Below are 50,384 nucleotides of genomic sequence, written 5' to 3'. Positions count from 1 at the left end.
GAGCTGCTGGTAGGGCTCGAACCGCAGGGCGTCGTCGACCGAAAGGTCCCCCGCCTCGGCCGACATGGTCATCTCGCCCATGTGGGTCGAGATCTGCCGCATCGCCCCCCGCCCCTGATCCCCCTCCGCCCGCAAGGCGGCGGGGCTCAGGGCGATGCAGGCTGCAAGCGGCAGGGCGAGGCGGAACGACAGGGGCATCGAGGGACTTTCGAAGGATTGCGTGGAACAAGACAACCTAGACCGTCCGGCCGGAAAAACCGCAGGTCAGGGCAGCGGGGTCGAGGTGACGGCGCAGGGGAGCACGGGAGACCCGCCGGGGGGCCGTCCCGGACGATGGCCCCCCGACCCCCCGGCCTCAGGCGTCGCCGGCCGTCAGCTTCCCCGCGACATCGACCAGGCGGCGGGCCTGGTGCGAGATGGCGGCCTGCACCTCCTCGGTGAACTCCGCGCCCGCGATGTGGCTGTAGCCGTAGGGGTTGCCCCCGGTCTTGAAGATGACGTCGTCGGTATAGCCCGGCGCCACCACGACCCCGCCCCAGTGCATGACCGTGGTGTAGAACGACACCAGCGTCGTCTCCTGCCCGCCGTTCACGTTCTGCGTCGAGGTCATCGCCGAGACCGGCTTGTTCGCCAGCCCGCCCCTGGACCAGATCCCGCCCAGCGTGTCGATGAAGGCGCGCATCTGGCTGGCCATGATGCCGAAGCGGGTCGGCGCCGAAATCAGATAGGCATCGGCCCATTCCATGTCCTCCACCGTCGCGTCGGGAACATCGGCACCCTTCTCGGCCTGGGCCTTCCAGGCATCGATGCCGGCGACGACCTCGGCCGGCGCGGTCTCGGGCGCCTTCAGCAACCGAACCTCCGCCCCCGCCGCCCGCGCCGCCTCGGCCGCGATCGAGGCCATCCGATGATTGGTCCCGTAGCTGGAATAATAGATGACAGCGAGCTTGACAGACATGGAAAGTCTCCTGTGAGGGGTGGGAAATGAGGGTACCGTATCAGACGCGTGCGCCCGACCGTTCGTTCCGAAGGGCGTCGATGCTCCAGGGCCCCGGCCCCGCGAAGACGAGATAGAGGAACACGAAGCAGTAGAGGATCGCGGCATCGCCGCCGTTGATCCCGGGAAAGACGCTTTGCGGAGCGTGCGCGATGAAATAGGCGGCGGCCATCAGGCCCGACGTCAGAAAGGCGACCGGGCGGGTGAACAGCCCGGCAATCAGCAGCCCACCCCCGACGAGTTCGATCACGCCGGCGATCCACCCTAGCGTGAAGGCGTCGGGCGTCCGACCGGTGTCTGGAAAGCCCAGGATCTTGTCGGTCCCGTGCGCGAAGAAGATGAGGGCGGCCACGATCCGCAGCAGGCTGAGCATGCGCGGCGCCCATATGGTTTCGAGTTGACGGTCGTTCATCGCAAATTCTCCTCGTACGGGGAAGGCCGGGCGCCGCCGCGCGACCTCATGGCCTCACAACGCCGGTAGTGGGCGGCCCGGGATCCTGGCTGGCTTGCCTCGCTTGCAACGTGAGATAAGGCCGGACCTTCCGCGGAAGAATACACATAATTCCGTATTGTTCGTTGCATCTGCCGCAATAGTGAAAGGGAATGAGCCGGCCCCGAAACTCCCCCAGGCAACCGCCCGCTTGCACGCGATCTTCCGCAGTCGCGCGTCAGTCCTTTCGCAGGCACGCCTCGGTCGCGGTGCGAACGGCGCGCAGGGGATGGCGGACAATCGGTGGCTGGCCTGCGAGTATTGCCAGCTTCGGCGCATAGCCCCAGCGGCCGGCGCGGTCGGCCTGCCCGTCCGTCAGGGGCGCGGCTCCGCGGTACTCGGCATTGCGGTTCGAGACGGTCTCCGCCGGGGGAACGGTCGGCGCGGGCAGGTCGAGGAACGCCGCGACGGCCGCGAGATGGGCCGCGGGCCGGTCCGTCAGATCCTCGTAGCGCAGGACCATGACGGAATGCAGATGGTCGAGGTCGATCGCCAGACGGTCGTGCGCGTCGAGCCAATGGTCGATCAGCGCCCGCGCGGGGGCGTCCACCCATTTCGCCACGGCCGCGGCGACCGCTTCGGGATGGCGCAGGACCACGACGAATTGCGACAGGGGAAAGAGCTGCTGCAGCAGGCGCATCCGCGTCAGGTTGACGGGCGACTTCTCAACCCGCCACGTGCCCGGGCCGAACCACGGGGCCCAATCCACCTCGAGCCTCTCACGTGTCGCCAGCCGGTTCAGGGGATGGTCTTCGGTCAGATGCTGGGCGGGATCGGTCGCGAAGTGCATCGGACGGCCCGACAGCGCATCGTGTGGAATGGCCCCCTGCAGATACGCGCCTTCGTTCTCCGGCACGGGCGCATCCTCGATCTGCGCGACCTGCGGAAGGGTGCCGATCATGCGGGACAGCAGGCTGGTGCCGGAGCGGTGCAGGCCCCCGACGAACAGGTAGCGATGACGGATCGCCGATTTGCCCGCGGCTCGCACAAGATGACATCCCAGGAGGTTGAAAGGACTCGCTTTGTTTTACTGGTCGCATCGCGCGATCGGGCGGTCAATCGCTTCGCCGCCGGCCTGTCGGATGGAACGCCCCCCCCGATTTCTGGTTAAGGGGTACTGCCATTGAGGATTGCCATGCACATCGTTCACGTTGCCCTTGGGGGCTGTCTGACGTTTCCCGACGTGTCGTATGGTATCACCGACGATACCGGTGGCCATATCGCCTATGTTCTCGGTGCCGCGCTGGCGCAGGCGCGACGCGCCGACGTGGCCCGCGTGGACATCGTGACACGTGCCTTCGATGACCCGACCCTCGGGCGCGACTATGCCCGTCTGTCGCAGCGGGTGAACCGGAAGACCCGCATCCTGCGGCTTGCGACACCCGACAGCCGGTATCTGGCGAAGGAAGCGCTGATGGCGGACCGTCCCGCGATGGGGCGGGCGTTTTCCCGGCTTATCTCCGGGTTCGAGCGCAAGCCGGACGTGATCCATGTGCATTTCGCGGATGCGGCCGCCGTCGTCCGGGATGCCGCCGAGGAGCACTCCATCCCTGTGGTTTATACGCCGCATTCGCTTGGGATCGATAAGCTCGGCTGCATGGGGGGGACTCCCGCGGCGGCCTTGACGACACGCATCGAGGAGGAGCGGGCCGCCCTGCGCACCTCCGACGCGATCGTCGTGTCGTCCCGCGATGAGGCGGAACGGCAGGTGGAGGACTATGGCGTCGATGTCGCGGCGCAGACGCACCGGATTCCGCCGGGCGTCATCCTGCCCCCGTCCGGGCCGGGCACGGCCGTGGCCCGCGCGCTGGTCGATCCGTTGCTCGACGACGCGGACAGGCCCATGATCCTCGCCATCGCGCGGCCGGTTCGCAAGAAGAACCTGGCGACGCTGATTCGCGCCTATCTGAACGATCCGCTTCTCTACGACCGTGCCAACCTCGTCATTCTGGCCGGGCAGCGCGGCCCCGACATCGTCCAAACCCCGGAAACGCGCGGGGTGATCGAGGAGCTGGAGCGTCTCGCCGCCCCGCATGCCGGCCGCATCGCCCTGCCGGCGCGGCATTCACCGGACGTCGTGGCGCAGCTCTACCGGCTGGCGCGCCAGCGCGGCGGCGTCTTCGTGAACCCGGCCCTGCACGAGCCCTTCGGCCTGACCCTGCTGGAAGCGGCGCAAGCCGGCCTGCCGGTCGTCGCCACGCGCGAGGGCGGGCCCGTGGACATCCTCGCGACCCTGGGTCACGGCGTCACGGTCGATCCCCGCGACGTGGAACAGGTGGGGACAGCCATCGCCGGCCTGCTTGGGGACCCGGCCCGCTGGACCGGCGCATCGCAGGCCGGCCGACGCAACATCGGCGCCTTCGACTGGGACGTCTGGGCCGGCCGGGCGCAGCGGGTCTATGGCGGCTTGCGTCGCCCTGCCCGTACGTTCGCCGCCCCCCGCCGCGTGCTGGCCTGCGACATCGACGGGACGCTGACGGGATGCCGCCGCTCGGCCGAACTGTTCCGCGACTGGGCCGAGACCCGCGACATTCCCTTCGTCGTCGCCACTGGCCGATGCATCAGCGAGGCGCGCGCCGTGCTGGCCGAGTGGTCCCTGCCCGAGCCGGATGCCTTCATCACCGCCGTGGGAACGGAGCTGCACCGTCATGGGCAGAATGGACGATTGATCCTTTGCCCGGACTATGCCGCCGAGATCGGCCGCGACTGGGATCGCGCCGCCGTCGCCCGGGCGTTGGCAGAGGCGGCCGCCGCGATGCAGACCCCGATCGAGCAGCGCGGCTGGAAACTGGCCTGCTTCGGGAACGAGGCCGAAGCGGCCCGGATCCGGCGTCACCTGCAGGCGGCCGGCCTGAAGGCCCGCGTCGTGGCGTCGCATGAGCGACTGATCGACGTGCTGCCCCTTCACGGCGGCAAGGCGGCGGCGATCCGGGCCTTTGCGCGGCGGTACAACCTGTCCGCCGCCGATTGCATCGTCGCGGGAGACAGCGGCAACGATATCGACATGCTCACCGCCTGCGGCGACGGGATCATCGTCGGGAACGCCCTGCGCGAGCTTGACGCCCTGCCACCCCGCGCCGGTCTGTACCGCGCCCGAGGAAACCACGCAGACGGCGTGCTCGAAGGGCTGGGCCGGGCCGGTGTGCTCGTCCCCACCACCCCGGCGCGGGTGTCGGCATGAAGGATTTCGTCGCGTCATTCGGTCGCGGGCCGGATACGGGCCCCAGGCCGATCGGCTACTTCCTGCACCATCAGGGACGTGGCCATGCGGAACGTTGCGCAGCGATCGTCGACGCCTTGCCCGCCGATCGGCCCGTCACGATCTTCTGCGCCCGGCCGGAACTGGTGCGAACCGCGCATCCCGCCGCCGAAGTCATACGGATCCCGTCCCTCTTCGAGCCGACCGGGCAGGAACGCGCATCCGATTGGATACCCACGCCCGAAACGCTGCACTGTGCGCCGCTGGGATGGCCCGGCATCCGCGAGGCGATGGGGCGGATCGCAGGCTGGTTCGTCACGGCCGACCCCGCGCTGATCGTCTGCGACGTCTCCGCCGAGGTGGCGCAGTTGGCCCGCATCTGCTCCGTCCCGCATGTGAAGGTCCTGCAGCACGGGGATCGGACCGATGCGGGGCATCGCGCGGCCTATGACGGGGCGGCGGGCCTCATCGTGCCATGCGACGTCCGGCTGGCGCAGGAGGACTGGACGCCCGAGATGCGCGCCAAGGCGGTCTTCGCCGGCGGACTCGGGGCGGACACGGCCCTGCCCGACCGTGCCGAGGCGCGGGCCCGTCTGGGCATCGGCGCAGGGGAGGAGGTCGTCCTTGTCCTGTCAGGCGGCGGCGGGTCCGGCCTCTCCGCCGCGCCCCTTGCCCTCGGAGCCCGCGCCATGCCCCGGACCCGGTGGATCACCGTGGGACAGGTCGCCCGCGACTGGCACGCGACGGAACCCGCGAACCTTACGCACAAGGGATGGGTCGACGATATCCCGGCCCATCTGGCCGCCGCCGACCTGGTCGTCGCCTCGACCGGGAACACCACCTGCCAGCAGATCCTGGCCGCCGGGCTGCCGTGGATCGCCGTGCCGGAATGGCGGTATTTCGATGAGCAGATCGCCAAGGCGAAGGCGCTCGACGCGGCAGGCGTGGCCATGCACCTCGGGTCCATGCCCGCCTCGATCCCGGCATGGGAGGCGGCGATCGCCCGCGTGCGTCGGGATCACGACCCGGACCTTCAGCGCGACATGGTCCGGCCCGATGCCGCAGCCCATGTGGCGCGATGGCTGGACGCCCTGTGCCAGCGCCTTGACACCCCGCTTTCGCAGCCTGCAGCCGGAGCTTTGCCATGACAGATCCCGCCCCTTCCGTTTCCATCCTGACCCTGGCCCGCGGGCGCGAGGCGCACCTGCGCCACGTCATCGCCGGGCTGGCACGGCAGACCCATCAGCCCCACGAGATGATCATCGCCGTGATGCAGGACGCACCCTATACCGACCTGCCCGACACCGACTTCCCGATCCGGCAGATCCACATCGTCGACGACGAGCTGCCGCTGGCCCGCGCGCGCAACGCCGCGGGCGCGGCCGCGCAGGGGGACGTGCTGGTGTTCCTCGACGTCGATTGCATCCCGCATCCCGAACTGGTGGCCGACTATGCTGCACATACCGGAAAGGGCGACGGGCTGACGATGGGCGAAGTCCTCTACCTGCCCGCCGGCGCGACCGGGCCGGGCTGGACGGCCGAGACGTTCGACGCCGTCGCCGTGCGCCATTCCGACCGGCAGGGGCCGCCCGAGAGCGACCGCAAGCGCTGTGAGGACTACCGCTGCTTCTGGTCGCTGACCTTCGCGATGCACCGTGACGACTGGGCCGCCTCCGGGGGGTTCGACGAACGCTTCCGTGGCTACGGCGGAGAGGATACGGATTTCGGTCGGACGCTTCAGGAAAAGGGTATCCCGATCTGGTGGATCAGAGGCGCACGCTCCTATCATCAGCATCACGCCCACTGCATGCCGCCGATCCACCACATCGCGTCGATCCTGCGCAACACCGAGATCTTCGCCGCGAAATGGGGCCACCGGACCATGGAACACTGGCTGCACGGTTTCCGCATGATGGGCCTGATCGAGAATGGCCCCGACGGGCTGCGCCAGTTGCGCGAACCGGGACCCGAGGATTTCGCGCTCTGCGAACAACGCTCCGACATGCCCTATGCGGCGACCGGCCCGGTCATCCGCCTGCTGGAGGACCGGGAGCGTCGGATTGCCGGCACCGAAGACACGAGGACGATGGCCGAACGCCATGCGGAGATGACCCGCCTGCAGGCGGAGTTGCTGACCCCGGGCCGACGGATCGCGGCCGAGTGATGCGGATCGCCCTCGTCGCCCACATCCGGCATCCGATCGCGCCCCCCTTCGCGGGCGGGATGGAGGCGCATTCCTGGCATCTGGCCAGGCACCTCGCGGATCGGGGGCACGAGGTGACGGTCTTCGCGTCGGGCGACAGTGCGTCCGGGATGCCCGCGGGGGTGCGGATCCATGCCGTCCTGCCGGTTCATTACGACGCGGAGTTTCCGTGGCACCGGTATCACGGCACGACTGTCCTGACCGACCATCTCGACCACGCCTACGCGCGCGCGGCCCGCGACCTGCTGCGCGGGCGGTTTGACGTGATCCACAACAACGGCCTTCATCGCTTCATCCCGCGGCTGGCGGCAAGCGAGGGTCTGCCGATGGTCACGTCGTTGCACGTGCCGCCCTTCGACGTGTTGCGCCGCGCGGTGCACGACAGCGTCGCGCCGTGGGTTCGGTTCACGACGACGTCGCAGGTACAGGTGCGTCGCTGGTGGCCGAACGGCGCCCCGGCAGAGGCTTCGGTGCTGTCCAACGGCATCGACCTGGCCGACTGGCCCTATGTTCCACAGGGCGATGGCTCGGCCGTCTGGTGCGGACGGATCACGCCGACGAAGGGAACCCACCTGGCGGCGCAGGCGGCCCGTCTGGCCGGCGTGCCCCTGACGATCTTCGGCACGATCGAACATCGCGACTATTTCGAGGCTGAGGTCCGGCCGCATCTGTCCTCCGCCATCCGATACGGGGGGCATCTCGCCGGCCCGGCGCTGGCGCGCGAAGTCGGAAAGGCCTCGGCGCTGCTGTTCACTCCGCTCTGGGACGAACCCTTCGGCCTGGCGGCGATCGAGGCGATGGCGACGGGCCTGCCGGTGGCCTGCATCGACATGGGTGCGGTGCGCGAGGTGGTCGGCGACACGGGAACCTATGCCCCGCCGCACGACCCGGAGGCCTTGGCCGAAGCGCTGAAGGCCGCCATCGGGATGTCGCGACCGGCCTGCCGCGCGCGGGTCGAGCAGCACTTTTCGGTTCAACGGATGATCGACAGGGCGGAGGATATCTATACCGAGGCGATCGCCGGGCGACCGGTCCGCCGCCCGGGCCGCAGCTTTGCGCCCCATGAACTCCGCATCGCGCCGGGCGCGAGGCAGCTGGCCTAAGGTCGACGCGCCCGGAACCGGAGCAGGAGCAAGGAGGCCTCGATGCCTTTCGGCCCCGGCGCGGAGCCTGCGGCGCGAAATATCCGGTCTGCCGTCGCCGCATGCTTCGGCGGTCAGATCCGTTTGCCCGCATCGTATTCGCGCAGGATATGGCGATAGAGCCCGATGCCCAAGCGCGATGCATGGCCCGATTGTTCATCACCGTCGATCGTTCCGAAACCGCGCATGTCACGATCTTCGCGCGCGATGCGGAACCCCGCGCCGATGTCGGACATTTCGGCAAAGACCTGAAGGCGCCGGGCCGCGTCGGCCTCCGCCTCTCCGGTTTCGGCCGCGGCGGCATTTTCGCCTTCGATATCCGTCATCAGAAGCATCTTCGCGGCCACGTTCCCGCGCCCGATGCGACCGCGCAGTTGATGCAGCTGGGCCAGACCGAAAAGCTCGGCATCCAGCACGATCATCGTGTTGGCCCGCGGGTTGTCGAGCCCGCTCTCTATGATGGTCGTCGACAGCAGGACATCGACGTCGCCCTCCATGAACCGTGATATCCCTGTGTCGAGCACGTCGTCGTCCATCTGGCCATGAGCGAGAACATGGGAAAAATCGGCCCCCCGCTGCTCCAGCACGGCTTCGATCCGGCGGGCCCCTTCGATGCGCGGGCACACGACGAAGACCTGACCGCCGCGCGCGATCTCCTCCCCGATGGCGGTCTCGATGGCGGAGAGGTCGAAGCCGGAGATGCGGACCTCGACCGGCAGACGCGTCGCGGGCGCGGATGCGACGACCGAGACGTCCATCAATCCTATCTCGGCGGCGGCCAACGACCGCGGTATGGGCGTCGCCGTCATGCCCAGGACGTGGAGGCCCGGAACGAGGCCGCGCAGGTCGCGCTTCTGCTCCTGCCCGAACCGCTGCTCCTCGTCGATGATGGCGAGGGAAAGGGCCGCGAACGTCACGTCATCCGAAAGAAGAGCCTGCGTGCCGACGATGACTTTCGCCTCGCCCGACGCGATGCGGGCCAGGATCTCCGATCGCTCCCCGTCGGGTGTCAGGCGCGACAACTCGACCACCATGTCCTGCCCGAAACGCTCGCGCAGTGTGCGGGCATGTTGACGAACCAGCACGGTCGTCGGGGCGGCAAACAGCACCTGATGCCCGCTGAACGCCGCGGCCGCCGCCGCACGGAGAGCCACTTCCGTCTTGCCGAACCCCACGTCGCCGATCAGCATCCGGTCCATGGGCACGTCGCGCGCCAGGTCATCGAGGACGGCATCTATCGCGCGCGCCTGATCGGACGTCGGTTCATGGGCAAACCCTTTGGCGAAATCTTCCATCTCGCCCTGCGGCGGGCAGAGTGCCCGTGCCGGGTTCTCGCGCCGCGCGCGATCCTCCTCGACAAGCTTTGCCACGCCGTCGCGAAGCTCCGCGATCATTTCGTCGCGACGTCGTTCCCAATCTCCGGCCTTCAGCCGATCGAGGGTTACGTCACTCGCCGGAGCGCCGAAGGGCCAGAAGTCGCGTCCCGGCTCGGCGGGAAGCATCAGCTTGCCGCCATGGCGATAGATGAAGACATGAAGCGTCTGGTCTTCCCCTTCGATTTCGATCGTCTCTTCGCCGCCGTAACTGGCCAGACCGTGCTCGAAGTGCACGACGGCCTCGCCGGGCCGCAAGTCGCCGTCTCCGAACAGAAGCCTGCGGTCCCGGTCGCTCAGTCCGCCTTTCGCCATCGATCGTCCTCCCCCTCACGCCCGTCCGCGCAAGGGGCAGACCATAACGCGGAAGGGGGGATCCGGTTGCCAGTTCTGAAGGATGACGAAGGCGACTTGGACGAACCCTTCTTCGGATGGCGCCTTGAGGACCATGTTGCGTAGATCTCCTGGCGGCCGTTCTTCCCTTTCCCTGTCTGATGACAGCCAATGGGCCGCGTGACGGGGATGCCGAGAGCGGCGCTGCGGTCGAGGATCGCGCTGCGGACCTGAAGTTCGGCGGTCTGGCGTTCGAAATCGCGGCAGGCCGGTCTCGGACCCGGGAGGTTGACGCAGTTCATCCTCGTCTCGGCCAGGCTTCGACGGTGGGCCTTGATGCCGGTGCTGTCGACGAGCAGGAGCAGCGGCCCGCCCGACCCCCGGTGGGGCAATTGCACGGCCAGCCTCCTCTGACAGCGGCAGAACGTCGAAAACTCCGCGACCGGCGAGCCGAGGCTGGCAAGCTCCAGAAGACTCACGATACATTCGATCGTCTGACGCGGCGGCAGGCCAGACAGGACCTTGATCGTCGGACGGGCCTGGATCGCCGCGTCGGACAAGGTCTGCTGCCGTCCAGGCTTACCGGACGGCGCCGCGCGCAGGTCCGGGGGGCCGGTCAACGTTGCGGCGGGCGAAAACATGCTGCTCCGCGCTGCATAGTCCGGCGACGGTGACCGGGGCGGCGCATCGCGGCCGGAACGGGCATGGCAAGAACTGGACGCGCGAGGCGGAAACCTCTAGCCCCGTTCTGACCACAGCTTCCGGGACCGGACAGGAATTGGCGAAACGAAAGCGTTTGAAGGACCGGCCGTACGGAGACGGCGAGATGTTCGCGCGCCTGTGGCGCACTTATCTTCGGCGTCATGCCCCGATGATCGCGGTCGCAGGCACCTTGATGGTCATCGAGGGCAGCACGCTCGGCCTGCTGTCCTGGCTGCTCAAGCCGATGTTCGACCGTATCTTCGTGGGCGGACAGGCCGATGCAATCTGGTGGGTCGGCCTGGGGATCTTCGGGCTGTTCGCGCTTCGGGCGGTCACCGGCGTGGCGCAGCGGATCATCGTCACACGGATCTCGAACCGCAATTCCGCGGACATGCAGGCGGATCTCCTCCGGCATGTGCTGACGCTGGACAACGCCTTCTTTCAGGCGACATCGCCCGGAACGATGATTGCCCGCGTGGCCTCCGACGCGACCGCGACCCAGGGCATCTGGCAGGCGCTGATCCTCGGGGCCGGGCGCGATGCCGTCGGGCTGGTTTCACTGGGGACCGTCGCCATCCTGATCGATCCGGTCTGGACGCTGGTCACCCTGATCGGCGCGCCGTTCCTGATCGGTCCGAACTTCGTGCTGCAACGCTACATCCGCAAGAAAAGCGCAGCGCTTCGGGAAATCACCGCCGCGCGGACCACGCGCCTGGACGAGGTCTTTCACGGCGTGACGCCGGTCAAGCTGAACGGGCTGGAACAATACCAGGTCGGCCGGTTCGTCTCGCTCACCGATGCGTTCGTGACGGCGAAGGTCAAATCGGCGGCCGGATCGGCGATGATCCCGGGGCTCGTCGACCTCGCCGTCGGCCTGGGGTTCTTCTGCGTCCTGCTCTACGGCGGACGCGAGATCATCTCGGGCGAGAAGACGGTAGGCGACTTCATGTCCTTCTTCGCCGCCATGACCCTGGCATTCCAGCCGATCCGTCGCCTCGCGTCGCTCACCGGGACATGGCAGAAGGCCGCCGCCAGCCTCGAGCGGGTGTTCCAGCTGCTCGACATGCGGCCCACCCTGCCCGGCCCCGAACCCGTCCTGCGCCGCCCGGACCTGCCCGACACGACGATCCGGTTCGAGGACGTGCGGCTGTCCTACGGCAAGTCCGAGATCCTCCGGGGCCTCGACTTCACCGCCCAGGCCGGCCGGACGACCGCGCTCGTGGGTCCGTCGGGTGCCGGGAAGACGACCGTCTTCAACGTCCTGACCCGCCTTGTCGAGCCGAAATCCGGCCGCGTGACCATCGGCGGGCAGGACATCGCGGGGATGGAGCTGGGCGGTCTGCGGTCGCTGTTCTCGGTGGTCACGCAGGACGCGCTGCTGTTCGACGAGACCATCCGCGAGAACATCCTCCTCGGCCGCACCGACGTGTCTGAGGACCGGCTGCGCGCGGCCATCGAGGCGGCCCACGTCGCCGAGTTCGTCGATGCGATGCCCGCGGGCCTCGACACCCGCGCTGGCCCGCGCGGCTCCAACCTGTCGGGCGGACAGCGCCAGCGCGTCGCGATCGCCCGCGCCATCCTGCGCGACACGCCCATCCTGCTCCTCGACGAGGCGACCTCGGCGCTCGACTCCGCGGCGGAGGTCAAGGTCCAGGCCGCGCTTGAGACGCTGTCCCGGGGCCGGACGGTCCTCGTCATCGCGCACCGCCTTTCGACGGTCGCCGGCGCCGACAAGATCGTCGCCATGGAACACGGCCGCGTCGACGACGAGGGAACGCAGTCCGAACTTCTCAGCCGCGGCGGCCTCTTCGCAAACCTGCACGCCTTGCAGTTCGAGGGGACGTGAGGGGCGACCGGGGCGGACCATGGACCAAAGGCTTGTCGAACCGTAAGACAGCTTTGCGCGTGCGTGGCCAATAGGAGACGAGAAAGATGAAGATCGCAGCCCTGTCATGGCCCGGAAACAACATCGGCGACGACGTGCAGTCGGTGGCCGTCATGCAACACCTTCCTGCCGTCGATCTGTTTATCCCCCGGGATCATCTCGACACGTATCGGGGCGATCGGGCTCTCCTGATCATGAACGGATGGTTCCAGAACGAAATCCGGAACTGGCCGCCGAGCGACCGGATCGTACCGTTGTTCTTTGGCTTTCACGTCCAGAAGCGGATGCGCGAGACCGTGGCGCAAAACGTCGAGTATCTGCGACGGCACGCGCCTATTGGCTGCCGCGACAAGGCCACAATGGAATTCATCCGCTCGCTCGGCGTTGAGGCCTATTTCTCCTATTGCGCGACGCTAACCTTCGACGCTCCCGAAGATCGGAACGCGGATTCCATCTACCTGGTGGAAGCGGATAGAAACCGGCCAGTGGGAAAGATCGACAACCCCGAAGGTCTCGCCATCCGGGATGTCAGTCACCGGCTCGTTGCCGTGCCGAACGATCTTAGAATCGAATATGCGACCGAAATGGTACGGACGTACGGGCGGACCGCACGATACGTCGTGACCTCGCGTATCCACTGTGCGATGCCCTGCGCTGCGATGGGAATCCCGGTGGTGTTCACCGGTCCGGTCGGAAGGCGCACGAGCGTCATCGACGAGGCAGGTATTCCGCGTCTGCCATCGTTGACCCTGCGCGAACGCATATCAGGCCCAGCGAAGTTGCCGCTACCGAAGCCCGTAGACATCTCGGATTTGAAGGCCCGCATCGTCAAGGACCTGCGCGGGCGGATAGAGGCAGCCTTGGCGGCCGGTTGACACGACCGGCAGCCTCTTGATCGGTCAGGAGAAAATCTGCCAGCCGTTCCGCTCCACCGCTTCGAGTACGAAGTCCCGTTCGGCCGCCCAATCGTGGGCGCCCTTGTTGTCCTTAGTCCGGTAGTAGGTCCCGCTCGCCTTGAAGTCGAAGCCGAAGATACGGATCCCTGCGTCCGTCAGCGTCGAGAGCATGTGGAATGTGGCGACACCGACGGAGGGACGCGCCCCCAGCGCTGCCGCCAGGTCCTCCCGAAGGTGACGGGGATAGAAGGCCTGGTCCGGATCGGCAGCCTCGCTCCGGTCGGCCTCGCTCATCCAGACGGAATAGGCCCCCCGCAGATAGCCACGCTTGAACCTGATGCGCCACGGCGCGAGGCGCAGGTTGCGTTCCAGGCTGGGTCGCGTGCTGAAGCAATGGACGTCGATCCTCCGACCCTGGGCCGCCGGCCGGACGGGGATGCCTGAATTCAGCCGGACGACACAGCCGGCGTCGATGCGGGACCCGTGACCCGACGCAAGCAGCGAGGCCGCGTTCCCGACCAGGGAAACGGGCCGCCCTGCGATGATGCGGCGCAGATCGGCCGAAAGCCGGGTTTCGTCGATGGGGGTCAATACGGAATATCCAACTGATGTGGGTCCAAGCTCAATCCTGATAAAGGTGGCGGCGCACGTGGCGGCCGAGAACGACCTCTGGCCGATGCGGAGCCTCAAGGCGGCGCCGCAGGGCGGCCTTCTCGCTGAGAGGTTCGTGCGCCCCGCGGGCATCGACCCAGGCCCGCGCCTCCGCGCCGGTGCGCACGGCCGGGTTGTAGCCCGACGCATAGGCCGTCTCGAAGAAGGTGAAACCGTGAATGGCAAGTTCGGCGATGGGGCAGTCGAGGAAGAACATCACCGCGGAGGTCCCGACGGTCGGTGGTCGGTCGCCGATTGCCCGGCGGATCCGGTCCGTCATCCGCGGGGGGACGATCCTGACCGGCGGGCCGCCGTCGCGCCCCAGCTCGGCTCGCTTCGCCCAATAGAGATCTCGCAGGCGCCGGTTGCGCCAGTGCGGATAGACGACCATGCCGACGCCGAGCGCGTTCAGGCGGGAAGCGGGGATGGCCCCGGCACTGCGCTCGCCCTCCTCCCGGAGGTTGTGAAAGAGGACGTCGGTGCGGCGGCCGAGGACGTCCGGCTGCGCCTCCGAGAGCATGAGGCCGTTGTTCAGACGCACGACGACATCGTAGGAATCGACGTCCGTCCCCTCCAGATCCTCCGTCACCGTCTCGGCCGGGCCGATCACGATGACCCGAAGGTCGCGGAAGTCGGACGGCCGAAGCTGATCCGGCCCGCCGGGCAGCCAGGGAACGAGTTGGAGGCGCGCGCGCAACCGCTTCGCCGCCGCCTCGATCCGCCGGGTCCGGATCCTCATCTGCCGACCTGCCGCAGAATGTCGTCGAACATCCGCGAGCGCCCCATCTCGGCCTGCTCGAGGTAGCGACGGATCGCCGCCCGGTCCGCCTCGGCGTATGGCACGCCCGCCCGCAACCGCTCGATGGTGGCCGGATCGCGGAGCAGGTCGAGTTCCAGCATCCGGCCCTCATGACCAAGCGAATCCGCCATCACCGCCTCGATCTTGCGGGTGTTGGACGGCAGGGCGATCACGGGCGTGAACGTCGCCAGGGACAGCAGGACGGTGTGGAACCGTCCCGTCAGGACCAGCGCCGCCGTCGAAAGGCGCCGACCGAAGGCATCGACGTCCGAGCGCGGGCGCCAGTTCCGCCCCGCGGCCAGCGGCGGCCACTTGTCCTCCAGCCGGTGACGCAACCTGGCCAAGCGGGGGCCTCTCTTCTTCGGCCGCATTCGCGCATGGTCGGCCCCGATCTCGGCGGCGACCGTCCTCAGCGCCTTCGCCGTTTCCCTGAGGACGCTGTCGGTGACGAGGATCCCGTCACGTTCCGACGAGGGGGGTGCGAACGTCACGCCGAGCGACAGGTCCGGCACCATCGTCGCAGCGATTCCCAGCCCGGAGAGGTAACCGAGACTTTCCGACTCCCGGACGTGGATCGTGTCGAACCCGCGCAGCGCCTCGATCGCCGGAGCATCGAGGTCGGAGATCGACGCGTTGAGCAAATGGATCGGCACGCCCCGTTTGCGCGCATAGGCCGGCAGTTCGAGCAAATCGCGCGTCCGCTGGCGCTCGGCGGAATGGTGGATCGTCCCTTCGCCGTTGACCACGATCGCATCGACCGGCCGTCGGTCGAGCCAGCGGACACGGGGCTGCCAGGGCACCCCGACGGGCCAGAGCCAGACCGGGTCCGCATCCCGCGCCGCAAGCGCGCGCAGCAGCGTCGTCATCACGGCGGTACATCCGTGATGCCCGCTCACGGAGGTGTCGTTGAACAGACCGATACGCATGCAACCTCCCTAGACCGAAACGGTGACGGCCGACAATGAAGCCGGATCCGGCACGACGTCCTTACGGCCGGGGCAGGATCGTCGACCGCCAGGCCCGGCGCTCTTCGGACAGGCGCGGCTTCGGGACAGCGCCGCCGTCGCGCAGGCGTCGGACCAGGCTTGCCCGACCGTAGAGTTCCGCGGCGAGGTCACGACAGGCCGCAAGATGCGCCAACCGGCCCGGATCGTCGGCGGCAAGCCGTTCGATCACGCCGCGCACCTCGGCCGGCATGCAGTAGAAGCCCAGGTCCCCGAACGTCGCTTCGAACCGCGGCGGCAGGATCACCGGGAGCCCCGAAAGCACCGCTTCCGCGATGGTCCGCCCGAAGGCCTCGTGCCGCTCGGGCGAGGGGAAGTTCACGAAGACGTCGAGCGACGCAAGATAGTCCTGCACCCCGCCCAGACCGAACGGCAGCACCTCCCACCCGTCCGGGGTCCGTCCGAGCATCATCTCGACCACTTCGGCGCCGCCCAGGATACGGACCCGCAGGTCCGGATCGCCCTCGGGATAGGCCGCAAGCAACTCGTCGGGATCCTCGAGCCACTTGCCCGGATGATCCCGCGCGTGCCGGCCGATCGTGATCGGCGCCGTCAGCCTCGGCCGCGGCGCGAACTCGAAGGCGGTCTCGTCGAGAACGGGGGGCCAGTCGCGTGGCGACAGGCGCGAGGTCACGTCCGTTCCCTCCAGGTCGCGGTCGGACTCGGCCCGGATGAGGGGGCTCAGCGGGCAAAGTTCGACCGACGGCCAGGGCAGGGCCGCGACCCGGCGGTGCAGATCCGGCCAATCGAAGATGGGTCTGCCATCCTCGTTCCAGGCCGCGTTGTTGATCACCATGATCGCATGGTCCGGCGTGATGCGATGCGTCAGCTTCTCGAACAGACGGGTGGTCATCATGCGGGGACCGCGGGCGATCAAGGTCCGGCAGGTCAGATGCTCGACATGATGAGCGGGCACGACCCGGTCCTGCCAGGGCAGGAAACGCTCGGACATCCACCGCCATTTCCAGCGCGACCGCTTGATGCTGCAATTGACGATGAGAACGCGGAGCCCGGCGGCCTCGAAGGCTTCGAGTTCGGTCAGCGTGGTCACCGCGTTCCCGCCGGGAAAGGTGCAGTTCGTGACGATGCACACGTCGGCATCGAGGCGTCCCCCCGCGTGGAGCGTCGGATCCGTCACCACGCCGGGTTTCGGTTTCTGCGCCCTGCTTGCGACGAGCTTCCAGAACCGGTCGTGTAGCCGGTACTTCCATGCACCTCGGCGATCTTGGCTGGTCTCGAGGTTCATCTCGATCTCCGCATCTAGTTCGGCTCCCGCGACTTGTCATCGTCAGCCTGCCGAGTCCACTTGGATGAAATCTCTTTCATCGCTGCAAGACGGACCGTTGCCCAAGCTGTCGAAGGGTGCGGGTCCGCAAGCCGTCCCACAGCCTCTGCATCGCTGGAAGCAGGCCGGCAAGGATCGCGTCCGATGTATCTGCGGGACGGCGAAAAACGACCGCTCCCGGGTGCGCGAACTTGGGGACGCTTCCCGATCGATGCTGGAGGTGCGGGCAAAGGCTATGCGCGACGCCTGCGTCCGGGGTCAGATATCGTCTTGGCGAAGTATCGCAGAGCGCGGTCATGGGTGGTTGGAACGAGGGCGGACCTTGACGGGGGACCTGGGGTAACGCCAGGAACGCATCGTTCAGGCTTCCCCCCCCGGAGGGCCGGATAGCCCGACCAGCCGATCGCACTCCATTCGCGTCAATCGACCCTCACCCGTCCGTATCGCACCCGGCGCGCGCCAGCAGGTCGGGCAGCCACTCCGGGTCCGCCGCGACGGGCGCCAGCGGATCGGCCGGGCACAGGCGATGCGTGACCACCAGTTCCGCCAGGCGCCTGCGATCGGTGCCCGTCGGCCCCTCGATCCGCGCGCCTTCCCAGGCGAGGAAGATTGCGGAGGTCACGTGGTAGAGCGCGGTCGCGGCCCGGCGCACCTCCGCCTCCGCCCCTTCGGCGGCTTCGGTCAGCAACGCGGCGGCGCGGCCGAGCAGCGGGCGAAGCTGATCGGCAAGAGGGGTGTCGACCTCGGACAGCAGGCCCTCGAGGTAGTCAGTCAGCGCCTCGCCCGCCCCCGCGCGCCGCGCGGCGCGGGCCACGTCGAGGGCCACGATGTTGCTCGTCCCCTCCCAGATGGAGCCCAGATGCGCATCGCGCAGGACGCGCGCGTCGGACCATTCCTCGATATAGCCGCAGCCGCCACGCACCTCCATCGCGTCGCCGGCCACCTTGCGCGCCTCGCGGCAGGTCCGGAACTTGATGAGCGGCGTCAGGATCCGCAGGACGCGGGCCATTTCCGCATCACCGCCGTCGGCCGCCTCCAGGACACGGGCAGTGTGGAACACCATGCTGCGCGCCTGTTCGGCGCTGACCACCATCTTGGCCAGCTGCCGCCGCATCAGCGGCTTGTCGATCAGGCGGCCGTCGAAGGCCGTGCGGTGGCGCGCGATGAACAGCGCCTCGGCCACCGACCGGCGCATCAGACCGGCGCTGCGCACGCCGTTGGCCAGCCGCGACATGTTGATCATGTCGGTCATCTGCTTGAAGCCCTGCCCCGGATCGCCCACCAGCCAGGCCGCCGCGCCCTCCATCACGATCTCGCCCGAGGCCATGGACCGCGTGCCCATCTTGTCCTTGAGCCGCACGATCCGATAGGCGTTCCGGCTCCCGTCGGGCAGGTCGCGCGGCAGCAGGAACAGCGACAGGCCCCTGGTCCCGTCCTGGCCCCCCTCCGGCCGCGCCAGCACCATGGCGAGGCCCGCATCGGGGTTCGAGCAGAACCACTTGTCGCCCCAGAGGCGCCATTCCCCCCCCTCCTCGCGCGCGACGGTGTCGATGGCGCCCACATCCGAGCCCGCGGCCTGTTCGGTCATGAACATCGCACCCTGCGTCAGCGCCTCCATATCCTGGCTCAGCAGACCGTCCAGATGCCGCGCGACGAGGTCGGCATCGCCGAACCGGCGCAGCGTCCGGGTCAGCGAATCCGTCATGCTGAGCGGGCAGCAAAGCCCGAACTCGGCCTGCACCAGCAAGAACACCAGCGCGTATTTCGCCACGGGCGGCAGCGGCGCCCCGGCCCCGAAGACGCCCGCACGGTGCGACATGGCGGCCAGCCCGAAATCCGCAAAGGCCACCTGCTCCAGTTCGCGGTAGGCGGGGTGTTTCTCGACCCGCTCGTCGGGCGCCCCGTTGCGCGCTCGCAGCGACAGGACGGGCGGGTTCCGGTCCGCCTCGATGGCCAGCCGCTCCAGCCGGTCGCCCACCAGCGCGCCCATCCGGTCGAGCTGCGGGTCGAGCAGCGCGCGCACCTGCGGCGTCATGTAAAGGTCGAGCAGCGCCGCGAACGCCGGGTCGGCGCGCCAGGCGTTCGTGCCCCGGCTGTCGGGCACGTTCTGGTGGATCGTTCCGGTCATGGGGTTGGTCCTTCTATCGTCGCGCAAAGGGTTCTCCGCGCCGCATCGTATTCCCGGCGCAGGCGCGCGATCACTTCGGCCGCCGGCTCCACCGCCTGCGACTGGATCACGCCCTGCCCCGCGCTCCAGACGTCCTTCCAGGCCTTGGGCCGCGCCGGATCGTTCTTGGACGCCATCTGCCGCGGCTGCGCCCGCAGCGCCTCCTCCGGATCGACACCGGCGGCGACGATGCTGGAGGAGAGGTAATTGGCGTGTGTGCCCGAGAAATAGGGGGTATAGAGGATGCCGTCGGCCTCCGCCTCGACGATGGCCTGCTTGTGGGCTTCGGGCGCAATGGCCTCCCGCGTGGGGATGAAGACCGTGCCGGCATAGGCGAAATCGCAGCCGAGCACCTCTGCGGCCAGGATCGCGCGCCCGTTGGCGATGGCCCCCGACAGGATCAGCGGCCCGTCCCAGAAGGCGCGCACCTCCTCGATCAGCGCGAAGGGGCTGAGCGTTCCGGCATGACCCCCCGCCCCCGCCGCGACCAGGATCAGCCCGTCCACGCCGGAGGCGGCAGCGCGTCGGGCGTGGCGCGCCTTGATGACGTCGTGGAACACCAGTCCGCCATAGGAATGGACCGCCTCGACCACCCTGTCGGGCGCCGAAAGCGAGGTGATGACCAGCGGCACCTTGTGGCGGACGATGGCGGCGAGGTCCTCCTCCAGCCGCTCGTTGTAGGCGTTCACGATCAGGTTCACGCCATACGCCGCCGCCCCGGTTCCCGCGAGCCGCGTCTCGATCTGCGTCAGCCAGTCGTCGATGGCGGCTGCCGGGCGCGCGTTGAGCGAAGGGAAGGTGCCTATGATCCCGGCGCGGCATTGCGCCACCACCAGATCGACACCGGATGCGAGGAACATCGGCGCGCCGATCAGCGGGAGCGTCAGGCCGGCCTTGAGGTCGTCGAGAGTCGTCGGGCCCATGTCGGAGCTCCTTCAGATCGGGGAATGGCTGGCCTCGAAGGTCACGGTGCCGTCGAGCCGCTCCAGCCGCAGGCGATCCTCCTGCGCGTGAAGCGTCACCGGCTGCCCCGCGATGAGCGGCGAGACCCCGCGATAGGCGAAGCGGAACGCGGGCCCCGCCCGCGCAGCCGCGGCGTTCAGCAGAAGCGTCGCCTGGATCGGGCCGTGCACCACGAGGCCGGGATAGAACTCCACCTCCGTGGCATAGGGACGGTCGTAATGGATGCGATGCCCGTTGAACGTCATCGCCGAGTAGCGAAACAGCGTGACCGCATCCCCGACCCAGCCGCCTTCGGGCACCGGGGCGCCGATGTCGTCGGGCGCGGCCTGCGCCGCGGGCGTGCGGGCGGGGCGATAGACGATGTCGTGGCGCTCCTCGATGACGGGCGCGCCGCCCACGCTCAGGACATGGTGCAACGCGACGAACACGAGCGGCCCGCTGCGCCCGTCCTTGGGCGTGATCGCCCCGATGCGGGACCGGCGGGTGACGGTGTCGCCGATCCGCAGGGGCCGCAGCAGGCGCAGATCGCCCCCCGCCCACATCCGGCTGGGCAGCGGCACCGGCGGCAGGAAGCCGCCCCGCGCCGGATGGCCGTCGGGACCGAGGTCGCCGCGCGGCACCGCGGGCGGCGCAAGGCACCAGTGCAGACCGGGCGGCACCTCATCGCCCCCTGCCCGCAGCCAACCCCCGAAGGTCGCGCGGAACCTCTCGACCAGACCGGGCGTCACCACGTCCGACGCGGCCTCCTCGCGGCCGAGCCAGCAATTCAGACGGTCCATGTCGATTCCAGGCTGGGTCATGCAAGTTCCCTCCCACGGTCCAATATGCGGCGCGCGCGGGCGACGAGCGGCGCGTCCACCATGGCGCCGTCCACCGTGACGGTCGTGCCGTCCGCCGAGGCGTCGACCACCCGGCAGGCCCAGTCCACCAGCGCGGGCGCGGGGCGGAAGGCCGCGCGCACCGGCTCGACCTGCGCGGGATGGATCAGGAGCTTGCCGCCGAAGCCCATCTCCTGCGCGTGAACCGCGTCGTCGGCCGCCGCACCCGCATCGCGCACCTCTGCCGTCACGCCGTCGATGGGCGCGGGCCGGCAGGCCAGCCGCGCCGCCCGGACGATGGCGCTCCGCACCGGCAGCAGGACCGACCGCAGATGCGCGCAGCCCATGTCCTCCGCCATGTCGATGGAGCCGAAGGCGACGCGGTCCGCCGCCGCGGCGATGGCGTCGATCGCGGCCAGCCCCGCCACCGTCTCGACCAGCGCCACGACCGTCCGCCCCGGCGCCAGCGCGGCGCGCAGGGTGTCGATCTCGGCCGCGCTCTCGGTCTTGGGCAGCATCACGCCGTCGAACTCCGCCGCCCGCGCGAAGGCCACGTCGTCCGTATGCCAAGGCGTGCCGCAGCCGTTGATCCGCAGCCACAGCCGCGCCGTCCGCCCGTCGGGCAGCGCCCCGTGGGGGATGCGCCGCACGGCCGTCTTGCTGCGCGCGGGAACGGCGTCCTCCAGGTCGATGACGACACAGTCCGTGCCCGCTTCGCAGGCGCGCGCGAAGCGGTCGGGCCGGTCGGCCGGCACGAAGAGCGGAAAGCACAGGGGGGCGGCTACGCGCTCCATCTCAGAAGCTGCGCGGCAGGCCGAGGACATGCTCGGCCACGTAGGACAGGATGAGGTTGGTCGAAATCGGCGCCACCTGATAGAGTCGCGTCTCCCGGAACTTGCGCTCGATGTCGTAGTCCTGCGCGAAGCCGAAACCGCCGAAGGTCTGCATGCAGGCGTTCGCCGCCTCCCAGGAGGCATCGGCCGCCAGCAGCTTGGCCATGTTCGCCTGTGCGCCGGCCGGCTCCATGGCGTCGAAGCGGCGGCAGGCCTCGAACCGCATCAGGTTCGCCGCCTCGATGTTGGTGAAGGCGCGGGCGAGCGGGAACTGCACGCCCTGGTTCTGCCCGATGGGGCGGCCGAAGACCTCGCGCTCGCCGGCATAGGCCACCGCCCGGTCGATGAACCAGTAGCCGTCCCCGATGCATTCCGCGGCGATCAGCGTCCGTTCCGCGTTCAGCCCGTCGAGGATGTAGCGGAACCCTTTCCCCTCCTCGCCGATCAGCGTGTCGGCGGGGATCTCCAGGTCGTCGAAGAACAGCTCGTTCGTCTCGTGCCCGACCATGTTGGCAATGGGCTTCACCTCCATCCCCCGGCCGATCAACCCGTCGAGCTCCAGCAGGAACACCGACAGTCCGTCCGACTTGCGCGCCACCTCGGCCAGCGGCGTCGTGCGGGCGAGCAGGATCATCAAATCGGAATGCTGCACCCGGCTGATCCAGACCTTCTGGCCGTTGACGACATATGTGTCGCCTTTCCGGACGGCCGTGGTCTTGAGCTTCGTCGTATCCGTTCCCGTCGTCGGCTCGGTCACGGCCATGGACTGCAGGCGCAGCTTACCGCTGGCGATGCACGGCAGATAGCGTTCCTTCTGCGCGTCCGACCCATGGCGCAGCAGCGTGCCCATGTTGTACATCTGGCCGTGGCAATGGCCCGCGTTGCCGCCGGCGCGGTTGATCTCCTCCATCACGATGCTCGCCTCGGTCAGCCCGAGGCCCGAGCCGCCGAAGGCCTCGGGGATCATCGCGGCCATCCATCCCGCCTCGGTCAGCGCGTCGATGAACTCCACCGGATAGGTGCCCTCGGCCCCGTGCCTGCGGTGGTATTCGGGCGGAAACGCCGCGCAGAGGCTGCGAAGCGCGTCGCGCAGGTCGTCGTGCGTATCGGGGGCGCTGGTCTTCATGCGGTGTCCTGTCGTTCGGAATGCGGCGGGTCAGGTGTGGATCGTGGCCTCCGTCACGGCCTGCACCTCGGCCAGCGAGTTGCCGGGCGTCAGGTCCACGAGCACAAAGCCCGCGTCGGTCACGTCGAGCACGGCAAGGTCGGTATAGACCCGGCTCACCACGCCGAGCCCGGTCAGCGGAAAGGTGCAACGGCGCAGCAGCTTCGCCTCGCCGTCGCGCCCGGTGTGGCGCATCATCACCAGGATGCGGGGCACGCCGACGACCAGGTCCATGGCCCCGCCGACCGCGGGCGGGAACGTCTCGTCGAGCGTCGCCCAGTTGGCCAGGTCGCCGTTTTCGGCCACCTGATAGGCGCCGAGCACCGCGATATCTATGTGCCCGCCGCGCATCATCGCGAAGCTGTCGGCATGTTCGAAGAAGGACGCGCCCGGCGCGGTGGTGATGTAGCGCTTGCTCGCGTCGATCATCTCGACGTCCTCCTGCCCCGCGGGGGGGGTCGGCCCGACGCCGAGGATGCCGTTCTCGGAATGATAGACCACCTCCCGCCCATCGGGGACATGAGCCGAGACATGGGTGGGCTTGCCGATCCCGAGGTTCACGTAGGACCCGTCGGGGATGTCGCGGGCCACCCGCGCGGCCAGGTCGCTGTCGCTGAGACGGTTCATGGGCGCACTCCGTATTCGACGACGCTCTGCACGAAGATACCGGGGGTGACGACGCGCTCCGGCTCGAGGGGGGCCTCCGACAGGTGGCGGACTTCGGCGATGCTGTGGCGCGCGCCCATGGCCATGACCGGATTGAAGTTCCGCGCCGTGCCGTGATAGCTCAGGTTCCCCCAGGGGTCGCCGGCCTCGGCCCGCAGCAGCGCGAAATCGGCATGGAGCGGCCCTTCCATCACATAGCCGCGCCCGTCGATTACCCGCGTCTCCTTGCCCTCCGCCAGCAGGGTGCCATAGCCCGTGGGCGTCAGGAAACCGCCCAGCCCCGCGCCCGCCGCGCGGATGCGTTCGGCCAGCGTGCCCTGCGGGATGACCTCCAGCTCGATCTCGCGGGCCTCGAAGCGCCTCTCGAACCAGATCGACCCGGGCGAGCGGGGGTAGGAGCAGACGACTTTCGCCACCCGTCCGTCGCGCAGCAGCTTGGCCACGCCCGTCTCGCCCGCGCCGGCGTTGTTGGCGATGATCGTCAGCTCGCGCGCGCCCTGTTCCAGCAGCGCGTCGATCAGGCCGAAGGGGATGCCGGACGACCCGAAGCCGCCGATCATGACGCTGGCCCCGTCGGGGATGGGCGCGACCGCCTCCGCGAGGTCCTTGGCTCTCTTGTCCATAGGGGTCTCCTAGGCTTTGGAGGCGGACCGCCGTCCGCGCCGCAACAGGTTGAAGGCCGCCACCGCCACCAGCACCCCCGCCCCCGCGATGCTGGTCAGAAGCTCCGGCAGGATGATGAGCACGCCGCCCGCGGCAAAGACCACGCGGCTGACCACGCCCACGGTGCCCACTCCGTAGATCCATCCCTCGAAGGCCGCCGTGATGGCCCAGATGGCGATGAGCGTCAGGCCCACGCGCTCGACGATCTGGAGCGCGGTCCCCTCCATGATGAGGGCAGGGTCGTAGACGAAGATGAAGGGCAGCACGAAGAGCGGTAGGCCCAGCCGCATCGCCCGGAACCCCGTCTCGATGGGTCTGGAGCCGGCGATGTTCGCCGCCGTGATCGCCGCCAGCGCCACCGGCGGCGTGATGTAGGACAGCATCCCCCAGTAGAGGATGAACAGATGGCTCGCCAGCGGGTTCAGCCCGGCCTGGATCAGCGCGGGGGCCAGCAGGATCGACAGGAAGATGTAGCAGGCCGTCACCGTCATCCCCATGCCCAGCACGAAGCTCGTCACCGCGCCCGCCAGCAGCATCAAGGGGATGTTGCCACCCGCATGGAGCAGCAACTCGCGCGAGAAGGCCCCCGCCACGCCGGTATAGGACAGCCCGCCCACCACCAGCCCGATCCCCGCGAGGATCGCCACGAGCTTGCCCACGTTGACCGCGATGTCGAGCAGCAGGTCGTTGGCCCGTGCCAGCGTCAGCCGCGTCTCCTTGCGGAAGGCCGTGGCCACCAGCATCACCGCCGAGGCGTAGTAGGGCGAGCGGGATTCGAGGCGCAGCCCCATCAGCACGAAGATCAGCACCGCGAGGCTGAGCAGATAGGGCCAGCCGCGCAGCAGGATGGGCCAGACCCGGGGGATCTCGGACCGCGGCAACCCCTCCAGTCCGCGCCGCGCCGCGAACATGTCCACCTGGAACAGGAGCGCGGCATAGAACAGCAGGGCCGGGATCAGCGCGGCGATGACGATGGTGCCGTAGGGCACGCCGAGGAACGACGCCATGACGAAGGCCACCGTCCCCATCACCGGCGGCATCAGCGTGGCCCCGGTGGAGGCGCAGGCCTCGATCGCGGCGGCATAGCCCGCCGGATAGCCGACCTTCCGCATCGTGGGGATAGAGAAGGGCCCCGAGGTCAGGATGTTCGAGATGACGCTGCCCGACAGAGAGCCCAGGATACCCGACCCCAGCACCGCCACCTTGGCCGGCCCGCCGCGGGTGTGCCCCATGAGCGCGGCGGCGAGCGCCATGAAGAAGTCGCTGCCCCGCGTCGTGACAAGCACCGATCCGAAGATGACGAAGCCGATCACCAGCTCCGCGACCACCTGCATCGGGATGCCGATGATGCTCTCGACGCCCAGGACGTGCGCGCGCACCGTCTCGACCGGGCCGAACTGCGTCCCCCAGAGAAACCCCGGCATGTGCCCGGCGTAAAGCGGGAAGGTCCCGAACAGCAGCGCCGTCGCCAGCAGGATCGGCCCGCCCGCCCGCCGCACGCCCTCCAGCACCAGCACGATCAGGATGCCGGCCATGACGTCGGCGGTGGGCGGCGCGTCGTATTCCCAGCCGCGCTGGATGATGTCGAGCCCGTGATTGCCGAGCCAGCCTGCGCTGACCAGCGCCAGCGCTGCCAGCACGAGGTTCGGCCAGACCGTCCAGCGCGGCGCCCCCGACCAGAGCGGCAGCACGAGGAAGGTGACGGCGAGAAAGATCGCGATGAGGTAGTAGAGATAGGCGTTGCCCAGCGGCTGGAACCCGAACAGCCCGAGCAGGAACTGCTGGTTCACCGCAAGCGCCACCCCTGCCGCTCCGAGCGCCAGGACGAGCCAGCGGACCGCGCCCGCAGGCTCCGTCGATCCGACGGGGGCCTTGGGCGGACGCTCCTCCGCGGTCCCTGCGCTGTCGTCTGTCATGGCATCGCCCCCGAAGCCCTCAAATCGAGACCCGGCGCGGAAGGCGCCGGGCAGGATCCCGCACGGGGATCAGTCGAGCGAGGCCAGGACCTCGGCCCGGCGGCTCATCCAGGCGTCGGCGTATTCCGCATCGGGCATATCGGAATTGGCCTCCAGGAACTCGTCCCAGGCCGCGACCAGCGCATCCATCCGCGCGGTGCGCTTCTGGTTCCAGGCCTCGTCCTCGTCCGTCCAGACGCCGATCTCGCGCAGGTAGCGCACGGCGCCGTCGTGGAACGGCACGTCCATCGCGGGCTTGCCGGCCAGGTCCAGCGACCAGCGCCCCATGGTGGCGGTCCCGTCCTTGTAGAGGTCGTAGCTCTCGTCCAGCGCCTTGATGAAGGCATAGACCTCGTCTTCGGCCTTGTCCTTCGTCGTGGTGATGACCGGATAGCGATAGGCCGCCATCTTGGCGATCTCGCCCTCCGGCAGACCCGCGGCGATGTCCTCGTCGGACGGGCCCATGATCGGCAGCACGCGCAGCAGCTTTTCCCATCCTTCGGCGTTGTCGGCCTCCAGCGGGGCATAGTGGATGCCGCGCGGGCTCTCGGCCAGTTCGTAGAGCTGGCTCGTCGTCGGCGTTGTGCAGGTCGCATCGGATTCGTTGCGCGTCATCGAAGACATGGCGGCGGCATAGGTCGGGAACATGACCACCTCGACATCCTCGAGCGTCAGGTCGCCGAAGGCCAGGATCGCCTCGCATTTCACGTTCACCGACGGGTTGCCCGCGACGAAGGCGATCCGCTTGCCCCGTGCGTCCGCGACCGTGTCGATGCCCGCGTCCCCCGCCGCGATCAGCGTGATGCCCGCCGGGCGCCCCGCCACGGCGCGCAACTGGCGCGGGCCCCATTCCTTCGTCGCGTAGTCATAGGCCCCCTCGCCCATGAAGAACGCCTCGGTCGCCAGGAACCCGTAGTCCGCGCGTCCCTGCAACAGCGGCTGAAGCCGCCCGATGCCGCTGCCCGAAGGCTGGATGCGGACCCGCGTGCCGAACTCGCGCCCGAAGGCATCCGCGATGGCCGAGGCTTCGGCGTAACCGGCCGATCCCACATCATAGGCCGTCCAGACCATCGTGTCCGGCAAGTCCTGCGCCGCGGCCGGCAGCGCCACGCAGGTGGCGAGCGCGGCCACCGTCGTCCTGAAGCTCGTGAAGTTCATGTCGTTCCTCCCCTGATCGTTCCGGAGGGTGCCAAGGCCAATGCCGCGCCCGCCCGCAGGCGCCGCCGTCGAAGACGGACGGCTCCCCATTCTCCCATCCCCGGAGCGTGGGAGACTGGCAGCCATGTTGCAAATGCATTATTGCTATATCAGAGATACCGGGGAGGCATGGATGGACCTACGGCAGCTTCGCAGCTTCGTCCGCATCGTGGACCTGCGCTCCATCACCGCCGCCGCCGAACAGCTCCGCATCGCGCAGCCCGCGCTCAGCCGCCAGGTCAAGGCGCTGGAGGCGGAGCTGGGCGTCGTCCTGCTGCGCCGCCACGGTCGCGGGGTCGTGCCCACGGACGAGGGGCTGCGCCTCGCCCGCCGGTCGGCGCTGATCCTGGAGGATGTGGATGGTCTGGCCGGAGAGATCGGCGGCGCGGGGCAGGGCCTCTCGGGCGTCCTCACGCTGGGCCTGCCGCCCACGGTGGCCGAGGTTCTGGCCACCCACCTCGTGCTCCGGACGATGGAGGAGCACCCGCAGGTGCGCCTGCGGATCGTCTCGGGCTTCAGCGGCCATGTCCGCGACTGGCTCATCCGCGGCAAGATCGACCTTGGCGTAGCCTATGAAGGCCAGCGGTCCGACGCCATCCGCACCCGTCCCGTCATCCTGGAACGCCTGTTCCTGATCCAGTCCGCCGCCACCGGCCCGGCCGACGGAACCCCCGTCACCGCCGGCGAGGCCCTGGGCCTGCCGCTCATCCTGCCCAACCCGGAACACGGCCTGCGCGGCCGGATCGAGACCATCGCCCAGCGGGAGGGCGCGACGCTCGACGTGGTGCTCGAAATCGACATCCTGCCCACCATGCTCGCCTTCGTGGAACGCGGCCTCGGCCATACCATCCTGCCCCTCGTCAGCGTCATCGACCACGTGCGCGCGGGCCGCCTCGTCGCACGGCCCATCGTCCACCGCGACATCGACCGCACGCTGGTCCTGATGTCCCCCCTCGACCGCCCGGTCTCGCGCCTGTCCACCGCCTTCTCGGACTTCCTCATCGCCGAGGTGCACCGCCTCTCGACCTCCGGCGAATGGCCCGGGACGACGCTGTAGCAGCCGCCATGTCGCGCGGGCATGACTGTCATTCTCAAACGGTCTTTGGCGGCATGACGACTGGCAGGCTAGGCTCGGTCCGGACTTCAGCGAGGGGATCGGCCGATGGCGCAGGGACCACTGGACGGCATCGTCGTCGTCGCCATCGAGCAGGCCGTCGCCGCGCCCTACTGCACCTCACGCCTCGCTGATGCCGGCGCGCGCGTCATCAAGGTGGAGCGGCCTGAAGGCGACTTCGCCCGCGGCTACGACACGGCGGCGGCGGGCGAGAGCAGCTATTTCGTCTGGCTCAACCGCGGCAAGCAATCCATCGCGCTCGACTTCGACGACCCGTCCGACCGCGACCTCCTGCTGTCCATGACCGATGCGGCCGATGTGGTGGTGCAGAACCTGCGGCCCGGCACGCTGGAACGCCGCGGCCTCGGCCCCGATGCCCTTCGCGCCCGCAACCCCCGCCTCATCGCCTGCACCATCAGCGGCTACGGCGAGACCGGTCCCTATGCCGCGCGCAAGGCCTACGACCTGCTGATCCAGGCCGACTCCGGCCTCTGCAGCGTGACCGGCGGCCCCGAGGCGCCCGCGCGCGTCGGCATCTCGGTCGTCGACATCGCCACCGGCGCGGCCGCGCAGGCCGCCATCCTCGAAGCCCTGATCGCGCGGGGGCACAGCGGCGCGGGCGCCGACATCCGCCTGTCGATGTTCGACGTGATCGCCGACTGGCTGGCCGTTCCCTTCCTCCATGCGGCGGCCGGAAAGGCCCCGCGCCGCGCGGGCCTCGCCCATCCGTCGATCTCGCCCTACGGCGTGTTCCGCACCCGCGACGGGCGGGAGCTTCTGATCGCCGTCCAGAACGACCGCGAATGGGCCGCGCTCTGCACCATGGTACTCGCGCGCCCCGGGATGGTCGCGGACCCCGAGGTCGCCACCAACACGGCCCGCGTCCGGAACCGCGACCGCGTGGATGCCGCCGTGGCGAAGGCCCTCGCAGCGGAGGATTTCGCCCCCATGTCCGCCCGGCTGGCGGCGGCGGGCATCGCCTTCGCGGGCGTCAACGACATGGCCGGGCTGATCGCGCATCCGCATCTGGCCACCTCGCGCGTGGAGACGCCGGGCGGCGCGGGGGTGGCCCTGCCCGCCCCGCCCGCGCGCTTCGACGGCGCGCGGCGGATGGACCGCGCGCGCGCCCCGGCGCTCGACGGCGACGGCCCGGCGATCCGGGCGGAATTCGCCCCCCGCTGAGCCCCGCTCAGACCGCCCCCAGGGCCACGGCCGCCCCGAGGAAGGCGCACCAGACCGCGAAGATCGTCAGCGAATAGGCCCCGTTCCATACCGGCCCGATCCGCATGGCCGGCCGGTCGATGATCGCCGCGCAGAACAGGATCGTGGTGATGAAGGGCGACAGGCCGATGACCCCGGTCCAGCCGCCGATGATGGCCAGCGCGATGGCCAGGTCGCTCAGCCCCGGCACGGCGAGCTGCGACGCGATGGCCCCGAGCACCGAGGAGGTGACGATGGGATTGATCCCCACGAAGGCAAGCCCCAGCACCGACAGCGCCAGCCCCAGCGTCAGCGCGACCGGCCCCAGCCCCAGGTCGGCGATCAGGGCGCGCAGCGCATCGACCGGCACGATGGCAAGCAGGATCACCGACAGGAACCCCGCCGCCGCGAAGACCCCCACCTCGCCCGCCATCCGCGGCAGCCGCGCCCAGGCGTCCCGGCTCGCCGCCGCCACGCCGCCCGCCGGCCCGACGCCCGCGCGCAGCCCCGACCAGCCGGCCCAGAGCGCCGAGTAGGCCGGCACCAGCACGATCAGCGCTTCCTGGAAGTCGAGCGGCGCAACCTCGTGCAGCGCGAAGATCGCGATCCCCAGGGCCGCGACATGCAGCGGCAGCATCGCCGCCCCCCGCCAGGCCCCGGGCGGAGGGGCCGCGCGGGCCGAGGGAAGCGCCCGCAGGCGGCGGTTGCCGACCCGGTCGAAGGCCCAGCCGATGGCGACGAAGACGAAGCTCGCCGCGAAGCCGATGGGGCCGAAGTCGAGGTAGGTCAGCCCCGGCAGCGTGATGAGCACGACGTTCGTGGCGAACCCGAAGGGCGACCAGAGCGAGATCAGGCCGAAGCCGCGGACGATCGCCACCGTCATCCGGCGCAGCTTCACCTCGCGCAGGTCCGGCGGCAGGCGCAGGGTCGCCTCGCCCCGCATCGACCGCGCTGCGAGATCGAGCAGGATGGCGAGCCCGCCGAAGTTGATGAGTACGCCGAACAGGTGCCCTCCGAAGGTCAGCGACAGATAGCGCCGCGACGGCGGCTGGCCGGTCAGATAGGCCCCCGCCTGCGCCACCTCCGGCGCCAGCGAGGCGGCGGCCCGGAGCGTGCCCAGAAGGGTGATGAGCGCGGCGAGGAACAGCGATCGGTCCACCGCGTGCAACAGCACGGGCGCGCCCGTTCCCCGCGCCACGGCGACCGCCAGCGCGGCGAGCGACAGGGCGACCGGCACCCAGGTGCCCAGAGTGAACAGCCGCCGGCCGAGCCAGAGATAGGCCAGCAGCGCGGCCATCGCCGCCAGTGCCAGCCAGTCCGCCCGCACGAACACCAGGACCAGCGCCGCGCCCGATGCGACGGCGAGCAGAAGGCTTCGCAGTGCGACCGCATGACCCGCCGCGACCGCGCCGTCCGCCAAGATCAGCGCCCCCGGAAGCGGGGCGCGCGTTTCTCGAAGAAGGCGCGACGTCCCTCGGCGGCATCCTCGCTGCCCAGGAGCATCGGTTGCAGGCTCCGCTCATAGTCCAGCGCCGCATCCACCTCGCGCGCGAACCAGTCGAGGACGAACTGCCGCGGCAGCGGCGCGCCCTCCGCCTCCTCCCGCGCGATCGCGCAGGCGCGTGCCAGCGCGGCCCCCGGCTCCGCCATCTCCTCGGCCATCCCCAGGGCCAGCGCCTCCTCCGCGCCGATCGTCCGGTTCGACAGGATGATCCGCCGCGCCTTCGCCGGGCCGATCCGGGCCGGCAACGTCGCCAGCAATCCCATGTCGGGGATAAGGCCGATCTTCGTGAAGGCCGCCGTGAACCGCGCGTCCCGCGCCACCACCACCACCGGGCAGGCCATGGCGAGCGCGAAGCCCCCGCCCGCGGCCCATCCCTCGACCGCCGCGACGAGGGGTTTTGACAGGTGGACCATGCGGCCCACCATATCCTTGACCGTGGCGAAACGCTCGCGCTGCTCGGCGGGACTGCGCGCGCCCTGATCACGGATGTCACCGCCCACCGAGAACTGGCCCCCCGCCCCGGTCAGGACGACGGCCCGAACCGCGTCGTCGGCCTCCGCCTCCGACAGGGCGCGCGTCAGGGCCTGGCGCACCCCGTGGCCCAGCGGGTTGCGGCGCTCCGCATCGTCCAGCGTCACGACGGCAAGCCCGTCCCCGTGCCGTTCGACCGAAAGCCCCGTCATCGCGTCGTCCTCGTCTCGAACCGGCCGTTGCCGATGGCCACCGCATCGCGCTCCACCACCACCGTGCGGAACGACCCGTCGCGCCAGATCTCGGTCCGCAGCGTCTCGCCCGGAAAGACATGCGCGGTGAAGCGTCCGTCCATCGCCCCGAACCGCGCCGCATCATGGTCGCAGAGCACGGCGAGCAGCGCATGGGCCGCGCAGCCAAAAGTGCAGAGCCCGTGCAGGATCGGCCGCTCGAACCCCGCTTTCGCCGCCACCCTAGGGTCGAGGTGCAGCGGGTTGTCGTCGCCGTTCCAGCGGTAGGCCAGCGCCTGCTCGGGCCGGTTCGGCGTGACGAACGCATGGTCGGGCGGCGTCTCGGGCAGGACATGCGGCGGCCGCACCGGCCCCGAGGGGCCGCCGAACCCGCCGTCGCCGCGCAGGAAGGTCGTGCCACGGCAGGTGGCCAGCAACGTACCGGTCGCCGCGTCGCGCACCTCCTTCTCGGAATAGAGGAGCGCGCCCCGCCCTTCCCCCTTGTCGATCACCTCGGTCACGCGGGTCTTCGCGCGGATGGTGCCCTCCGGCGGGATCGGCGCGTGGATGGTCATGCCCTGCTCGCCGTGCACCACCCGCAGCGCATCCACGCCGGTGGAGGGGTCCGACAGCCAGAACCCCGGATGGCCCAGCACGCAGGCGATGGCGGGCATGGCGCGGATGTCGTCGCCGAGACCCCCCACATAGGGCAGCACCGCCATGTCGGTCGGGTCCTGCCCCATCCCGATGGACAGCGCGTATCGCGCGACCTCGCGCGGGCCATAGCTCTGGCGCACCTCGGGGATGTCGTGGTTCAGCAGGCGGTCGCGGTCAATGGCCATGTCATGCCTCCCCGTCGAGTTCGATCACGGCGTCGAGGGCGAAGGCCCCCTGTCCCTCGGGCATCGCCAGCACCGGGTTCAGGTCCACCGACCGCAGGCGCGGCCCCGCCCCGACGGCGAAGACCGACAGCCCCGACAGCATCGCGGCCAGCGCGTCCACGTCCGCCGGCGGCCGCCCCCGCGCGCCGGTCAGGATCGCCGCGCCCCGGATCGACAGGATCATTTCCCGGGCCGTCGCCTCGTCGAAGGGGCAGGCCCGCAGCGCCACGTCGTCCAGAAGCTCCACGAAGATGCCGCCCAGACCGAAGACGGCCACCGGCCCGAAGGTCGGGTCGCGGTTGATCCCCATCAGGCATTCGATCCCGCCCGAAAGCTGCCGCGCGACCAGCATGCCCGCCGGCCGCGCCTCCGGCGCGCCGCTGCGCACGGCGGCCTCGATGGCGCCATAGGCCCCGCGCACCGCCTCCGCGTCGCCGAGGTTCAGGCGCACCGCACCGATGTCGGACTTGTGCAGGATGTCCGGCGACAGGATCTTCATCACCACCGGATAGCCGAGCGCGTCCGCCGCCTCGACCGCCGCCTCCACGCCCTGCACGGCCTCCTCGGGAGCTGAACTGATACCCGACGCCGCAAGCAGGCGCTTGGCCTCCGCCTCGTCGGGCGCCCGGTCGGGCAGCGCCACCTCCGGCGGCACGGGCGGGTCCCGCCGTACCGCACCTCGCGCTGCACCCCAGACACAGACCGCGTCGATGGCGCGCAGGGCGCGGCAGGGGTCCGAGAACACCAGGATCCCCTCTGCGTCGTATCGCGCCATGACCTCCGGCGCGCCCAGGCCGCAGATTGCGATGATCCGGTCCGGCCATTCGGCGCGCAGGGGCCGCATGGCCGCGAGGATGGTTTCGGACATGGCGGGCGACCCGGCCACATAGGTCAGGAACGACAGCACCGCGCCATAGCCGCCATCCGCCAGCGCCGCCCGCGTGAAGCTTTCGAGCAGCGACGGGTCGTTCAGTGCCTGCGCCGTGCAGTCGAGCGGGTTGGCCGGCGCGGCATAGGGCAGCAGCGCCTTCAGTCGGGCCTGCGCTTGCGCCGGCATCTCGGGCATGGGCAGGCCGATCCGCTCCGCCTCGTCGGTGATCACGATGCCCGCGCCGCCGCTCACCGTGATGACGCCGAGCGAGCGGTCGCGCGGCACGATCCTCTTCGACGCGACATAAGCGATGTCCATCATCGCCTCCGGGTCGCGCACGAGGATGGCGCCATGCGCGGCCAGCACCGCGTCCGCCACGACCGCATCCCCGGTCAGCGACGCGGTATGCGAGGCCGCCGCCCGCGCGCCCAGGGTGGAGCGCCCGGCCTTGAGCACGATTACCGGCTTGCCCGCCGCGCGCGCCGCATCCAGCGCCGACAACAGGCCCGGCGCGTCGTTCACCGCCTCCATGTAGGCGCAGATCACGTCGGTTCCGTCGCGCGCCGCCATCCAGGCGATCGCATCGGCCACGGTGATGTCCGCCTCGTTGCCCGTGGTGACGAGGACCGAGGAGCCGAGCGCCCGGTCCCGCGCCAGCGCGCCCAGATGCGCGCCGAAGGCCCCGGACTGGCTGGCGATGCCGATGTTGCCCGGCCGCGGGAACCCGGTGTCGAGCGAGGAGGAAAACGTGCCGTAATACCCCAGGTCGACGTTGTAGACGCCCAGCGTGTTCGGCCCCAGCAGTCGTATCCCGGCGTCCCGCGCGCGCCCCAGCAGGTCGGCCTGCGCCGCCGCCCCGTCGGCGCCCGCCTCCGCGAAGCCCGCCGAGAACAGCGTCGCCATCCCGCAGCCCCGCCGGCCGAGCGCCGCGATCGTCTCGGGCACCATCCGCGCCGGAACCGCGATCAGCGCCGCGTCGGGCGCTTCGGGCAGGTCGTCCACCGAAGCATGGCAGGTGAGACCCTGCACCTCGCGGCGGTTGGGGTTCACCGGCAGGATGCGGCCCGCGTATCCCGCCGCCAGCATCGCCGCGATGGGCCGGCCGCCGATGCGGGTGGCATCCTCCGACGCGCCGATCACCGCGACCGAGCGCGGCGCCAGCAGCCGGTCGAGCGCGCTGGCCGTCAAAGCGTGGCCTCCGACCCCAGGATCGCCGTGCACTGGCTCGACAGGGTGCCGCCGTTGCCGTGACAGAGCGCCAGATCGCAATCCGCGATCTGCCTCTCGCCCGCCTGCCCCCGGATCTGCGCCACCGCCTCCGCGATAAGGAACAGGCCGTACATTCCTGGATGCACGCAGGACAGGCCGCCACCGTTGGTGTTCACGGCCAGCTCGCCGCCGGGTGCGATGCGCCCATCGCCGACGAAGCGTCCGCCCTCGCCCTTGGGGCAGAAGCCGAGGTCTTCGAGGAACAGCACCGTGTTGATCGTGAACGCATCGTAGAGCATCACGAGGTCCAGCTCCTCCCGTCCCACCTTCGCCATCTCCAGCGCGCGCGGCCCGCTCTCGACCGCGGCGGTGGTGGTCAGGTCCGGCATCGCCACGATCGAGCGGTGCCAGTTCGCGGCCCCGCCGCCGAGGAAATAGACCGGCTTTGCCGCCAGATCTCGCGCCCGGTCGGCCCGCACCAGCACGCAGGCCGCCGCCCCGTCGGTCACGAGACAGCAATCCGCCTTGGTCAGCGGGTCCGAGATCATCCGCGACGCCAGCACCTCCTCCTTCGTCAGCGGCCCGCGCGCGAAGGCATCGGGGTTGAGGTTCGCCCAGTCCCGCGCCGCCAGCGCCACGTCGGCGAGGTTCTCGCGGGTGGTGCCGTATTCGTGCATGTGCCGGCTCGCGGCGAGGCCGTAGGCGGTGATCGGGTGGCGTGGGTGATAGGGCGTCTCGTGCCACTGCGGCTCGCTCATCGACACGAGCCGCCCGCCCGCCGTCCGCTGATTGGAGCCATAGCAGATCAGCGCCGCGTCGCAGAGCCCCGCCTCCAGCGCCAGCGTGGCCTGGAGCAGATGCAGCTCGAAGCTGGAGCCGCCGACATTGGTGCCGTCGAAATGGCGCGGGCGCAGGCCGAGGTATTCCACCACGCTCATCGTCGGGAAGGCGTGCGAACTGGTCGCGGCGAAGACGCCGTCGATGTCGCCCATGGTCAGGCCCGCATCCGCCACGGCGGCCAGCGCCGCCTGCCCCAGCAGCTCCATGGCCGAAAACCCCGGCGCCTCGCCCGTGCCGGCGGTGGCCATGCCCACGATGGCGGCGCGTCCGCGCAGATCGACGCTCATGCCGCATCTCCCCCGGTCAGGTCGAACACCACGCGGGGCCCGTCCGCCGCCTCCTCGATCCGCGCCGTGACGGGCGCGCCGATGGGTGCCGTCTCGACGCGGGGCAGCGTCGACATCATCCGCACCCCCTCCGCCAGCTCGATCAGCGCGATGTTGCGGTCCCCCGACCGCGCGCGGTTGACGGTGATGGCGTAGACCGTGCCATTTCCGGAAGGCGCCACCCATTCAAGATCGCCCGCCCCGCCCGGCGCCGCGACGCGCGGCCAGAAGACGTGTTCCCCCGTCTCCCGCGACCGCTGGATCATGAAGCGGCCCTGCGCGAGGAATGCCTGATAGGTCGCCTGCGGACCCTGGCGGGATGTGTCGATGTCGGACATGGCGTGCCTTTCTGCGTCTGTCTGGCCCGGGCGCGCGGATCACCGCTCCCAGTCGAGGATCATGTGCGTCTGCGTGCTGACGGCGACGGTCTTGCCGTCGCCGCGCGTCATGGTGATCTGGAACACCAGCGTCGTGCGCCCCCGGTGGATCGGCTCGCAGCGCGCGGTGACGGTATCGCCCACCCGCACCCCGCGCAGGAAGTTGGTCTTGCTCTCGATGGTGGTGTTCGACCGCCCCGCGGGGATGTTGATGAAGGCCGAGGTGCCCGCCGCATTGTCCGCCAGCGTCATCACCGCGCCGCCGTGCAGCGCGCCGTTGCGGTTGGCCAGCGCCTCCGTCACCTTCATCGTGCAGGTGACGGCCTCGGGCGCGACCGACACGACGTCGATGCCCAGCAGTCCGGCGAAGTTCGACTGCCCCGGCATTTCCTCCGGGCGCCGGGCGGGCGTCTCGGGGACGGTCACGCCCCGCGCCCGGCCAGCGTGCGCCGCGCGATGACGAGCTGCTGGATCTGGCTCGTCCCCTCGTAGATCCGCAAAAGCCGCACGTCGCGGTAGAGCCGTTCGATATCGTATTCGGCCATGTATCCCGCCCCGCCGTGGATCTGAAGCGCGCGGTCCGCCACCCGGCCCGCCATCTCGGTACAGAAATACTTGGTGCAGGCCGCCTCCAGGATCGCCTTGCCTTCCCGGTCGAAGGTGGCCGCCGTGCTGCGGACCAGCGCGCGCCCGGCCTGAAGCTCCGCCTGGCAATCCGCGATCAGGCCCTGCACCAGCTGATGCTCGCCGATGGGCACGCCGAACTGCCGCCGCTCCAGCGCATAGTCGGTGGCGATGTCGAGCATCCGCTGCGCCTGCCCCACCGACATGGCGCCGATGTGGATGCGCCCGCGGTCGAGGACCTTCATCGCCGTGCGGAACCCGCGGTTCAGCCGTTCCGGCCCGCCCAGCATCGCCTCGGCCGGCACCCGCACCCCGTCGAAGACCACGTCCGACGTCTTGGTCCCGCGCTGCCCCAGCTTCCGGTCGGGCTTGCCCACCTGGATGCCGGGCGTATCCGCCGGGACGATGAAGGCCGACACGCCGTTCGCCCCCGGCTCCTCGGGGTCGGTGCGCGCATAGACGGTGAAGACATCGGCGCGCACCGCGTTGGTGATGTAGCGCTTGGTCCCGTCGATGACGTAGTCGTCACCGTCGCGCCGGGCCATGGTGCGGATGCCACCCGCGTCCGATCCGTTGTCGGGCTCGGTCAGGGCGAAGGCGCTGATGACCTCGCCGCTGGCGATCCCCGGCAGCCAGCGCGCCTTCTGCTCCGCCGTGCCGTCCATCACGATCCCCTGCGAGCCGATGCCCACGTTGGTGCCGATCAGCGACCGGAAGGTGAGCGAGGCATAGCACAGCGTCTCGATCAGCACCGCCTCCTGGCTCACGCTCAGGCCGATGCCGCCGAACTCCTCCGGCGTGGACAGGCCGAACAGGCCCATGGCCTTCATCTCGCCCACGATCTCCTCGGGCACCTCGTCCTCGGCCTCGACCCGGTGCTCGGCCGGGATCAGGCGCTCGCGCGCAAACCGGTCAACCGTCTCGACAAGCTGCGCGAAGACGTCCTCGTCCACTCCTGCGGTCATGCGGGTCCCTCCCCTGGTCCGGCAGGCGCCGCTTGCGCCGGCGCCGTCATTCCGTATAAAGAATAACATTCCACCAAGGAAATGGAATGTCCAGCGATCCGCCCGTCAAATTCGTCCCCGCCGTGCAGAATGCCGTCCGCATCCTGCACCTGCTGACCGCGCGCGGCCGGCCGATGGGGGCCACGCAGATCGCGCGCGAGGCCGGGCTCAACGTTTCCTCGGCCTTCAACATCCTGCGGACGCTGACGCATGAGGGGCTGATCGGCTTCGACCCGGCGGCCAAGACCTACACGCCCGACCTGGGCCTCCTCGACTTCGCCGCGCCGCTGCTCGGCGCCGACCCGACCCGGCTGATCCGCCCCATGCTGGGGGCCATCGCGCAGGACCACCGCACCATGGTCGCCCTCTGGCAGATCACGGCGACCGACCGCATCGTCCTCATCGACCGCTTCACGCCCGAACGCATCGTGCAGGCGGTCATCGCCCGTAACGCCCGCCTGCCGGTCTTCGGCGGCGCGGTCGGACGGTGCTATGTCGCCGCGACGGGCATGGACCGCGACGCGGCGCGGGCAGGCTACGACGGCGTGCGCTGGCAGTCCGCGCCCGGCTTCGACGCCTATTGGGACGATGCCTGCACCGCCCGGCGCACCGGCGTGGCCTTCGACCGCGGCCGCCTGTTCCGCGGGCTCGAGATCGTCGCTTCGCTCGCCTCCGACGCCGCGGGCCGGCCCCGCCTGGGGCTGAGCAGCATCACCATCGCGGGCCAGCATGCGCCCTGCGACCTCGACCGCATCGGCGACGCCCTGCGCGACGCCGCCCTGCAGATCGAGACGCGCGTCCTGCGCCGCGCCGCCCCCGACGCCCCAACCCCACCGACGGAGACCTCATGACCGACCAACAGCCCCTGAACGACAAAGTCATCCTGGTTACCGGCGCGGGCGGCGGCATCGGCCGCGCCATCGCCCTGGAGGCCGCAAAGGCCGGCGCCCGCGTCGTCGTCAATGACCTCGGCGCCTCCCTCGGGGGCCAGCGCGAATCGAGCGACGCCGCCGCCGCCGTCGTCTCCGAGATCGAGCGGATGGGCGGCACCGCCGTGGCCAACGGCGACAGCGTGGCCGACCCCGACGGCGCCCGCGCCATGGTGCGGCAGGCCACCGACGCCTTCGGCCGCCTCGATGCGGTGCTCAACAACGCGGGCATCCTGCGCGACGGCTTCTTCCACAAGATGACCTATGAGGATTTCGACGCCGTGGTGAAGGTCCACCTCTACGGCAGCTTCAACACCAGCCGCGCCGCCGCCGACGTCTTCCGCGACCAGAACGCGGGCAGCCTGATCCACATGACGTCGACCTCGGGCCTGATCGGCAACCTGGCGCAGGCCAATTATTCGGCGGCGAAGCTCGGGGTGGCGGCGCTGTCGAAGTCCATCGCCCTCGATCTCGCGCGCTGGAACGTGCGGTCGAACTGCATAGCGCCCTTCGCCTGGAGCCGGATGACCTCCTCGATCAAGGTGGACAGCCCGGAGCAGGAGGCGCGCGTCAACCGCATGAAGGCCATGGTGCCCGAGAAGATCGCGCCCCTTGCCCTCCACCTCGCATCCGATGCGGGCGCCGACGTCACCGGCCAGATCTTCGCCGTCCGCAACAACGAGATCTTCCTCATGTCGCAATCCCGGCCCGTCCGCTCCGTCCACGCGGGCGACGGCTGGAGCATCGACGCCGTCCGGGAGCGGGCCATCCCCGCCCTCCGCGCCGCCTTCGTGCCCCTCGACGTGTCGGCCGACGTCTTCTGCTGGGATCCCGTCTGAAGCGCACGGCGCGGATCGGAACGCGCCGACGGGTCAGCTCGCGCGCGTCGGGTCGGTCAGGGGGTCGCCCGCCTCGCGCCCCGAGGGGTGATGGTGGGCGGAGGCGGAGCCCACGGGACGTTCGATCATGCGGCGGACGACGGGAACCTGGCCGTCGATCTGAAGGCTGCGGACGAGGTCGAAGTTCTCGCGGTCCGACTGCGTTCGGCGCTGGTTGTCGCGCACGTATTCGAGCCAGGTGGGCACGTGGTAGCGCTCGATCCAGAGTTCGGCGTCGGCCAGGTCGCGCAGGAGCGTCCAGCGCCGGGCGCCGTCGCGCAGCGAGATGCGCCGCCGTTCGTTCATCGCGGCAAGGAAGCGCGGCACGTCAGCAGCCGCGATCCGGTGGTCGATGGTGATGACGATGGGGCCGGAGCGGAAATGGATGGGCACGGCGGTCCGCGGCTCGCGGAAGCGGTCGAGAGGTTCGAGGTCGTCGGTCCCGCTGGCGGGCAGCGGCAGGAGGAAGCCCAGAAGTCCGCCCGCCGCCTGCAATCCCGCGGCGGCATAGAGGGCCGTCGAGACGCCCGCCTGTTCGGCCACCAGACCAAAGCCCCAGGCCCCGGCGGTCATGCCCCCGAAGGTCGCCATCTGGTAGAGCGCCAGTGCCCGGCCCACGACCCAGCGGGGGGTCGAGAGCTGCACCGTCACGTTGAAGGTGGAAAGCGCCAGCACCCAGCCCGCCCCCGCAAGCATCAGCGCGGGGATGGTGAGGAGGGGCGTGCGGCTGACCCCCGTGCCCACGGCGCCCGCGACGAGGAGGAGGGAGGCGAGGCGCACGATCCACTCCGTGCTGAGCCGGAGGCGCAGGGCGCCGGTCGAGAGCGCGCCGCCCACCGCACCCACCCCGAAGGCGCCGAGCAGGACGCCGTAGGTGAGCGGCCCGCCGGCGATCAGGTCGCGCGCCACCACGGGCATGAGCGCGGGAAGGGCGGCCGCGGCGGCCCCGAAGACGCAGCCGCGCGCCAGCACGATGCGGATGTTGGGCGACATGGCCACATAGCGCAGCCCCGCGGCCATGGCGGTGCCGATGCGCTCGCGCGGCAGATCGCGCGGCCGCACGTCGGGCCTCCAGCGCAGCAGCACGACGATGAGGGCCACGTAGCTGAGCGCGTTGGTCAGGAAGGCGCCGGCCGCCCCCGCCACCGCGACGATGGCGCCGCCGATGGCGGGACCGACCGAGCGGGCGATGTTGAACCCCATGGAGTTCATCGCCACCGCGCCCGGCAGGATGGCGCGGGGCACCATGTCCCCCACCGAGGCCTGCCAGGCGGGGTTGTTGAGCGCGGTGCCGCAGCCGATGGCGAAGGTGAAGGCGAGCAGCCCCCAGGGCGTCAGCCACTCGTTCCAGGCGAAGACGGCGAGCAGGACCGAGACGCAAAGCATGAGGGCCTGCGCCGCGAGCATCACCCGCCGGCGGTCGAGGTTGTCTGCGATCGCGCCGGCCGTCAGCGAGAACAGCATGATCGGCAGCGCGGTCGAGGCCTGCACCAGCGCGACCTGCTGGGGCGAGTCCGACAGCGAGGTCATCAACCAGGAGGCGCCGACGGCCTGCACCAGCCCGCCGAAGTTCGACGACATCGACGCCAGCCAGATGGCCCGGAAGATGGGCACCGAGAAGGGCGATGTGACGGGCGCGGCCAGGGCGTGTTCCTCGGGCGCGACAGGCGCCGTATCATGGCTTCGCAAGCGGCGGGGCCCATGGCAAGCACCTCCGCGGGTCCAAGAGGGACGGGCACGCCTCCCGACGGGCCGTCAGCGGCCCTCGGTCGCTCAGCCTTCCTCGCAGGTCCAGTTCGCCGCGTCGCGCCAGTCGCCCTCGCCGCCGAAGGCCGCGCGGGCGGGCCAGGCGCAGACCGGGCGGGACCACTGGGGCGTGCCGTCCACGACCTTGGTGGTGGGCAGGCTGTCGGGCGGGGTGCCGGTCTCGACCCAGGCGTCGAGCGCGCCGAGCGCGTCGAAGCCGTCCTGCGCGATGCCCGGCCCGGTTCCCTGGATGCCGCAGTGATCCATGCCGGGGATCATGAACAGCCGGGCGAAGTCGCCTTCGGTGGTCTGGCCGAGCGTCTCGAAATAGTCGACGGTCTTGCCCGGAAAGACGATGGCGTCGGCCCAGCCGTGATACATCAGAAGCTTGCCGCCGCTTTCCGCAAAGGCGCCGAGATCGGGGTCGTCGGAGTTGTAGATCGCCTCCTGCGGCGCCATGCGTGCCGGGTCGGTGTCGAAGTCGAAGTCCTGCGGGCCGTAATCCGCGCCGGGATCGTCAGGGAAGGCCATGTAGCGCAGGAAGTTCGGGCCGAACGCCTCGGGCACGAGCGCGCCGCCGCCGCCGGGCAGGCCGGTGAGCCAGAGCGGCCAGAAGGGTTCGGAGCCGACCGGCACGCTGGCGGGAAAGAGGCTGCGGCCCTGGCTGTCCGCCGGTTCGGAATACCACGCCTCCAGCACGGAGATCTTTTCGGGCGAGAGGTCGAGGGTCGATGGGTCGAAGTCGCAGGTGGCGGGGTCGGAAACCATCCCGTCCTCGACCCCGTCTGCGGCGTCGCATTGCGCCGTCACGGCCCCGGCCACGATCTGCGCGTCGGCCGAATCGAGGATGCGCCCGCCCGAGCCGTCGTCGTTGGCCTGCGCGATCCAGGCGAAGGACGTGCCCACGAGGCCCGGATAGTCGAGCGCCGGGGCGCCCGAGATGATGCCGTCGAAGGCATCGGGCATCCGCAGCGCCGCCATGTTGGCCATCCGCCCACCCGTGGAGCAGCCGTCGAAATAGGACCGTTCCGGCGCCGCGTCATAATAGGCTTCGGTCAGGGCCTTGGCCACGCGCGTCGTCTGCTCCACCGCGCGGTAGCCCCAGTCGGCCTCGGCCACGGGGTCGGCGGCCGCCCATCGCGCGTCGGTCGAGCCGGTGCCCCAGTGGCCGCCGTCCATGGTGGCCGTGGCGTAGCCGCGGCGGAGCGCGTGGTTGATCGCGTTGAAGGTATTGGGGGACTCGGCGTCGACCTTGCCGCAGAAGCCGCCGCAGCCGGCCATGTAGAACTTGCCGTTCCAGTCGCTGGCCGGCAGGCGAACCTCGAACCCGATGGCAGGGCGGATCGTGCCGGCGACACGGCAATAGGGCGGCAGGTCGCCCGCCGCCTCGACCTCGGCGGCGAGGGCGACGGCGGTGTCGGCGAGGCCCAGGCCCGAAAGCGCGGCGCAGGCATCGGGGGCGCTGTCCTGCGCCATGGCGCCGCCCGCGGCGGTGGTGAGCAGAAGGATCGCGAATCCGGGCTTCAGCATGTGTCGTCTCCCCTCGGTCGGGCCATCGCCCTGCGCGGTCAGGTTACGCATGGATCGGGGGCCCGGCCAAGCCCCGGATGGGGGCGCGGGTCAGGAGATGACTTCGACACGGTCGTCATTTAGCCCATGACCGCCGTCCGGTTTGTCCTGTATCGGACGGGGACGATTCTGCGCAGGTCCGCAGCGACGGCCGGGCGGGGTATCCGGCAGCGCGACGCCTTTTCGCGGCAGGGGGAGACAGATCGATGGACAATCCGTCCGGCAGGCCCGACCGGGTCGACGCGCCGCCCTATTCCTGCGCGGTCATCAACTACAACGGCGCGGACTATGTCCTGCGGACGCTCGCCTCGATCCTGTCGCAGGAGCCGCCGCCCGCGGAGGTCATCCTGGTGGACGACGGATCGACGGACGGCGGGCCGGACCTCGTCGCCGCGGCCTATCCCGACGTTCGGATCGTGCGCCTGCCGCAGAACACCGGGCGCACCTCGGTCGTCCGCAACGCGGGACTGGCGGCGGCGCGGCACCGCTTCGTGCTGATCTCGGACAACGACGTGACCTTCGCGCCGGAGGCCGTGCACCGGATGCAGGCGGTGCTCGCGGAACGGGCCGACGCCGCGGCCTGCACGCCGGTCGTGCTGTTCGACGACGGGTCGGGGCAGATCTGCAACCGCAGCCACAACCTGCATTTCCTGTGCTGGTCGCAGGATTCGTCGATGGACCATGCCACGCTGCGCGCGCGGGGGCCGGTGCGGGGCATCGGCTGCGGCATCCAGCTTCTCGACCGCGACCGGCTGGGCGAGGTGGGCGGCTACGACGAGGATTTCGTGATCGGCTGGGGCGACGACGGGGAATTGCACCACCGCATGATGATCGCGGGGCGGGCATGCTATTCGGTGCCCGATGCCGTGGTGTACCACGCCCGCATCCGCGGCACGCCGCGATATTACGGGCAGATCCGCAACCGGCTGCTGATCCTGTTCAAGATGTACCGCTTGCGCACGCTGATCCTGCTTGCGCCGCTGCTGATCCCGTTCGAGGCGGTGCTGATCGGCTTCCTATGGATCGCGGGGGGCCTTGGCGACTATGGCCGGGCGGTGCGCGACGTCTGGGGGCTGCGGCGCGGGATCGGAGCGGACCGGCGGCGGATCGCCGCGACCCGGCGGGTGGGCGACGGGCGGGTGCTGCACGCCGGCCGCCTCACGGTGCCGGTGCGGCGGTCCGGCCCGGCGCTGCGCCGGTTGGTCCGGGGGGCGAGCCGGGTGCTCGCGGGCTACTGGTGCGCCGTCGGGCGGTTCGCATGAAGCGCCTCCGCAAGGCGCTCGGCACCGCCGCCGAGATGGGGGCGGAGGTCGCCAGCCTGACGCGCGGCCGCTATCCCGGCTTCGTTGGCGCGCGGCGACCCAAGGCGCTGCAGGGCGAGATCCCGGTCTTCGTCTATCACAGCATCGACGCGGCGGAGTTCGAGGCGGACCTGAAGTTCCTTGCCGGCAACGGCTATCGCACGCTCGACTGCGACGCCTTCGTCGAGGCGCTGGCCGGGCGGCGCCCCATGCCGAACCGCGCGGTCCTGCTGACCATCGACGACGGGCGGGCGAGCGTCTGGAGCCATGGGTTTCCCCTGCTGCGGCGTTACGGGATGACGGCCGTGGTCTTCCTGATCCCCGGCTACATCCGCGACGCGGACGGGGTGCGGCCCACGACCGACGACCGCCCCGAAGGACTGGCGAGCGCGGACCCCGACCTGATGACCTGGCCCGAGATCGCGGCGATGGCGCGCTCCGGCCTCGTGGATTTCCAGTCGCATACGCTGTTCCATCACAAGGTGCCGGCGTCGGACCGCGTTCTGGGCTTCGTCGGCCCCCGCGACCGCACGGCGCCCTTCGACATCCCCTTCGCAACGGGCGACGAACCGGGGGAGGAGGACTCCGCCCTCGGCTATCCGCTGTTCGAGACCACCTCGCGGATGTCGGGGGCGCCCGCCTTTCGCCCCGACGCCGGGCTGATCGCCGACCTGCGGGATGCGGCCGGGGGCCGGTTCGACGCGCCCAACTGGCGCGACAGGCTGCATGGGGTGGTGGAGGAACGGCGGAAGGCGGGCCTGCCCATCGGCACCGCCGAGGCGCCCGACGAGACGCACGCCGCAATGCGCCACAGCCTTGCGGAAGCGCGGCGGATCATCGAGGCGCGGCTGCCGGGGCACAGGGTGCGCCACCTCTGCCTGCCCTATACGCTGGGGTCGGAGGCGGCCGTCGCGGCGGCGCGCGAGACGGGGCACGCCAGCACCTTCTGGGGCCTTCTGCCCGAGCGGCGGGGGAACCGCGCGGGCGACGATCCGTTCCGCAGCGTGCGGCTCAAGTCCGACTATCTGCGGCGGCTGCCGGGCCGGGGCCGCCGGTCGATGGCGGCGATCCTGCTGGCCAAGGTCCTGCGCCGGGTCTCGGGCCGGGCGGTTTATTGACGTGGCAGGCGTGACCCGGAGCCTGCGCGCCCTGCTGCGGCGGCCCTGGGTCCGCTACGGGCTGGGCCTCGTGCTGATCCTGTTCCTGCTGAGCCTTCTGGACCTGCGGGCCATGGCCGACACGCTTCTGGACGCGCGTCCGGGGTATCTGGCGCTCGCCGTGGCGACGGGCGTGGGTCTCATGGCCTTCTCGGGCTATCGCTGGTCGCGGCTGGTTGATCCGGCCCTGGGCGTCGGCACCATGGTCTTCGTACGGCTGACCTTCGTCAGTGCCTTCGCGGGCCTGTTCCTGCCCGGCACCATCGGGACGGAGGCGATGCGCGTGCTCGGCCTCTCGCGCGCGACGGGGGGGGTCGTCGCGGTCTCCTCGGTGCTGGCCGACCGGGTGCTGTCGCTGCTGGCGCAGGTCGTCCTCGCCCTGCTCGCCGTCGCGCTGCTGCCTTCGGCGCTGCGCGACGACCTGGTCCTCTGGGGCGCGGGGGGGCTGCTGGCGATCGTGGCGGGGGTGGGAGCGGTCATGCACCGGGGGCTGCGCCGCGCCGTGCTGCGCGCCATGTCCCGTTTCGATCGCCCGCACCTGCTCGTCGGGCGCGCGTTCGAGGCGCTGGATACCTTCCGCAACCGGCGGATGATGGCCTGGGCCTTCGTGCTGGCGCTGCTGCTTCAGGTGTTCCGGGCGGTGTTCCTCTGGACCTGCGCGCTGACCTTCGATGCGGATATCGCGGTCTGGCACTTCCTGATCGCGCTGCCGCTGGTCAGCCTGGTGGAACTGGTGCCGATCACCTTCGCGGGCGTGGGCACCCGCGACGCGGCCTTCGCCGTGGTCCTGGCGCAGTTCGGCATCCCGCCCGAAACCTCCGTTCCGGTGTCGCTGCTGGCCTTCGTCCTGGGCAGCGTCGTGGCCTCGCTGCCGGGCGCCTGGCTCTGGATGACGCTGCCGTCGCGGGACGCCTGAGACCCCGGCCTTGCCCTTCGGGGCGCAGGGCATACCTCGAAGGGGATGCCATCCGCCGGAGGAACGCCCCATGACCCAGGACACGCAGGACGCCGTCATCATCGGGTCGGGGCACAACAGCCTCGTCTGCGCGCTCTACCTGCTGCGGGCGGGCTGGTCGGTCAGGGTGCTGGAGCGCGCCGGCACGCCCGGCGGCGCGGTCAAGACGCAGGAGCTGACCGAGCCGGGGTTCCGCCACGACTGGGCGGCGATGAACCTGTCGAACTTCCGCAACTCGGCCTTCTACGGCGACTTCGGCCCGGCGCTGGAGCGACAGGGGGCGGAGTTCGTGAAGGCGGATCATTGTTTTGCCTCCGTCTACGACGACGGGACGTGGTTCGGCGTGGGTACCGACATGCAGGCCAACCTCGCCCGCGTGGCGGCGCTGTCGGAGCGGGATGCGGCGGCCTGGAGAGATCTGACCCACGGGTTTCCCGCGCGATCCGCCATCATCGGCGGGCTGATGGCCAGCCCGATGAAATGGACCGCGCTGAGCGGGCTCGGGTTCAACGCACTGCGCCAGAACGGCCGGGGCGGGACGCTGGACATCGCGCGGTTCCTCCTCTCCTCGCCCCGCGAATGGCTGGGCCGGACGTTCGAGTCCGAGAAGATCCGCGCCGCGCTGGCGCCTTGGGGGATGCACATCGACTATGCGCCCGACGTGGCCTCGGGCGCGATCTTTCCCTATCTCGAAGCCTTCGGCGACCAGGCGGGGGGCATGTATCTGGGCCGGGGCGGCTCCGACACGATCATCCGCGCCATGGTAGCCGAGATCGAGGCACAGGGCGGCACCGTCGAATGCGGGGTCGAGGTCACGCGCATCCTGCACGACGACATCCGTGCCGAGGCGGTCGAGACGTCGGACGGACGGCGGATCGGCGCGGAGAAGGCCATCGTCGCCAACGTCGCCCCCCGCGCGATGGCCCGTCTGACGGGGGGCACCGGCGACGCGCGCTATGACGAGGGGCTCGCCACCTTCCGCCACGCGCCGGGCACGGTGATGATCCACCTCGCCCTGTCGGACCTGCCCCATTGGCGTGCCGGGGAAGCGCTGCGCGACTATGCCTATGTCACCATCGCGCCCACGCTCGACATGATGGCACGGGCTTACCAGCAGCCGCTCGCGGGCCTTCTGCCGGAGGAGCCGATGATCGTCGTGGGCCAGCCCACGGCCATCGACCCCAGCCGCGCGCCGGAAGGCAGGCACGCCCTCTGGCTGCAGGTGCGGATGGTGCCGGGCGAGATCCGGGGCGATGCCGCGGGGGAGATCGAGGCGACCGACTGGGACGCCGCGCTCGCGCCCTTCGCCGAGCGCGCGCTCGACATCGTGGAGCGTCACGCGCCCGGCCTGCGCGACCTGATCCTGGGGATGCGCTGCGTCTCGCCCCTGGACCTGGAGGCCGACAACCCCAACCTCGTGGGCGGCGACCAGGTCTGCGGCAGCCACCACCTGTCGCAGAACGCCATCTTCCGGCCGATGCGTGGCCGATCCGACGGCGCCACGCCGCTCGAAGGTCTCTACCACACCGGCGCGGCCGTCTGGCCGGGCGCCAGCACCGGCGCGGGTCCGGGCACCCTGCTGGGTCGGAAGCTGACCTGAGGGCCCGCGCCTACATCAGTGGCGACACCAGTCGCGCGGCCGAATCCCGCAGCCGCATCCAGAACGGCAGCGCGCGGTAGGCGTCAGCGTCGAAGACCCGGCAGGCGGCGCGGTCCGCGTCATAGGCCGCTTCGAGATCGCCGGCCAGCCGGGCATCGTAGACGAGCGCGTTCAGCTCGTAGTTGATCGAGAAGGACCGGATGTCCCAGTTGCCCGACCCGACGGAGGCGACCTCGCCGTCCACCGTCACCGTCTTGGCATGCAGATAGCCGTCCTCATAGAGCAAGACCTCCACCCCCGCCTCAGCCGCCTCGGCCTTGAAGGTGTTGGCGGCCCAGTAAGGGACGTGCTGTCCCGGACCGCGCGCCGAGATCATCACCGACACGTCGACCCCGGCGAGCGCGGCGGCCTTCAGCGCCTCCATCACCGTGTCGTCGAGGATGAAGAACGGCGTCTGCACCCGCACCCGCCGGCGTGCGCCGACGATCATGGCGAAATACTGCTGCCGCACCGCGCGCCATTCGGAATCGGGCCCCGAAAGGCAAAGCTGCACCGGCAGGTTGTCGTCCAAGGGCGGCGCCTCGGGGAAGTATTCGGGGCCGAGCAGCCGTTCGCGCGTGGCGTTCGACCAGTCGATGGCGAAGACCCCCTGGAGCGCGAGCACAGCCGCGCCTTCGAGCCGCAGATTGGTGTCGCGCCAGCGGGCGAACCCCCGGCCGGGGTCGAGGTGCTGCTTGCCGATGTTCAGGCCCCCGGTATGGCCGATCCGTCCGTCGATCACCGCGATCTTGCGATGGTTGCGATAGGAGATGGTATGCACCCGCCAAAGCGGCGAATAGGGCCGGACGTCGATGCCCGCCGCGCGCAAGGCCCGCTGCCGGAACGGGCCGAAGGAGCCGATGGATCCCACCGGATCATAGAGCAGCCGCACCTCGACCCCCGCCGCCGCCCGCTCGATCAGGATCGCCTCGAACTCCGCGCTGACGGTGTCGTTCTCCCAGATGTAGTATTGCAGGTGAATGCTCGACCGCGCGGCGCGCAGGTCGTCCATCAGACGCGGGTATTGGCGGGATGCGTCCTGCAGCAGTTCCACCCGGTTCGACAGGGTGACGTAGACGTTCGAGTTGGAATGGATCATCCGCGCCAGCCGGTCGCGCGGGTAATGCCATCCCGCCAGGTCTTCGATCGCCCGCACATGCTCCGCCTGCAATCGGTCGAGCGTCTGGACCAGGTGCCCGGGCAGGTCGTGCCGCGTCAGGGTGCGCGTCCGCCCGACGCCCCCGCGCATCCGCCCGAACAGCACATAGAGGACAGGCGCGACGACGGGCAGCGTGAAGAACAGGAACAGCCAGGCGAAACTCGACTGCGGACGCCGGTTTTCCGACACGATGAAGATCGTCGCTCCCACCACGTAAAGCGTCACGGCGATGGAAAGCAGGTTGGTGAAATCGGGCATGGCGACGACAGGTCTCTCACGGTCGGCGCGCCGAAGGAAGGCAGGTGGGTTTCCGCGGCGGCCGGACGTGGGCGATCTTTCGCGCGGAGACGCGGTGCCAGGGCCACGGCTTTTCGCGACGTGATGGCGTGATCCGCTCGTCACCGCCAGCGAAACAAGGGTCGGCATCCGACATCGCGCTTGGGCGATCCCGGAAAGTTCCGCGGCGATACGGTGGTTGGACGCATCGCGCGCCGGGACCGAAGGCGATGGAAAACACCGCCCGAGACGCGAAGGCCAGCGCCGGCGGATCGATCGCGCGGTCCCGGGCCACGATTCATCCGATTCATGTCGCGCGATGGATCCCGGATCGCCGGTGATCGCCATCCGGCACGACGGTCATTCCGGCGACGGACGACCTAGCGACGGCGCACCGCTCGACAAGTCTTGCGGGGCGTCCGTCCCAGCCATCTTTCCCAGCCGAACGGATGGGATGGCGTTTCTTGCAGGGTGAATACCTTCGGACCGGAATCTATCAACCTTCCAGCACGTCCTGCCATTGGGGGTGTCTTGCGATCTGTGCGCGGGCGAAGGGGCAGAGGGGCACGATCCTGCGGCCTTCGGCGCGGGCATCCTCGACCGCGCGGCGCACCAGGGCCTGGCCCACGCCGCGGCCGCGCAGGGCGCCCGGCACGGCGGTGTGGTCGATGATGATCGTCGCCGCGCCGGCGCGGGACCAGGTCATCTCGGCCTCGTGACCGTCCACGAGGGCGCCGT

44 protein-coding genes and 1 pseudogene are annotated in these 50,384 nt (G+C 70.1%); 14 read left to right on the top strand and 31 right to left on the bottom strand.

All coding sequences use genetic code 11. From position 1 onward, the window contains the following. From JAN5088_RS00245 to JAN5088_RS00230, 4 genes are all read right to left on the bottom strand, one after another. The coding region (locus JAN5088_RS00245; RefSeq protein ID WP_144431837.1) for a hypothetical protein at positions 1-198 on the bottom strand (198 nt) is incomplete at its 3' end. Positions 199-355: 157 nt separating this feature from the next. Continuing rightward, positions 356-958: an NAD(P)H:quinone oxidoreductase gene (gene wrbA, locus JAN5088_RS00240; protein WP_055680803.1), complete on the bottom strand. Its 603-nt coding sequence runs from the start codon at positions 956-958 to the stop codon at positions 356-358. 40 nt (positions 959-998) lie between these two features. Then, the gene (locus JAN5088_RS00235) at positions 999-1,409 is read right to left on the bottom strand and encodes a DoxX family protein (RefSeq protein WP_055680802.1); all 411 of its coding nucleotides are present in this window, start codon (positions 1,407-1,409) and stop codon (positions 999-1,001) included. A gap of 256 nt (positions 1,410-1,665) precedes the next feature. Next, complete coding sequence (locus tag JAN5088_RS00230; protein WP_233489674.1) at positions 1,666-2,475, bottom strand: sulfotransferase; 810 nt, start codon at positions 2,473-2,475, stop codon at positions 1,666-1,668. Between the two features lie 147 nt (positions 2,476-2,622). Between JAN5088_RS00230 and JAN5088_RS00225 the strand changes: the two genes are divergently transcribed. The 4 genes from JAN5088_RS00225 to JAN5088_RS00210 are packed head-to-tail and all read left to right on the top strand — an operon-like array spanning position 2,623 to position 7,992. Beyond that, a complete protein-coding gene (locus tag JAN5088_RS00225) occupies positions 2,623-4,668 on the top strand; it encodes an HAD-IIB family hydrolase (protein WP_055680801.1) in 2,046 nt (681 codons plus the stop codon). Next, positions 4,665-5,834: a glycosyltransferase gene (locus JAN5088_RS00220; protein WP_055680800.1), complete on the top strand. Its 1,170-nt coding sequence runs from the start codon at positions 4,665-4,667 to the stop codon at positions 5,832-5,834. The genes JAN5088_RS00225 and JAN5088_RS00220 overlap by 4 nt, the downstream gene beginning before the upstream one ends. Then, positions 5,831-6,850 carry a glycosyltransferase family 2 protein gene (locus JAN5088_RS00215; protein WP_055680799.1) on the top strand — a complete coding sequence of 340 codons (1,020 nt, stop codon included), beginning with the start codon at positions 5,831-5,833 and terminating at the stop codon, positions 6,848-6,850. The genes JAN5088_RS00220 and JAN5088_RS00215 overlap by 4 nt, the downstream gene beginning before the upstream one ends. After that, a complete protein-coding gene (locus tag JAN5088_RS00210; RefSeq protein ID WP_055680798.1) occupies positions 6,850-7,992 on the top strand; it encodes a glycosyltransferase in 1,143 nt (380 codons plus the stop codon). Before JAN5088_RS00215 ends, JAN5088_RS00210 begins: the two co-directional genes overlap by 1 nt. A 113-nt stretch (positions 7,993-8,105) precedes the next feature. Here JAN5088_RS00210 and JAN5088_RS00205 read toward each other — a convergent pair whose 3' ends face one another. Both JAN5088_RS00205 and JAN5088_RS19565 read right to left on the bottom strand, forming a co-directional pair. After that, positions 8,106-9,719 (bottom strand): DEAD/DEAH box helicase, encoded by a 1,614-nt coding sequence (locus JAN5088_RS00205; RefSeq protein ID WP_055680797.1) that lies wholly within the window; start codon positions 9,717-9,719, stop codon positions 8,106-8,108. Positions 9,720-9,904: 185 nt separating this feature from the next. Then, positions 9,905-10,378 (bottom strand): annotated as a pseudogene (locus JAN5088_RS19565) (transposase); the annotation flags it as partial. Between the two features lie 185 nt (positions 10,379-10,563). On the opposite strand from JAN5088_RS19565, the gene JAN5088_RS00195 reads away from it, so the two are divergent. Continuing rightward, positions 10,564-12,285, top strand: coding sequence for an ABC transporter ATP-binding protein (locus tag JAN5088_RS00195; protein WP_055680796.1), 1,722 nt, complete (start codon positions 10,564-10,566; stop codon positions 12,283-12,285). Positions 12,286-12,371: 86 nt separating this feature from the next. Next, the gene (locus JAN5088_RS00190) at positions 12,372-13,199 is read left to right on the top strand and encodes a polysaccharide pyruvyl transferase family protein (protein ID WP_055680795.1); all 828 of its coding nucleotides are present in this window, start codon (positions 12,372-12,374) and stop codon (positions 13,197-13,199) included. Positions 13,200-13,223: 24 nt separating this feature from the next. Here JAN5088_RS00190 and JAN5088_RS00185 read toward each other — a convergent pair whose 3' ends face one another. The 13 genes from JAN5088_RS00185 to JAN5088_RS00125 all read right to left on the bottom strand — a co-directional run bounded on the left by JAN5088_RS00185 (position 13,224) and on the right by JAN5088_RS00125 (position 27,347). Next, entirely contained in the window at positions 13,224-13,811 is a 588-nt protein-coding gene (locus JAN5088_RS00185; RefSeq protein ID WP_055680794.1) for a glycosyltransferase family 29 protein, read from the bottom strand. A 31-nt stretch (positions 13,812-13,842) separates the two neighbouring features. Further along, positions 13,843-14,610, bottom strand: a complete 768-nt coding sequence (locus tag JAN5088_RS00180) for a hypothetical protein (RefSeq protein WP_055680793.1) — start codon at positions 14,608-14,610, stop codon at positions 13,843-13,845. Then, positions 14,607-15,596 carry a polysaccharide pyruvyl transferase family protein gene (locus tag JAN5088_RS00175; protein WP_055680792.1) on the bottom strand — a complete coding sequence of 330 codons (990 nt, stop codon included), beginning with the start codon at positions 15,594-15,596 and terminating at the stop codon, positions 14,607-14,609. The genes JAN5088_RS00180 and JAN5088_RS00175 overlap by 4 nt, the downstream gene beginning before the upstream one ends. A gap of 61 nt (positions 15,597-15,657) precedes the next feature. After that, positions 15,658-16,920 carry a glycosyltransferase family protein gene (locus JAN5088_RS00170; protein WP_143114587.1) on the bottom strand — a complete coding sequence of 421 codons (1,263 nt, stop codon included), beginning with the start codon at positions 16,918-16,920 and terminating at the stop codon, positions 15,658-15,660. A gap of 469 nt (positions 16,921-17,389) precedes the next feature. After that, a complete protein-coding gene (locus JAN5088_RS00165) occupies positions 17,390-19,087 on the bottom strand; it encodes an acyl-CoA dehydrogenase family protein (RefSeq protein WP_055680790.1) in 1,698 nt (565 codons plus the stop codon). Further along, entirely contained in the window at positions 19,084-20,049 is a 966-nt protein-coding gene (locus JAN5088_RS00160; protein WP_055680789.1) for an NAD(P)H-dependent flavin oxidoreductase, read from the bottom strand. The genes JAN5088_RS00165 and JAN5088_RS00160 overlap by 4 nt, the downstream gene beginning before the upstream one ends. A 12-nt stretch (positions 20,050-20,061) precedes the next feature. Continuing rightward, entirely contained in the window at positions 20,062-20,889 is an 828-nt protein-coding gene (locus tag JAN5088_RS00155; protein ID WP_055680788.1) for an HTD2 family dehydratase, read from the bottom strand. Then, positions 20,886-21,701, bottom strand: coding sequence for an HpcH/HpaI aldolase/citrate lyase family protein (locus JAN5088_RS00150; protein ID WP_055680787.1), 816 nt, complete (start codon positions 21,699-21,701; stop codon positions 20,886-20,888). The genes JAN5088_RS00155 and JAN5088_RS00150 overlap by 4 nt, the downstream gene beginning before the upstream one ends. Position 21,702: 1 nt before the next feature. Then, positions 21,703-22,866, bottom strand: a complete 1,164-nt coding sequence (locus JAN5088_RS00145) for an acyl-CoA dehydrogenase family protein (protein WP_055680786.1) — start codon at positions 22,864-22,866, stop codon at positions 21,703-21,705. A gap of 30 nt (positions 22,867-22,896) precedes the next feature. Next, entirely contained in the window at positions 22,897-23,532 is a 636-nt protein-coding gene (locus tag JAN5088_RS00140) for a 3-oxoacid CoA-transferase subunit B (RefSeq protein ID WP_055680785.1), read from the bottom strand. Beyond that, positions 23,529-24,194, bottom strand: coding sequence for a 3-oxoacid CoA-transferase subunit A (locus JAN5088_RS00135; protein ID WP_055680784.1), 666 nt, complete (start codon positions 24,192-24,194; stop codon positions 23,529-23,531). Before JAN5088_RS00135 ends, JAN5088_RS00140 begins: the two co-directional genes overlap by 4 nt. A 9-nt stretch (positions 24,195-24,203) precedes the next feature. Then, the gene (locus JAN5088_RS00130; RefSeq protein WP_082429716.1) at positions 24,204-26,150 is read right to left on the bottom strand and encodes a TRAP transporter permease; all 1,947 of its coding nucleotides are present in this window, start codon (positions 26,148-26,150) and stop codon (positions 24,204-24,206) included. 69 nt (positions 26,151-26,219) lie between these two features. Beyond that, on the bottom strand, positions 26,220-27,347 hold the full coding sequence (locus JAN5088_RS00125) for a TAXI family TRAP transporter solute-binding subunit (protein WP_055680783.1): 1,128 nt from the start codon (positions 27,345-27,347) through the stop codon (positions 26,220-26,222). A gap of 172 nt (positions 27,348-27,519) precedes the next feature. Between JAN5088_RS00125 and JAN5088_RS00120 the strand changes: the two genes are divergently transcribed. Next, positions 27,520-28,443: a LysR family transcriptional regulator gene (locus JAN5088_RS00120; RefSeq protein ID WP_055680782.1), complete on the top strand. Its 924-nt coding sequence runs from the start codon at positions 27,520-27,522 to the stop codon at positions 28,441-28,443. A 105-nt stretch (positions 28,444-28,548) separates the two neighbouring features. Next, on the top strand, positions 28,549-29,682 hold the full coding sequence (locus tag JAN5088_RS00115; protein WP_055680781.1) for a CaiB/BaiF CoA transferase family protein: 1,134 nt from the start codon (positions 28,549-28,551) through the stop codon (positions 29,680-29,682). Positions 29,683-29,689: 7 nt separating this feature from the next. Here the strand turns inward: JAN5088_RS00115 and JAN5088_RS00110 are convergent, their stop codons facing one another. From JAN5088_RS00110 to JAN5088_RS00075, 8 genes are read right to left on the bottom strand one after another with little or no spacing between them, the layout of a single operon-like run. Beyond that, complete coding sequence (locus tag JAN5088_RS00110; RefSeq protein WP_055680780.1) at positions 29,690-31,120, bottom strand: hypothetical protein; 1,431 nt, start codon at positions 31,118-31,120, stop codon at positions 29,690-29,692. 2 nt (positions 31,121-31,122) lie between these two features. Beyond that, positions 31,123-31,887 (bottom strand): enoyl-CoA hydratase/isomerase family protein, encoded by a 765-nt coding sequence (locus tag JAN5088_RS00105; protein ID WP_055680779.1) that lies wholly within the window; start codon positions 31,885-31,887, stop codon positions 31,123-31,125. Continuing rightward, a complete protein-coding gene (locus JAN5088_RS00100) occupies positions 31,884-32,747 on the bottom strand; it encodes a MaoC/PaaZ C-terminal domain-containing protein (protein ID WP_055680778.1) in 864 nt (287 codons plus the stop codon). Before JAN5088_RS00100 ends, JAN5088_RS00105 begins: the two co-directional genes overlap by 4 nt. Before the next feature lies 1 nt (position 32,748). Further along, positions 32,749-34,845 carry an acetate--CoA ligase family protein gene (locus JAN5088_RS18465; RefSeq protein WP_199502133.1) on the bottom strand — a complete coding sequence of 699 codons (2,097 nt, stop codon included), beginning with the start codon at positions 34,843-34,845 and terminating at the stop codon, positions 32,749-32,751. Beyond that, the gene (locus JAN5088_RS18460) at positions 34,842-35,993 is read right to left on the bottom strand and encodes a thiolase family protein (protein WP_055680776.1); all 1,152 of its coding nucleotides are present in this window, start codon (positions 35,991-35,993) and stop codon (positions 34,842-34,844) included. The genes JAN5088_RS18465 and JAN5088_RS18460 overlap by 4 nt, the downstream gene beginning before the upstream one ends. Beyond that, a complete protein-coding gene (locus JAN5088_RS00085) occupies positions 35,990-36,370 on the bottom strand; it encodes a Zn-ribbon domain-containing OB-fold protein (RefSeq protein WP_055680775.1) in 381 nt (126 codons plus the stop codon). The genes JAN5088_RS18460 and JAN5088_RS00085 overlap by 4 nt, the downstream gene beginning before the upstream one ends. Before the next feature lie 39 nt (positions 36,371-36,409). Next, positions 36,410-36,835 (bottom strand): PaaI family thioesterase, encoded by a 426-nt coding sequence (locus JAN5088_RS00080; protein ID WP_233489673.1) that lies wholly within the window; start codon positions 36,833-36,835, stop codon positions 36,410-36,412. Beyond that, on the bottom strand, positions 36,832-37,998 hold the full coding sequence (locus JAN5088_RS00075; protein ID WP_055680773.1) for an acyl-CoA dehydrogenase family protein: 1,167 nt from the start codon (positions 37,996-37,998) through the stop codon (positions 36,832-36,834). The genes JAN5088_RS00080 and JAN5088_RS00075 overlap by 4 nt, the downstream gene beginning before the upstream one ends. 86 nt (positions 37,999-38,084) lie before the next feature. Between JAN5088_RS00075 and JAN5088_RS00070 the strand changes: the two genes are divergently transcribed. Further along, the gene (locus JAN5088_RS00070) at positions 38,085-38,888 is read left to right on the top strand and encodes an IclR family transcriptional regulator (RefSeq protein WP_055680772.1); all 804 of its coding nucleotides are present in this window, start codon (positions 38,085-38,087) and stop codon (positions 38,886-38,888) included. Further along, positions 38,885-39,805, top strand: coding sequence for an SDR family NAD(P)-dependent oxidoreductase (locus tag JAN5088_RS00065; protein ID WP_055680771.1), 921 nt, complete (start codon positions 38,885-38,887; stop codon positions 39,803-39,805). The genes JAN5088_RS00070 and JAN5088_RS00065 overlap by 4 nt, the downstream gene beginning before the upstream one ends. 33 nt (positions 39,806-39,838) lie before the next feature. On the opposite strand, the gene JAN5088_RS00060 is transcribed toward JAN5088_RS00065, so the two are convergent. Continuing rightward, on the bottom strand, positions 39,839-41,488 hold the full coding sequence (locus JAN5088_RS00060; protein WP_055680805.1) for an MFS transporter: 1,650 nt from the start codon (positions 41,486-41,488) through the stop codon (positions 39,839-39,841). Positions 41,489-41,617: 129 nt separating this feature from the next. Beyond that, positions 41,618-43,120, bottom strand: a complete 1,503-nt coding sequence (locus tag JAN5088_RS00055; protein WP_233489671.1) for a tannase/feruloyl esterase family alpha/beta hydrolase — start codon at positions 43,118-43,120, stop codon at positions 41,618-41,620. A gap of 245 nt (positions 43,121-43,365) precedes the next feature. On the opposite strand from JAN5088_RS00055, the gene JAN5088_RS00050 reads away from it, so the two are divergent. The 4 genes from JAN5088_RS00050 (at position 43,366) to JAN5088_RS00035 (ending at position 48,172) form a co-directional block, all read left to right on the top strand. After that, complete coding sequence (locus JAN5088_RS00050) at positions 43,366-44,421, top strand: glycosyltransferase family 2 protein (protein ID WP_055680770.1); 1,056 nt, start codon at positions 43,366-43,368, stop codon at positions 44,419-44,421. Next, complete coding sequence (locus tag JAN5088_RS00045; protein WP_055680769.1) at positions 44,418-45,578, top strand: polysaccharide deacetylase family protein; 1,161 nt, start codon at positions 44,418-44,420, stop codon at positions 45,576-45,578. Before JAN5088_RS00050 ends, JAN5088_RS00045 begins: the two co-directional genes overlap by 4 nt. Positions 45,579-45,588: 10 nt before the next feature. Beyond that, positions 45,589-46,533, top strand: coding sequence for a lysylphosphatidylglycerol synthase transmembrane domain-containing protein (locus tag JAN5088_RS00040; protein ID WP_158448451.1), 945 nt, complete (start codon positions 45,589-45,591; stop codon positions 46,531-46,533). Between the two features lie 70 nt (positions 46,534-46,603). Beyond that, positions 46,604-48,172: a phytoene desaturase family protein gene (locus JAN5088_RS00035; RefSeq protein WP_055680767.1), complete on the top strand. Its 1,569-nt coding sequence runs from the start codon at positions 46,604-46,606 to the stop codon at positions 48,170-48,172. Between the two features lie 10 nt (positions 48,173-48,182). Here the strand turns inward: JAN5088_RS00035 and cls are convergent, their stop codons facing one another. Together cls and JAN5088_RS00025 are read right to left on the bottom strand one after the other, a co-directional pair. Continuing rightward, positions 48,183-49,628, bottom strand: a complete 1,446-nt coding sequence (gene cls / locus JAN5088_RS00030) for a cardiolipin synthase (RefSeq protein ID WP_055680766.1) — start codon at positions 49,626-49,628, stop codon at positions 48,183-48,185. Between the two features lie 514 nt (positions 49,629-50,142). Next, positions 50,143-50,373 carry a GNAT family N-acetyltransferase gene (locus JAN5088_RS00025; protein ID WP_199502134.1) on the bottom strand — a complete coding sequence of 77 codons (231 nt, stop codon included), beginning with the start codon at positions 50,371-50,373 and terminating at the stop codon, positions 50,143-50,145. Between the last annotated feature and the right edge of the window lie 11 nt (positions 50,374-50,384).

Origin of the sequence: Jannaschia rubra (genome assembly GCF_001403735.1) — a bacterium.
Classification (GTDB): domain Bacteria; phylum Pseudomonadota; class Alphaproteobacteria; order Rhodobacterales; family Rhodobacteraceae; genus Jannaschia; species Jannaschia rubra.
The sequence above is the reverse complement of the archived record's forward strand: the minus strand, read 5'-3'. Positions and strand labels throughout refer to the sequence as shown.

What these genes read in the sequence shown, in the direction of transcription:
- JAN5088_RS00065 (WP_055680771.1), top strand. Translation starts at nt 38,885, where the DNA reads ATGACCGACCAACAGCCCCTGAACGACAAAGTCATCCTGGTTACCGGC.
- JAN5088_RS00190 (WP_055680795.1), top strand. Translation starts at nt 12,372, where the DNA reads ATGAAGATCGCAGCCCTGTCATGGCCCGGAAACAACATCGGCGACGAC.
- JAN5088_RS00075 (WP_055680773.1), bottom strand. Translation starts at nt 37,998, where the DNA reads ATGACCGCAGGAGTGGACGAGGACGTCTTCGCGCAGCTTGTCGAGACG.
- JAN5088_RS00050 (WP_055680770.1), top strand. Translation starts at nt 43,366, where the DNA reads ATGGACAATCCGTCCGGCAGGCCCGACCGGGTCGACGCGCCGCCCTAT.
- JAN5088_RS00100 (WP_055680778.1), bottom strand. Translation starts at nt 32,747, where the DNA reads ATGGCCATTGACCGCGACCGCCTGCTGAACCACGACATCCCCGAGGTG.
- JAN5088_RS00145 (WP_055680786.1), bottom strand. Translation starts at nt 22,866, where the DNA reads ATGAAGACCAGCGCCCCCGATACGCACGACGACCTGCGCGACGCGCTT.
- JAN5088_RS00105 (WP_055680779.1), bottom strand. Translation starts at nt 31,887, where the DNA reads ATGACGGGGCTTTCGGTCGAACGGCACGGGGACGGGCTTGCCGTCGTG.
- JAN5088_RS00120 (WP_055680782.1), top strand. Translation starts at nt 27,520, where the DNA reads ATGGACCTACGGCAGCTTCGCAGCTTCGTCCGCATCGTGGACCTGCGC.
- wrbA (WP_055680803.1), bottom strand. Translation starts at nt 958, where the DNA reads ATGTCTGTCAAGCTCGCTGTCATCTATTATTCCAGCTACGGGACCAAT.
- JAN5088_RS00125 (WP_055680783.1), bottom strand. Translation starts at nt 27,347, where the DNA reads ATGAACTTCACGAGCTTCAGGACGACGGTGGCCGCGCTCGCCACCTGC.
- JAN5088_RS00035 (WP_055680767.1), top strand. Translation starts at nt 46,604, where the DNA reads ATGACCCAGGACACGCAGGACGCCGTCATCATCGGGTCGGGGCACAAC.
- JAN5088_RS00165 (WP_055680790.1), bottom strand. Translation starts at nt 19,087, where the DNA reads ATGACCGGAACGATCCACCAGAACGTGCCCGACAGCCGGGGCACGAAC.
- JAN5088_RS18460 (WP_055680776.1), bottom strand. Translation starts at nt 35,993, where the DNA reads ATGAGCGTCGATCTGCGCGGACGCGCCGCCATCGTGGGCATGGCCACC.
- JAN5088_RS00210 (WP_055680798.1), top strand. Translation starts at nt 6,850, where the DNA reads ATGCGGATCGCCCTCGTCGCCCACATCCGGCATCCGATCGCGCCCCCC.
- JAN5088_RS00175 (WP_055680792.1), bottom strand. Translation starts at nt 15,596, where the DNA reads ATGCGTATCGGTCTGTTCAACGACACCTCCGTGAGCGGGCATCACGGA.
- JAN5088_RS00155 (WP_055680788.1), bottom strand. Translation starts at nt 20,889, where the DNA reads ATGACCCAGCCTGGAATCGACATGGACCGTCTGAATTGCTGGCTCGGC.
- JAN5088_RS00070 (WP_055680772.1), top strand. Translation starts at nt 38,085, where the DNA reads ATGTCCAGCGATCCGCCCGTCAAATTCGTCCCCGCCGTGCAGAATGCC.
- JAN5088_RS00180 (WP_055680793.1), bottom strand. Translation starts at nt 14,610, where the DNA reads ATGAGGATCCGGACCCGGCGGATCGAGGCGGCGGCGAAGCGGTTGCGC.
- JAN5088_RS00195 (WP_055680796.1), top strand. Translation starts at nt 10,564, where the DNA reads ATGTTCGCGCGCCTGTGGCGCACTTATCTTCGGCGTCATGCCCCGATG.
- JAN5088_RS00140 (WP_055680785.1), bottom strand. Translation starts at nt 23,532, where the DNA reads ATGAACCGTCTCAGCGACAGCGACCTGGCCGCGCGGGTGGCCCGCGAC.
- JAN5088_RS00220 (WP_055680800.1), top strand. Translation starts at nt 4,665, where the DNA reads ATGAAGGATTTCGTCGCGTCATTCGGTCGCGGGCCGGATACGGGCCCC.
- JAN5088_RS00130 (WP_082429716.1), bottom strand. Translation starts at nt 26,150, where the DNA reads ATGACAGACGACAGCGCAGGGACCGCGGAGGAGCGTCCGCCCAAGGCC.
- JAN5088_RS00170 (WP_143114587.1), bottom strand. Translation starts at nt 16,920, where the DNA reads ATGAACCTCGAGACCAGCCAAGATCGCCGAGGTGCATGGAAGTACCGG.
- JAN5088_RS00225 (WP_055680801.1), top strand. Translation starts at nt 2,623, where the DNA reads ATGCACATCGTTCACGTTGCCCTTGGGGGCTGTCTGACGTTTCCCGAC.
- JAN5088_RS00045 (WP_055680769.1), top strand. Translation starts at nt 44,418, where the DNA reads ATGAAGCGCCTCCGCAAGGCGCTCGGCACCGCCGCCGAGATGGGGGCG.
- JAN5088_RS00235 (WP_055680802.1), bottom strand. Translation starts at nt 1,409, where the DNA reads ATGAACGACCGTCAACTCGAAACCATATGGGCGCCGCGCATGCTCAGC.
- JAN5088_RS00215 (WP_055680799.1), top strand. Translation starts at nt 5,831, where the DNA reads ATGACAGATCCCGCCCCTTCCGTTTCCATCCTGACCCTGGCCCGCGGG.
- JAN5088_RS00205 (WP_055680797.1), bottom strand. Translation starts at nt 9,719, where the DNA reads ATGGCGAAAGGCGGACTGAGCGACCGGGACCGCAGGCTTCTGTTCGGA.
- JAN5088_RS00055 (WP_233489671.1), bottom strand. Translation starts at nt 43,120, where the DNA reads ATGCTGAAGCCCGGATTCGCGATCCTTCTGCTCACCACCGCCGCGGGC.
- JAN5088_RS00115 (WP_055680781.1), top strand. Translation starts at nt 28,549, where the DNA reads ATGGCGCAGGGACCACTGGACGGCATCGTCGTCGTCGCCATCGAGCAG.
- JAN5088_RS00160 (WP_055680789.1), bottom strand. Translation starts at nt 20,049, where the DNA reads ATGGGCCCGACGACTCTCGACGACCTCAAGGCCGGCCTGACGCTCCCG.
- cls (WP_055680766.1), bottom strand. Translation starts at nt 49,628, where the DNA reads ATGCCCGATTTCACCAACCTGCTTTCCATCGCCGTGACGCTTTACGTG.
- JAN5088_RS00135 (WP_055680784.1), bottom strand. Translation starts at nt 24,194, where the DNA reads ATGGACAAGAGAGCCAAGGACCTCGCGGAGGCGGTCGCGCCCATCCCC.
- JAN5088_RS00085 (WP_055680775.1), bottom strand. Translation starts at nt 36,370, where the DNA reads ATGTCCGACATCGACACATCCCGCCAGGGTCCGCAGGCGACCTATCAG.
- JAN5088_RS00150 (WP_055680787.1), bottom strand. Translation starts at nt 21,701, where the DNA reads ATGGAGCGCGTAGCCGCCCCCCTGTGCTTTCCGCTCTTCGTGCCGGCC.